This is a genomic window from Pseudarthrobacter sp. AB1 (genome assembly GCF_014926485.1).
Lineage (GTDB): Bacteria > Actinomycetota > Actinomycetes > Actinomycetales > Micrococcaceae > Arthrobacter.
In genome coordinates this window covers 227301-284971 of the sequence record NZ_PZKO01000055.1, presented here as the reverse complement: position 1 = coordinate 284971, position 57671 = coordinate 227301, and the positions used below count along the sequence as shown (strand labels likewise).

The 57671-nt window shown below is 66.0% G+C and carries 48 protein-coding genes, 2 tRNA genes and 1 riboswitch (2 of these 51 cut by a window edge); of the genes, 19 read left to right on the top strand and 31 right to left on the bottom strand.

Annotated elements, in window-relative coordinates; genetic code table 11:
• Together sigK and DAD99_RS15070 are read left to right on the top strand one after the other, a co-directional pair.
• Nucleotides 1-219: the end of an ECF RNA polymerase sigma factor SigK gene (gene sigK, locus DAD99_RS15075; RefSeq protein ID WP_193342162.1), read on the top strand. It extends 390 nt beyond the left edge of the window; the window shows 219 of its 609 coding nt (coding positions 391-609); its start codon lies beyond the left edge, outside the window; the stop codon is at nucleotides 217-219.
• A 1-nt stretch (nucleotide 220) separates the two neighbouring features.
• A complete protein-coding gene (locus DAD99_RS15070) occupies nucleotides 221-1099 on the top strand; it encodes an anti-sigma factor domain-containing protein (RefSeq protein WP_193342161.1) in 879 nt (292 codons plus the stop codon).
• 118 nt (nucleotides 1100-1217) lie between these two features.
• On the opposite strand, the gene DAD99_RS15065 is transcribed toward DAD99_RS15070, so the two are convergent.
• The 4 genes from DAD99_RS15065 to DAD99_RS15050 all read right to left on the bottom strand — a co-directional run bounded on the left by DAD99_RS15065 (nucleotide 1218) and on the right by DAD99_RS15050 (nucleotide 5645).
• Nucleotides 1218-1997 carry a PIG-L deacetylase family protein gene (locus tag DAD99_RS15065; protein ID WP_193342160.1) on the bottom strand — a complete coding sequence of 260 codons (780 nt, stop codon included), beginning with the start codon at nucleotides 1995-1997 and terminating at the stop codon, nucleotides 1218-1220.
• Nucleotides 1998-2000: 3 nt separating this feature from the next.
• Nucleotides 2001-2954, bottom strand: a complete 954-nt coding sequence (locus tag DAD99_RS15060) for an electron transfer flavoprotein subunit alpha/FixB family protein (RefSeq protein ID WP_193342159.1) — start codon at nucleotides 2952-2954, stop codon at nucleotides 2001-2003.
• A 14-nt stretch (nucleotides 2955-2968) separates the two neighbouring features.
• Entirely contained in the window at nucleotides 2969-3769 is an 801-nt protein-coding gene (locus tag DAD99_RS15055; RefSeq protein ID WP_185263796.1) for an electron transfer flavoprotein subunit beta/FixA family protein, read from the bottom strand.
• A gap of 259 nt (nucleotides 3770-4028) precedes the next feature.
• Nucleotides 4029-5645, bottom strand: coding sequence for a trypsin-like peptidase domain-containing protein (locus tag DAD99_RS15050; RefSeq protein ID WP_193342158.1), 1617 nt, complete (start codon nucleotides 5643-5645; stop codon nucleotides 4029-4031).
• Between the two features lie 286 nt (nucleotides 5646-5931).
• Here DAD99_RS15050 and DAD99_RS15045 point away from each other — a divergent pair, with 286 nt between their 5' ends.
• From DAD99_RS15045 to DAD99_RS15035, 3 genes are all read left to right on the top strand, one after another.
• Nucleotides 5932-7980: a TPM domain-containing protein gene (locus DAD99_RS15045; RefSeq protein WP_193342157.1), complete on the top strand. Its 2049-nt coding sequence runs from the start codon at nucleotides 5932-5934 to the stop codon at nucleotides 7978-7980.
• 111 nt (nucleotides 7981-8091) lie between these two features.
• A complete protein-coding gene (locus DAD99_RS15040; protein WP_193342156.1) occupies nucleotides 8092-8877 on the top strand; it encodes a PspA/IM30 family protein in 786 nt (261 codons plus the stop codon).
• Nucleotides 8878-9017: 140 nt separating this feature from the next.
• Nucleotides 9018-10493 carry a deoxyribodipyrimidine photo-lyase gene (locus DAD99_RS15035; RefSeq protein WP_193342155.1) on the top strand — a complete coding sequence of 492 codons (1476 nt, stop codon included), beginning with the start codon at nucleotides 9018-9020 and terminating at the stop codon, nucleotides 10491-10493.
• Here DAD99_RS15035 and DAD99_RS15030 read toward each other — a convergent pair.
• The 5 genes from DAD99_RS15030 to DAD99_RS15010 all read right to left on the bottom strand — a co-directional run bounded on the left by DAD99_RS15030 (nucleotide 10483) and on the right by DAD99_RS15010 (nucleotide 16252).
• Nucleotides 10483-11415 (bottom strand): cytochrome b/b6 domain-containing protein, encoded by a 933-nt coding sequence (locus DAD99_RS15030; RefSeq protein WP_193342154.1) that lies wholly within the window; start codon nucleotides 11413-11415, stop codon nucleotides 10483-10485. The genes DAD99_RS15035 and DAD99_RS15030 overlap by 11 nt on opposite strands.
• A 130-nt stretch (nucleotides 11416-11545) precedes the next feature.
• Nucleotides 11546-11622: transfer RNA gene (locus DAD99_RS15025), tRNA-Met, on the bottom strand.
• 147 nt (nucleotides 11623-11769) lie between these two features.
• Nucleotides 11770-11843: transfer RNA gene (locus DAD99_RS15020), tRNA-Met, on the bottom strand.
• 79 nt (nucleotides 11844-11922) lie between these two features.
• A complete protein-coding gene (locus DAD99_RS15015) occupies nucleotides 11923-14922 on the bottom strand; it encodes a UPF0182 family protein (protein WP_193342153.1) in 3000 nt (999 codons plus the stop codon).
• A 136-nt stretch (nucleotides 14923-15058) separates the two neighbouring features.
• Nucleotides 15059-16252 carry a S16 family serine protease gene (locus DAD99_RS15010; RefSeq protein ID WP_309233294.1) on the bottom strand — a complete coding sequence of 398 codons (1194 nt, stop codon included), beginning with the start codon at nucleotides 16250-16252 and terminating at the stop codon, nucleotides 15059-15061.
• A gap of 131 nt (nucleotides 16253-16383) precedes the next feature.
• Here DAD99_RS15010 and DAD99_RS15005 point away from each other — a divergent pair, with 131 nt between their 5' ends.
• Nucleotides 16384-17805: a zinc-dependent metalloprotease gene (locus DAD99_RS15005; protein WP_193342152.1), complete on the top strand. Its 1422-nt coding sequence runs from the start codon at nucleotides 16384-16386 to the stop codon at nucleotides 17803-17805.
• A gap of 108 nt (nucleotides 17806-17913) precedes the next feature.
• Here DAD99_RS15005 and DAD99_RS14995 read toward each other — a convergent pair whose 3' ends face one another.
• The 3 genes from DAD99_RS14995 to nudC all read right to left on the bottom strand — a co-directional run bounded on the left by DAD99_RS14995 (nucleotide 17914) and on the right by nudC (nucleotide 21751).
• Nucleotides 17914-18528, bottom strand: coding sequence for a M48 family metallopeptidase (locus DAD99_RS14995; RefSeq protein ID WP_193342151.1), 615 nt, complete (start codon nucleotides 18526-18528; stop codon nucleotides 17914-17916).
• Nucleotides 18525-20660: an ATP-dependent DNA helicase UvrD2 gene (locus DAD99_RS14990; RefSeq protein ID WP_185261063.1), complete on the bottom strand. Its 2136-nt coding sequence runs from the start codon at nucleotides 20658-20660 to the stop codon at nucleotides 18525-18527. Before DAD99_RS14990 ends, DAD99_RS14995 begins: the two co-directional genes overlap by 4 nt.
• A 68-nt stretch (nucleotides 20661-20728) precedes the next feature.
• Nucleotides 20729-21751 (bottom strand): NAD(+) diphosphatase, encoded by a 1023-nt coding sequence (gene nudC, locus DAD99_RS14985; RefSeq protein ID WP_185261064.1) that lies wholly within the window; start codon nucleotides 21749-21751, stop codon nucleotides 20729-20731.
• Nucleotides 21752-21920: 169 nt separating this feature from the next.
• On the opposite strand from nudC, the gene DAD99_RS14980 reads away from it, so the two are divergent.
• The gene (locus tag DAD99_RS14980; RefSeq protein ID WP_193342150.1) at nucleotides 21921-23159 is read left to right on the top strand and encodes a macrolide 2'-phosphotransferase; all 1239 of its coding nucleotides are present in this window, start codon (nucleotides 21921-21923) and stop codon (nucleotides 23157-23159) included.
• A gap of 22 nt (nucleotides 23160-23181) precedes the next feature.
• Here the strand turns inward: DAD99_RS14980 and DAD99_RS14975 are convergent, their stop codons facing one another.
• The 3 genes from DAD99_RS14975 to DAD99_RS14965 form a co-directional block, all read right to left on the bottom strand.
• Nucleotides 23182-26709, bottom strand: coding sequence for an ATP-dependent DNA helicase (locus tag DAD99_RS14975; protein WP_193342149.1), 3528 nt, complete (start codon nucleotides 26707-26709; stop codon nucleotides 23182-23184).
• Entirely contained in the window at nucleotides 26706-30050 is a 3345-nt protein-coding gene (locus DAD99_RS14970; RefSeq protein WP_193342257.1) for an ATP-dependent DNA helicase, read from the bottom strand. Before DAD99_RS14970 ends, DAD99_RS14975 begins: the two co-directional genes overlap by 4 nt.
• 89 nt (nucleotides 30051-30139) lie before the next feature.
• A complete protein-coding gene (locus tag DAD99_RS14965; RefSeq protein ID WP_193342148.1) occupies nucleotides 30140-30556 on the bottom strand; it encodes an MGMT family protein in 417 nt (138 codons plus the stop codon).
• A gap of 63 nt (nucleotides 30557-30619) precedes the next feature.
• On the opposite strand from DAD99_RS14965, the gene DAD99_RS14960 reads away from it, so the two are divergent.
• From DAD99_RS14960 to DAD99_RS14945, 4 genes are all read left to right on the top strand, one after another.
• Nucleotides 30620-31327 (top strand): 3'-5' exonuclease, encoded by a 708-nt coding sequence (locus DAD99_RS14960; protein ID WP_193342147.1) that lies wholly within the window; start codon nucleotides 30620-30622, stop codon nucleotides 31325-31327.
• A gap of 302 nt (nucleotides 31328-31629) precedes the next feature.
• Complete coding sequence (locus DAD99_RS14955) at nucleotides 31630-32565, top strand: ABC transporter substrate-binding protein (protein ID WP_185261069.1); 936 nt, start codon at nucleotides 31630-31632, stop codon at nucleotides 32563-32565.
• 17 nt (nucleotides 32566-32582) lie between these two features.
• A complete protein-coding gene (locus tag DAD99_RS14950) occupies nucleotides 32583-33347 on the top strand; it encodes an amino acid ABC transporter permease (RefSeq protein ID WP_056343886.1) in 765 nt (254 codons plus the stop codon).
• Nucleotides 33344-34081: an amino acid ABC transporter ATP-binding protein gene (locus DAD99_RS14945; RefSeq protein WP_185261070.1), complete on the top strand. Its 738-nt coding sequence runs from the start codon at nucleotides 33344-33346 to the stop codon at nucleotides 34079-34081. Before DAD99_RS14950 ends, DAD99_RS14945 begins: the two co-directional genes overlap by 4 nt.
• A 100-nt stretch (nucleotides 34082-34181) precedes the next feature.
• Here DAD99_RS14945 and hemL read toward each other — a convergent pair whose 3' ends face one another.
• The 10 genes from hemL to hemE all read right to left on the bottom strand — a co-directional run bounded on the left by hemL (nucleotide 34182) and on the right by hemE (nucleotide 45100).
• Nucleotides 34182-35501, bottom strand: coding sequence for a glutamate-1-semialdehyde 2,1-aminomutase (hemL, locus tag DAD99_RS14940; protein ID WP_193342146.1), 1320 nt, complete (start codon nucleotides 35499-35501; stop codon nucleotides 34182-34184).
• A 93-nt stretch (nucleotides 35502-35594) separates the two neighbouring features.
• Nucleotides 35595-36713, bottom strand: coding sequence for an LLM class flavin-dependent oxidoreductase (locus DAD99_RS14935; RefSeq protein ID WP_193342145.1), 1119 nt, complete (start codon nucleotides 36711-36713; stop codon nucleotides 35595-35597).
• 43 nt (nucleotides 36714-36756) lie between these two features.
• The gene (gene hemB / locus DAD99_RS14930) at nucleotides 36757-37737 is read right to left on the bottom strand and encodes a porphobilinogen synthase (protein WP_193342144.1); all 981 of its coding nucleotides are present in this window, start codon (nucleotides 37735-37737) and stop codon (nucleotides 36757-36759) included.
• Complete coding sequence (locus DAD99_RS14925) at nucleotides 37734-38609, bottom strand: uroporphyrinogen-III synthase (RefSeq protein WP_193342143.1); 876 nt, start codon at nucleotides 38607-38609, stop codon at nucleotides 37734-37736. The genes hemB and DAD99_RS14925 overlap by 4 nt, the downstream gene beginning before the upstream one ends.
• Entirely contained in the window at nucleotides 38596-39579 is a 984-nt protein-coding gene (hemC, locus tag DAD99_RS14920) for a hydroxymethylbilane synthase (protein ID WP_193342142.1), read from the bottom strand. The genes DAD99_RS14925 and hemC overlap by 14 nt, the downstream gene beginning before the upstream one ends.
• The gene (locus DAD99_RS14915; RefSeq protein ID WP_193342141.1) at nucleotides 39576-40841 is read right to left on the bottom strand and encodes a ferrochelatase; all 1266 of its coding nucleotides are present in this window, start codon (nucleotides 40839-40841) and stop codon (nucleotides 39576-39578) included. Before DAD99_RS14915 ends, hemC begins: the two co-directional genes overlap by 4 nt.
• Nucleotides 40838-41539 (bottom strand): hydrogen peroxide-dependent heme synthase, encoded by a 702-nt coding sequence (gene hemQ, locus DAD99_RS14910; RefSeq protein WP_185261077.1) that lies wholly within the window; start codon nucleotides 41537-41539, stop codon nucleotides 40838-40840. Before hemQ ends, DAD99_RS14915 begins: the two co-directional genes overlap by 4 nt.
• A 120-nt stretch (nucleotides 41540-41659) precedes the next feature.
• On the bottom strand, nucleotides 41660-42448 hold the full coding sequence (locus tag DAD99_RS14905) for a hypothetical protein (RefSeq protein ID WP_193342140.1): 789 nt from the start codon (nucleotides 42446-42448) through the stop codon (nucleotides 41660-41662).
• Nucleotides 42449-42549: 101 nt separating this feature from the next.
• A complete protein-coding gene (hemG, locus tag DAD99_RS14900) occupies nucleotides 42550-43977 on the bottom strand; it encodes a protoporphyrinogen oxidase (protein WP_193342139.1) in 1428 nt (475 codons plus the stop codon).
• A gap of 4 nt (nucleotides 43978-43981) precedes the next feature.
• Nucleotides 43982-45100, bottom strand: coding sequence for a uroporphyrinogen decarboxylase (hemE, locus tag DAD99_RS14895; RefSeq protein WP_193342138.1), 1119 nt, complete (start codon nucleotides 45098-45100; stop codon nucleotides 43982-43984).
• Between the two features lie 158 nt (nucleotides 45101-45258).
• Between hemE and DAD99_RS14890 the strand changes: the two genes are divergently transcribed.
• Complete coding sequence (locus DAD99_RS14890; protein WP_193342137.1) at nucleotides 45259-46572, top strand: glutamyl-tRNA reductase; 1314 nt, start codon at nucleotides 45259-45261, stop codon at nucleotides 46570-46572.
• Between the two features lie 135 nt (nucleotides 46573-46707).
• Here DAD99_RS14890 and moeB read toward each other — a convergent pair whose 3' ends face one another.
• Entirely contained in the window at nucleotides 46708-47907 is a 1200-nt protein-coding gene (gene moeB / locus DAD99_RS14885; RefSeq protein WP_193342136.1) for a molybdopterin-synthase adenylyltransferase MoeB, read from the bottom strand.
• An 84-nt stretch (nucleotides 47908-47991) separates the two neighbouring features.
• Here moeB and DAD99_RS14880 point away from each other — a divergent pair, with 84 nt between their 5' ends.
• Genes DAD99_RS14880 through DAD99_RS14870 form a run of 3 tightly spaced genes read left to right on the top strand, consistent with a single transcriptional unit; the run spans nucleotide 47992 to nucleotide 49303 of the window.
• A complete protein-coding gene (locus tag DAD99_RS14880) occupies nucleotides 47992-48672 on the top strand; it encodes a TetR/AcrR family transcriptional regulator (RefSeq protein ID WP_185261083.1) in 681 nt (226 codons plus the stop codon).
• Nucleotides 48673-48722: 50 nt separating this feature from the next.
• Nucleotides 48723-48947: a DUF3107 domain-containing protein gene (locus DAD99_RS14875; protein WP_160672408.1), complete on the top strand. Its 225-nt coding sequence runs from the start codon at nucleotides 48723-48725 to the stop codon at nucleotides 48945-48947.
• Between the two features lie 53 nt (nucleotides 48948-49000).
• Nucleotides 49001-49303, top strand: a complete 303-nt coding sequence (locus tag DAD99_RS14870; protein WP_193342135.1) for a hypothetical protein — start codon at nucleotides 49001-49003, stop codon at nucleotides 49301-49303.
• Between the two features lie 54 nt (nucleotides 49304-49357).
• Here DAD99_RS14870 and DAD99_RS14865 read toward each other — a convergent pair whose 3' ends face one another.
• From DAD99_RS14865 to thiO, 4 genes are all read right to left on the bottom strand, one after another.
• Nucleotides 49358-49684 (bottom strand): 4a-hydroxytetrahydrobiopterin dehydratase, encoded by a 327-nt coding sequence (locus DAD99_RS14865; protein WP_193342134.1) that lies wholly within the window; start codon nucleotides 49682-49684, stop codon nucleotides 49358-49360.
• A 72-nt stretch (nucleotides 49685-49756) separates the two neighbouring features.
• A complete protein-coding gene (locus DAD99_RS14860; protein ID WP_193342133.1) occupies nucleotides 49757-50572 on the bottom strand; it encodes a thiazole synthase in 816 nt (271 codons plus the stop codon).
• Nucleotides 50573-50576: 4 nt separating this feature from the next.
• The gene (gene thiS, locus DAD99_RS14855) at nucleotides 50577-50813 is read right to left on the bottom strand and encodes a sulfur carrier protein ThiS (protein ID WP_193342132.1); all 237 of its coding nucleotides are present in this window, start codon (nucleotides 50811-50813) and stop codon (nucleotides 50577-50579) included.
• A complete protein-coding gene (thiO, locus tag DAD99_RS14850) occupies nucleotides 50810-52165 on the bottom strand; it encodes a glycine oxidase ThiO (protein WP_193342131.1) in 1356 nt (451 codons plus the stop codon). The genes thiS and thiO overlap by 4 nt, the downstream gene beginning before the upstream one ends.
• Nucleotides 52158-52277: riboswitch (TPP riboswitch) on the bottom strand. It overlaps the preceding gene by 8 nt.
• Before the next feature lie 27 nt (nucleotides 52278-52304).
• Here thiO and thiE point away from each other — a divergent pair.
• The 4 genes from thiE to DAD99_RS14830 all read left to right on the top strand — a co-directional run bounded on the left by thiE (nucleotide 52305) and on the right by DAD99_RS14830 (nucleotide 57526).
• On the top strand, nucleotides 52305-53081 hold the full coding sequence (thiE, locus tag DAD99_RS14845; protein WP_185261087.1) for a thiamine phosphate synthase: 777 nt from the start codon (nucleotides 52305-52307) through the stop codon (nucleotides 53079-53081).
• Between the two features lie 64 nt (nucleotides 53082-53145).
• Nucleotides 53146-54645, top strand: coding sequence for an RNB domain-containing ribonuclease (locus tag DAD99_RS14840; protein ID WP_193342130.1), 1500 nt, complete (start codon nucleotides 53146-53148; stop codon nucleotides 54643-54645).
• Between the two features lie 293 nt (nucleotides 54646-54938).
• Nucleotides 54939-56645: a DEAD/DEAH box helicase gene (locus DAD99_RS14835; RefSeq protein WP_193342129.1), complete on the top strand. Its 1707-nt coding sequence runs from the start codon at nucleotides 54939-54941 to the stop codon at nucleotides 56643-56645.
• Between the two features lie 8 nt (nucleotides 56646-56653).
• Entirely contained in the window at nucleotides 56654-57526 is an 873-nt protein-coding gene (locus DAD99_RS14830) for a site-specific DNA-methyltransferase (RefSeq protein ID WP_193342128.1), read from the top strand.
• A 64-nt stretch (nucleotides 57527-57590) separates the two neighbouring features.
• Here the strand turns inward: DAD99_RS14830 and DAD99_RS14825 are convergent, their stop codons facing one another.
• On the bottom strand, nucleotides 57591-57671 hold the 3' end of the coding sequence (locus DAD99_RS14825) for a hypothetical protein (protein ID WP_193342127.1). The gene runs 294 nt beyond the window's last position; only the last 81 of its 375 coding nucleotides appear in the window; its start codon lies off the right edge, out of view; it ends in the stop codon at nucleotides 57591-57593.

The window sequence follows — 57671 nt, the reverse complement described above, 5'->3', positions numbered from 1 at the left end:
TCCGTCTCCGCCGAGGTGGACAGCAGGCTCGAGGCCGAGGCGGTGGTCCGGTGCCTGGAAACGCTGACCGATACACAACAGGAATCCGTGCGGCTTGCCTACTACGGCGGCCTCACCTACCGCGAAGTCGCGGAAAAGCTAAACGCAGCAGTACCCACCATCAAGTCCCGCATCCGCGACGGACTGATCCGCTTGAAGACCTGTCTGGGGGTGAGTTGAGATGACAGAAATCAATAGTCAGGGAGGCCCCGGCCGTCCCGGCTCTTTCGGAACTGAGATCGCTGCTGATCTCGAATCCGGGCGGGCCGTGGATCTCGCCGAGCTGTATGCCCTGGACGCGATCAGCGATACCGAACGCGCCGCCATCGAGCGCTACATCTCCGCCGCGCCCGACGCCGAGCGCAGCGCTTTCCTTGAGCGTGTCCGTCAGGCCCGGGAGACCCTCGCGACGTCCTTCACGGCTGAGGCCGAGCCTCCCGCTGACCTTTTCGCCCGCATCGTGTCGCAGTTGCCGTCCCTCGCGCAGCTGCCTGCGGATGGGCCCTCCGCAGTCACAGCGGCCCATGCCGCCACGGCCACGCCCGCAATACAGTCGCCGGCAGATGTCTCGGATGAGCTCGCTGCGGCCCGGGTCCGCCGGGAAGAACGACGCCGGCCTGCCGGCGCCCGCCGCTGGCTAACCGCTGTGGCAGCCGCTGCCGTGATCGCCCTCGGTGGCGTGGGAGTGGGTGCGTACATAGCAGACCAGAACGACCCCCTGAACCAGGTGGTCCGGGCCGGCGACGTCCGCGAAGCATCCGTACCCGTCTCCGCCGGCGGCACTGCCACCGTGCTGATTTCTTCATCCGAGGATGCCGTGGTGGTCAAGATGAACGGTGTACCCGCGCCGCCGGCCGGCAAGGTCTACCAGATGTGGCTGATCCCGAAGGACGGCTCGGCACCGGTTTCCCAGGGCCTGATGGACGAAGCTGCCCTGTCGAAGCCTGCCGTGGTGAAGGGCATTGCGTCCGCTGCAGCGCTCGGCATCACCGTGGAGCCTGTGGGCGGCTCGGCCACCCCGACGTTCCCCACTGTCGCTGCCGCACCTCTGGGCGCCTGACTGACCCCTTCGAGTTTTTGTCCAGATAATGTGCCTCAGGCGGCTTTTAGGGCACGTTATCTGGACAAAAACTCAGGGGCTGCTGCGACACAGGCCAACCGCCCCACCACCGGAAATCCTAGAACCCGGCGATCGTCCCCGGGCCGTTGACGGCGATCACGTGGAAGGCTTCGGCGCTGCGGCCCTCGGCGAAGCCCGCACGCCGGGCAATCGCGTGCATGCCGTTCCGCACCGCTGATTCCATGGCCGCGACGTCGGGATGCTGGCTCACGTGCACGTGGATGGCCTCCAGCTTGGCGTCCACATGGTCAGTGACGTCCACAACATGGTTCTCGCGCTCCTCCGGCCCGGCGTAGAGCCACAACCACGGCAGCTTATACGCCTCAAGGCCGGCCTCAGCCAGCTCCGGATAGGCGAAGGGGTTTTCCACTGCAGGATAGACGGCCCGGGTCACCGCCTCCCCCACAGCGAGGTGGTCCGGGTGGCTCTTCTGCAGACGGTTCCAGTTCCGTTCCGGATGCATGGAAAGCACGACGTCGGGACGGATTTCCCGGATCAGCCTGACCACACCCTTCATCACCTCATGCGTCGGTTCCAGGTAGCCGTCGCGCTCATGGAGGTAGTGGATGTCGGTCACACCCACGAGTTCGGCGGCCCGGCGCTGCTCGGCCGCACGCAGCGCGATGATCTCCACCCGGTGCGCCGGGTCGAAGCCGCCCGCATCGCCGTCGGTCATGATGCAGTAGCTGACCTGGATCCCCGCGGCCGTCCAGGCAGCGATGGTGCCGGCCGCACCGAAGTCGATGTCGTCCGGGTGGGCGGCGAAACAGAGCACCCGCCCAACCCGGTGGATGTCCGGATTGAACGGGCTCTGTGCTGAGGCAGCGGAGTGGGCCAAGGGTCAGCCTTTTCGTTTCTTGATTTCTTCGGTGGCCTGCGGAAGGACGTCGAAGAGGTCCCCGATGATGCCAAAATCGGCGATTTCGAAGATCGGCGACTCGGCATCCTTGTTTACGGCCACGATAATTTTGGCTGTTTGCATCCCGGCTTTCTGCTGGATGGCTCCGGAAATACCGGCGGAGATGTACAGCTGGGGCGACACGGTCCTGCCGGTCTGGCCCACCTGGGCGTCATGGCTGATCCAGCCGGCGTCCGTGGCTGCACGGGAGGCGCCGACAGCAGCACCGAGGGCGTCCGCCAACTGCTCCACGGGGCCGAAGTCGCCGTCCACTCCGCGTCCGCCGGCCACCACGATGCGGGCGTCCGAAAGATCAGGGCGGCCGCTGGCCACCTTCTGCTCGCGGGCGGTGATGCGGGCCGCCGTGGTGGTGGCATCCGCCGGCACGTCGATGGTGGACGTCTCCGGAGCGGAGGCCACGGACGCCGGCTCGGGCGTGACGTTGTTGGCCTTCACCGTGAGGACGGAAACCGCCGTGGTGGTCCTGGCAGCGGTGGTGTAGGAACCCGCGAGGACTGACTTGTGCGCCGTACCATCGCTGTCAACCGCCACAACGTCAGTGATGACGCCGGCGTTGAGCCGGATGCCGAGCCGCGCCGCGATCTCTTTGCCTTCGGGCGAGTTGTCCAGGAGGACCGTGCCCGCACCGGCGGCGCTGGCGGCAGCACCGAGATAGGCTGCCTTCGCCGAGACGAGGTAGTCATCCAGGTCCTGGGCGGAGGGCCGGAAAACGGCGCTGACGCCGTATTCGGCGAGCGTGGCCGAAACACCTTGATGCAGTTCGCCGTTCAGGGCCACAGCGGTCTCGCCGAGGGAGCGTCCCAGGGTAAGCAGTTCGAGGGTGCTCTTCTTCAGAACGTTGCCGGGGTTATCAATGAATACGAGTACGTTTGCCATGTCTGTGATCCCTCTTAGAGCAGCTTCTGGGCGGCCAGGAAGTCGACGAGCCTGACTCCGGCGTCGCCTTCGTCGGTGATGATGGTTCCAGCCGTGCGCGGCGGGCGTTCCTCGGCAGCTGTGACCGTGGTCCAGGATCCGGCGTGGCCCACGTGCGTGGGATCAACTCCGATGTCGGCCAGCGACAGGGTGGTGATGCTCTTGCGCTTGGCCGCGATGATGCCCTTGAAATTGGGGTAGCGCGGCTCGTTGATCTGGTCCGTCACGGAGACCACCGCAGGCAGCGAAGCTTCGACGGTCTCCGAGTAGGTGTCAGCGTCGCGGCGTGCGGTGATGCGCCCGCCGTCGACCGTCAGCGAGGACGCGAAGGTGACCTGAGGCAGGCCGAGGCGCTCGGCGAGCTGGGCCGGCACCAGGGACGTTTCGCCGTCGGTGGATGCCATACCCGTGAGGACAAGGTCCACCGGGGCGCCGGTGCCGAGGTGGCGGATGGCGGCCGCGAGCGCCAGCGACGTGGCGGCGGCATCTGAACCGGCCAGCCCACTGTCGGTGAGGTGCACTCCTTCGGTGGCGCCCATCTGGAGTGCCTTCTTCACCGCGTTCACCGCACCGGACGCGCCCATGCTCAGCGCAATGACGTGGTTGCCTGCTTTGGCGCCACCGCGGGCCTCAGCGAGCTGCAAGGCCGCCTCGAGGGCGTATTCGTCCAGCTCGGAAAGGATGCTTTCGTCACGGTCCGTGGTGTAGCCCTCGCCGGTGAGGTGTCGGTCGAACTGTGCGTCCGGTACATGCTTGACCAGGACGATGATCTTCAATGTCTCTTCCACTGTATTTACAGCAGCCTTCCATGCTTGTGGACAGCCAGCCGGATGGGGTCATGGCCTCGGAACGCCCGGGGTACGGGTAGAACCTAGCTAACCATATAGCCGTCCCCTGCTGCCGTCCCGTTAACGCCTGTGTCACGGCCAGGCAGGCCGCCTCAGGGGAACACGAACGACGACGGCGGCGATCACCTTGGTGAGCCCCGCCGTCGTCCGGTGTTGATGGTTGGCCGTGCGTCCTTCTGCTCAGTCCCTACTGGTCCGCTGCGGTGCCAAGCGTGACGTCGAACGTCTGTTCCTGGCCGTTGCGCAGGACCGTCAGCTTAACGGTGGAGCCGCCTGCCTGCTCGCGGACGGCCGCGGTCAGCTGGTTGGGCTCGCTGATGACCAGATCGTTGAACTTGGTCACCACGTCGCCCACCTTGATGCCGGCCTTGGCGGCGGCTGAGTTTGCCTCGACTGTGGCCACGTCAGCGCCGACGGAGAACCCTGACGTGGTCCCGCTGGATGACTTGTCCCGAACGCTGACACCCAGTTGGCCGTGGGATGCCTTGCCGGTGTCGATGATCTCCTGCGCCACCCGCTTGGCGTTGTTGATGGGGATGCTGAAGCCGACACCGATGTTGCCGCTCGACGCGGAATCGGAGCCAGCGGACGCGATGGCCACGTTAACGCCGATGATTTCACCCTTGGTGTTGACCAGGGCACCACCGGAGTTGCCGGGGTTGATGGCTGCATCCGTCTGGATCACGTTGATGGAGATGGAACCCTGGTTCGCGGTGCTTTGGCCCTGCCCGCCACCTGGAGGCGCGAACTGGAAGCCCTGGTCGCCGCCCTGCGAGCTGCTGTCACCGTTCTTGGGTGCCGCCGACGAGGCAACGCTGATGGTCCGGTTCAGCGTTGAGACGATACCGTCGGTAACGGTGCCGGTCAGGCCAAGCGGGGAGCCGATGGCGATGGCCGTGTCACCCACATTGAGCTTGCCGGAATCTCCGAGGGTCGCAGGGGTGAGGCCGGACGCGTTATCCACCATGATGACCGCCAGGTCAGACAGCGGGTCGGTGCCCACGAGCGTGGCCTTGAGGACCCTGCCTGTGCTGGTGCGGACCTCCAGGGCCGCGTCGGCGCTCTGGCCATCCAGGGTCACCACGTGCGTGTTGGTGAGGATGTGCCCGTTGTCGTCCAGGATAATGCCCGAGCCTGTGCCGCCGGAACTGCCACTGGTGGCGCTGATGGTCACCACGCTGGGGGAAGCCTTCAGCGCTGCTGCCGTGATGGCGTTGACGTCGTCCCTGTTGTTCACGATGACGGTGTCAGGCTGGCTGCTGCTGCTCGCCGCCGACGAGGATCCGCTGTTGAAGAGGTTGCCTGAACCCACTGTGGCTACGCCGCCACCCACGAGGCCGGCGGCCAGGATGCTTGCCACCAGGGTGCCGACGCCGAACGTGGCTTTTCGGCGGGGCGCGTCGGCCGGGTTCGGGGCAGCGTTGTACTGGCCCGCGTTATATGGGACTGCGTTGTACGGGCCCGGACCGTTGTGGCCTGGGTTGTGCTGGCCTGGGTTGTGCTGGCCCGCAGAGCCGCCGGGCGCCGCCGAATGTGCTCCATGCTGGGCGTACTGGTGTCCGGGCAGCTGCTGGTCTGGTGTCTGCTGGCCGTAGAAGGGCCCGCGGGGAGGATAAACCGGACGGGGCGCACCCGGCAGCGACTGGGTGGGGTTCTCTGGTGCCCCGGATCGGTCCAGCTGTTCGGTCGGATTAGCCTGACCGGCAGCGTCACTGCGGACCTCCGCAGGGCTCTGGTCCGCATTCCGGTTCTCATCCGGGTTGCGATTCTCCGGCGCTGCACCCTGGGTTGGGTTCTCAGTCATTGGACTTCCTTTCATCCTCGTCTGCATTAACTATGTACCGTCTGGCTGGAACTGGGGCGAACGTTGGCTGGGAGGTTGCTGGGAGGCCGAATTCCGCTGCCAACCGGCTCTTCCGGGGGTTTCGCTGGTGGCATATTCGCCGCTGTGGACGCACCAGGAGGTGCACCATAGAATCAAAAGGAAATGCCACAGCGACCTGCGGCTTTACACCACGCGTGGGGGCGCTGCTGCATTCTGAGACGCTCATTCGTCCCGAATCGGCGTCAGTCGTGCTGAAGGGTTGCACATGCGGTCAAAGTTCAAACGTATCCTCGCCGTGATCGGCCTTACCGGGCTGCTCGCGGTTCCTGCCGGCGCGGCCTGGGCTGAAGACCCGGTGACTCTGGACCCGGCGACGAAGATCGTGGATCCCTCGGGCGTCCTGGGTTCGAAGAAGGCTGATGTACAGGAAGCAATCAAGAAGCTGGGGACCGACAACGCCACCGTCCTGCACGTCGTCATCGTTAAGAAATTCGAAAACCCGACCGATCGCTTCCAATGGACCGACGAAGTTGCCAAGAAGGCGTCGCTGGGCCCGAATGCACTCGTGTTCGCCATCGCCACCGACACACGGCAGTACAACCTCGCGAAGCCAACCAACAGCAAGCTCACCGCGACCCAAATCGAGAACATTAAGAGCAGCGCCATTGGGCCCCAACTGGCGAACGACAACTACGCCCAAGCAGCGATTGACGCAACGCTCGCCATCGGCGATGCAGCGAGTGGTGGGAGCGGCAACCTCCCCTCGGGAGACGGCGCCGGGTCTGGCGTCCTCGTAGGAACCGGCCTTGCAGTTGCCGGTGGAGCCGGCGCCTACCTCTACTTCCGAAACAAACGGAAGAAGGCGGCCCAGGCGTCCAGCGCCAGTTACGGCCCCCAAGGCGCCGAACTCGATCCGCTGGCTTCGCTCAGCATCAACGAGCTCCGACGCAAGGGCGGCTCGCTGATCATCGAGGCCGATGACGCCATCAAGTCCAGCGAACAGGAACTCGGATTCGCGGAGGCCCAATACGGCGATGCCGCCGTGGGCAACTTCACCAAGGCCCTGGCCGAAGCCAAAGCCCACATGTCCGAATCCTTCAAGCTGCAGCAGCAACTTGACGACCACATCCCGGACACGGAAGAACAGCAGCGCAGCTGGCTCGGCGAAATCATCCGCCGATCAGAGGCAGCGCTCGGCTCGCTCCAGGAGCAAAAGGCCGACTTTGACTCACTCCGCGAGCTCGAGAAGAACGCCCCGCAGGCACTGGCAGCCATCAGCGCCGGAGCCCACGAAGCCGAGGCCAAGATCGCCAGCGCCGAAGAGTCACTGACGGCTTTGCGCGCCAAATACGCGGACAGCGCACTGGTCCAGGTCGCTGACAACATCACCCAGGCCAAGGAACGCCTGGACTTTGTGCAGAATGCCACGGCCACGGCGCAGGAAAAGCTCACCGCGGGCGAGGGCAGCCTCGCCGCGGTCGCCGTGCGGGCGTCCGAAGAAAGCCTGCACCAGACCAACGTTCTTCTGGACGCCATCGCCAAGGTGTCCACCAGCCTGGACGAGGCCCGTAACGGTCTGGAGGCGGCCGTCGTCGAAACGTCCCAGGACCTCGCGCAGGCGAAGGCCATGATCCAGTCCGGCGAACACCCCGAACTGGCCGGCCCGGTGGCCGGCGTTGAGGCCGCTCTGGGCCAGGTCAAGACCGAAATCCAGGGCGGGAAGATCGATCCCATCGCCACCCTGCAGCGCGTTGAGACAGCACACCAGGCCCTGGATCAGTCACTCACGGGCATCCGGAACCAGCAGGACCAGGCCCGGCGTGCGCAGGCTTCGCTGCAGCAGACCATCATGTCGGCGCAGGCGCAGATCAGTGCCACGTCCGACTACATCACCGCACGTCGTGGCGGCGTGGGTACCGAGGCCCGCACCCGGCTCGCCGAGTCCCAGCGCAACCTTGACTACGCGCTGTCCATCTCGCGCAACGATCCCGTTACGGCGCTGACGTACGCCCAGCAGGCCCACGCCCTCGCCGCCCAGGCAGCGCAGCTGGCACAGGCAGACGTAAACAACTTTGGCGGCTACGCCAACCAGGGCTTCGGCGGCGGTGGCATGTTCGGCGGGCGCGGCGGAGGCGGTGGTGGGCTCGGCGGTGCCATCCTTGGCGGTATCCTCATCAACTCCATCCTCAACGGAGGCAGCGGCGGAGGCTGGGGCGGAGGCCACAGCGACGGCGGCGGCTGGGGCGGGGATTCCGGCGGCGGCGATATGGGCGGCGGCTGGGGCGGCGACATGGGCGGTGGCGGGGACTTCTGATCCGCCAAAGGCCAGGCGTCGACAGGAAAGAACCTGCCGGCGAAGAGACTTAATACAACAACTGTTCACTGATCTCAGTGGCCACCATTGAGCAGCACGAAAGGTAACACCATGGTTAAGCAGTCCATTTTCGGCCGGATCGCACAGCTGGCAAAGGCAAACATCAACACTTTGCTGGACAACGCTGAGGATCCGCAGAAGATGCTGGACCAGATGGTCCGGGACTACACAAACAACATTGCGGAGGCCGAATCCGCAGTGGCCCAGACCATCGGCAACCTGCGTATGCTCCAGGATGACTACCGCGAGGACATCAAGAACGCCCAGGACTGGGGCAACAAGGCCCTCGCCGCGTCCCGCAAGGCTGACGAATACCGCAGCGCCGGTGACAGCGTCGACGCCGAGAAGTTCGATAATCTCGCCAAGGTAGCCCTGCAGCGCCAGATGTCCGCGGAAAGCGAAGCCAAGGGTGCTGAACCCAGCATCGCTTCGCAGACCGAGGTCGTGGACAAGCTCAAGTCAGGCCTGGACCAGATGAAGGGCAAGCTCAACGAGCTGACGAGCAAGCGCAACGAGCTGGTTGCACGCTCCAAGACGGCTGCGGCACAGTCCCAGGTGCACGATGCCATCAAGAGCATCGACTTCATGGATCCCACCAGCGAAGTTGGCCGTTTCGAAGAGAAAATCCGCCGCGAAGAGGCCAAGGTGCGCGGCCAGCAGGAGCTTGCCGCGTCGAGTCTGGACGCCCAGTTCAACCAGCTTGAAGATCTTGGCGAGCAGGTGGAAATCGAGGCTCGCCTGGCAGCCCTGAAGTCCGGCGGCGCCAAGCCGGCCATCGGCGCTTCCGGCGCCACATCTGCCTCCACGGTTGACGAAGCCGACTTCGACAAGCTCTAGCCAGCCACGTCGGCCGCTGAGCGGGCCAGCCGGGGCCGGGGTTCATCATGAACCCCGGCCCTTGCTATGCCCGGACAGCACCTCCACCGGTAGCGCAACGGCCCGTGCGACAGCAGTCGCGGATGTGTAGCGTGGAGGCCATGGCCTCCACCGTCTCATCCTCACTCGTTTGGCTCCGTGACGACCTTCGACTGGACGATAACCCTGCCCTGTCCCACGCCGTCGAACTCGGCCTCCCGCTCACGGTGGTCTACATCCTCGACGAGGAATCCCCCGGAATCCGTCCATTGGGAGGCGCGGCCCGCTGGTGGCTGCACCACTCACTGACGTCCCTGGCAGCGGCGCTTGCCGAGTCCGGTTCCGCACTCACCCTCCGGCGCGGACCTGCTCGCCGAGTGATCCAGGACCTCATAGCCGAAACCGGCGCGCAGCATGTGCTGTGGAACCGGCGCTACGGCGGTCCCGAACGGGCCCTTGACGCGGCCATCGAGGCCTGGGCGGCAGAAAATAACATCCATGCCGCCAGCTTCCAGGCCAACCTGCTCTTCGAGCCGTGGACCATCACCACCGGCGGCGGCGGCCCCTACAAGGTGTTCACGCCCTACTGGCGGGCCTGCACAGCCTCCGGCGAGCCCCGAGAGCCACTGGGTGCCCCGGCCGGCCTGCCCTCCCCTGCCGCTGCCGGGTCCAGGAACCAGGCTGGCAGCGACACACTGGCGGAGTGGTCACTGCTGCCCGTGTCGCCGGACTGGAGCGGCGGACTGGCTGCGACCTGGGAACCCGGGGAGGCCGGAGCACACAGCAGGCTTGATGACTTCCTGGACGGGCCCGCACAGGAGTACGGCACCGGGCGCAACATACCCGGAGTGGAAGGCACCTCCAGGCTGTCCCCCCACCTCCGTTTTGGTGAAATCAGCCCGTTCCGCGTCTGGCATGAGCTCCGCCGCCACTTCCCCCGGGAGGTGACGCCCGACGTCGGGATCTTCCGGTCCGAGCTGGGCTGGCGGGAGTTCTGCTGGCAACTGCTTTATGCCAATCCCCAGCTGGCTACCCGAAACTATCGGCCGGACTTCGACCGGTTCGAATGGCAGCAACCCACCGCGGCGGAGCTGGGCGCCTGGCAGCAGGGCCGGACCGGCTACCCGCTGGTGGACGCGGGGATGCGGCAGCTGTGGCAGACGGGCTGGATGCATAACCGGGTCCGGATGGCCGCGGCGTCCTTCCTCGTCAAGAACCTCCTCGCCGACTGGCGCCTGGGCGAGGCGTGGTTCTGGGACACGCTGGTGGATGCCGATGCGGCGAGCAACCCCGCTAACTGGCAGTGGGTGGCGGGCTCAGGTGCCGACGCGTCACCGTACTTCCGGATCTTCAATCCGGTAACGCAGAGCAAGAAGTTCGACGCCGAGGGCCGGTACCTTCGCGAGTTCATTCCGGAACTCGCCCGGATGGACCGCAAGGCCATCCATGAACCGTGGAAGCAGCCCGATGCCCAGGGCTACCCCGCGCCCGTGGTGGGACTCCCCGAGTCCAGGGAGCGTGCTCTGGCGACCTATCAGAAGCTTCGGGAGGACCAGCCAGGCCGGGACGCTCCCACCGGCCCGGAAATCAGCGGCTGACTTTGCCCATCAGGGAAGCAATGGGGCGCAGGAAGATGGGCCGGGCGAGGAACCATGCCGCCACCATCACGGCCACAGACACAAGGAAGATCCAGAAGCCGAGCCAGCCGTCGCCGTCGGACACTGCGTACATGTGGTTCAGGTTCCGCAGGGCCCCGGTGGCGAACACCAGGAAGACATGCACAACGATGAAAGCCACGAAGTAAATCATGACGGGGAAATGGATGGCCCGCGCCAGCTCGATCGGGTACGCCTTGTTCAGCACGGCAGCCTTCTTGGGCCAGGCGGAGGACGTCCGGATGCCCGAGATGAAGGCAAGCGGCGCAGCGATGAAGACGGTGAGGAAGTAGGTCAGCAGCTGCAGGGCGTTGTAGTTGACCCAGCCGTTTTCGGTGGGCCAGTTCAAGGATGCGTACTGCAGGGCTGCGGACAGCGCGTTGGGAAAGACATCCCAGCTGGTGGGGACGATCCTCGTCCATTGTCCTGTCGTGAATAGAAGGACGGCAAACACCAGTCCGTTGAGAATCCACAGTGCGTCCAGAGTCAGGTGGAACCAAAGCTCCAACGTGATCTTGGTGGGCGCGTTCCTGGTCTTGATCAGGCCCTTGTTGTTGCGCGTCCAGTGTCCGGTGGGGCGGGTGGTGGTCCGCACCTGCCAGCCGGTCCTGATGATGAGCAGCAGGAGGAAACCATTCAGGAAGTGCTGCCAGGCCAGCCACGCCGGGAATCCGACAGGCGCGCCCTCAGGCAGTTCCGAATGTCCCGGATAGTCCGACAGGAACGAGGCCACCGCAGGAAGGCCCGTCATCCACTTCGCCAGCAGCACCACCAGCACCAGCACTACGAGAGCGGCAGGGACACCCCAGTAGAGCCGGGACCGTTTGCCTGTCGAGGAGCCGGGCTTCTTCGTGGGTGTGGACATCGAACAACATTCCTCTCGAGAATGACTGACCAGGTGCTCAAAGGGCTTTGCGAACGAGAATACTAGGAACCACGTGTAATCGGGCAAAAGAAGACCCCGACCGGCGTAATGCCAGTCGGGGTCTTCTCCATGGTTGCGGGGACAGGATTTGAACCTGTGACCTCTGGGTTATGAGCCCAGCGAGCTACCGAACTGCTCCACCCCGCGTCGCAAGAACAACACTACCGTACTTTGGAGTAGGTAAAAACCAATCGCGACCAAGGGTCACTTCAACACCGCGGCTGCCTGCCTGGGACGGGTCCGGTTAAACCAAAAAGTCCGGATTCTGTTTCCAGAATCCGGACTTTTCGCCAGTTGCGGGGACAGGATTTGAACCTGTGACCTCTGGGTTATGAGCCCAGCGAGCTACCGAACTGCTCCACCCCGCGTCGCAAGATCAACTCTACCGTTCGGTGAACGGGAGGCCAAATCCTGGTGGCGTGATGTGCGTCTCGCTGGGTCAACCGCCTAGTTGCTGGCTGCAGGCGAGGGCGTCGCCGTGGTTGTGGGCTCCGGCGATGTAGTCGCCTCCGGCGATGGCGTAGCTTCGGGGGCCGGCGCCGGGATCTTGCCTTCGGCGTCGATAGCCTTCTGCAGGGCCGCAGCCAGTTTCTTCTGTTCTTCCCCATAGGCTGCAAAGTCGCCGGCCGCCAAGGCTGACTGGCCCGCCTTTATGGCGGCGTTCGCCTCATCCAGTGCGGCCTTCAGGTCTGCCTGGGCACCTGCACTCACCGGCGGTGTAGTCCCCGGGGTACCGGGGGTCTGGCCGGTGTTGTCGGAGTCACCAGCGGCAGCGCCTGAGTCGCCGCCGAAGAGTTGCTTCAGGGCTCCGTCCAGAGTCGGAGCAAAACCGACTTTGTCGCCGAAGGCCACCAGCACACGCTGGAGGGTGGGGTAGGACGTCTCACCGGTCGACTTGAGGTAAACCGGCTGGACGTACAGGATGCCGCCACCCACAGGCAGGGTCAGCAGGTTGCCGTTGAGCACTTCGGAAGCACCCTGCCTCAGCAGGTTCAAAGCCTGGGACACCGTGGGATCGGAGTTGAACTTGTTCTGGGCCTGGCCTGGCCCGGGAACCTGGATCTCCGGTGGAATCTGGAGCAGCCTCAACTGGCCGTAGCTTTCCGCCTTAACGCCCTTTTCGTTGCCGGCGTCAGAGTCAGCTGCGAGGAAGCCGTACAGCACGTTGCGGGCAGTGCCGTTCACGATCTGCGGAATGAAGGAGGACGTCAGCTGGAAGGCCGGACTGTCCTGGTCCGGCATCTGCAGCGACATGTAGAACGGCGGCTGCTTGACGGCGGTATCCACGGTGGGATCGTTGGGAACACTCCACACATCCTTCGCCTGGTAGAAGCTGCCCGGATCCGTGACATGGTATCGGCCCAAAAGCTCACGCTGGACCTTGAAGAGGTCCTCAGGGTACCGGACATGGCTCATGACGGCCCCGGACATCTCCGAGTACGGCTTCAGGGATGTGGGGAAAACCTTCTGCCACGCTTTCAGGATGGGGTCCTGGTCGTCCCACGCGTAGAGGGTTACCGAGCCGTCATAGGCATCGACAGTGGCTTTCACAGAGTTTCTGATGTAGTTCACCGAGCTGTTGGGCAGGGCAACCGTCCGGCCTGACGTGGTCTGCGAGTCCGCGGTCGCAGCGGAAAGCTGTTCCGGCCGCGAGTAGGGATAGTACTGACTGGTGGTGTAGCCGTCCACGATCCACTTCACGCGGCCGTCTACAACCGCCGGATAGGCGTTGCCGTCAACGGTGAGGTAGGGCGCAACCTTTTCCACGCGGTCACGCGGGCTGCGGTCATACAGGATCTGGGACTCAGGATTGACACCGTCAGACAACAGCAGGTCCGAGGACTGGAACTTGATGGAGTAGAGAATCTTGTTGAAGAAGGTGCCTACGTTCGGCCCGGCGTTACCAGCGAAGGTGTACTGGGTTTCCCCTTCGCCGGAGGGCCTGTCCTGCTCGCGGGGGGCCGCTCCCGCCGGCGCGCCGACAATGGAGTACTCCGGGGAATTCTCGCCGAAGTAAATACGGGGCTCATAGGTGGAATCATCACCAAGGACACCGGTGGACGGGATGCCGGATTGGAGGAACTCCGGCTTGCCATCAACGGTGAACTTGTTTCCCTTGGCCGCTACAACTCCATAGCCATGGGTGTAAACAACGTGCTGGTTGAGCCAGCCCTGCTGGTTGGTGGCGACGTTCGCCGGGTTGAGCTCGCGCACCGCGATGACAGTGTCCTGGATCTTGCCGTCGACCACGTAGCGGTCGACGTTCAGCGCCTCCGGGAACTGATAGTACGGCCGGTACTGCTCCAGCTGCGAAAAAGCATCAGAGATCAGGTTAGGGTCCAGGAGCCTGATGTTGGCTGTGGTCTGGGCATCCGGGGCCAGCGCACCGGTCGTGGCGGTGTTGGTGGCGTTATAGCGGTCCACCTGGATCTGGTCCAGGCCGTAGGCGGCCCGGGTCATGTCGATGTTGCGCTTAATGAAATCTTTTTCGTACGTTTCTTCGGAAGGCCGCACCTGGAACTGCTGGATGACCCACGGGTACACACCGCCGGCGAGGATCGAGGTGATGATCAGCATTGCAGTGCCGATGACCGGCAGGCGCCAGCGGCCAATAATCGCCGCGACGATGAAGAGGATGGCCACCAGGACCGCCGCGACGGCGAGAATTGCCTTCGTGGGGATCACTGCGTTCACGTCCGTGTACAGTGCGCCTGCCCAGCGCCCGCCGTTGCTCTGCAAGGCTGCATAGCGGTCCAGCCAGAAATTTGCACCGAGCAGGAGCAGGAAGGAGGCACCTGTCACAGCCAGATGAATCTGCGCCGCGCGGCTGGTGAAGACACCGCGTTCCATCAGCCGGATGCTGCCATAGAGGTAGTGGGTGAGGATTCCGGCGATGCCGGCCACCACAACCACGCTGATGAGGAAGCCCGTGACGAAGCCCAGGAACGGAAGCGTCATGAGGTAAAAACTGATGTCCAGACCGAACTCAGGATCCGGCTGATCAAAGGGTACCTGGTTGATGAACAACAGCACTTTCTGCCATTGGCTCGCCGCAGCGCTGCCCGCGAACAGTCCAAACAGGATGGGCAGGCCCACCATGACGACGCGGCGGACCGGTTCAAGCTGGGCTTGGTATCGATTCAGGTTGTCGCGCATCTCAGAGTCCGGCGCGTACACCGGCCGAGCGTGGTAGGCAACCCTAATGGCAAAAAAGACGGCCAGGAACATGAGCACGAAGCCGGCCAGGAAGATCCCGATCCGGGAGAGGTTTTCGGTCACAAACACTTCGAAGTAGCCGAGCTGCCGGTACCACAGGACGTCAGTCCACACATTGGCGAAGAAGATGAAGCCCACCACCGCGATGGCAACAACGATCAGCGTGGGCGTCAGGGCCCCGCGTCGCGAGGGGGGCCTTCCGGTCGGGATGGGGCTGGTAGGACGGGACAAACTCGGTACCTCATAGCTGGTTGTCAGGTTTACATGAGAAGCGTGCGTGCGGTTGACGTCCGGCACCGGTCAAGCGTGTGGCAACGTCCGTCATATCTGCCACGAGTGGCAGTAAAGCTTTGTTCCTGGCCTCAGTCTAGTTGCTGGAGCAGACCGGCAAAGCGCCCGTGTCCTGCCCGGATCCGGAGAGTTCGACGGCGCGGCGCGCCTCTGCGATGTTCTCCACTTTGAACACTTGCAGTCCCTCCGGCACATGGCCCTCAACTTCGTCGCAGTTTTCTGCCGGAGCCAGGAACACGGTGGCTCCCCCGGCACGCGCGCCCAGCATCTTCTGCCGGATGCCGCCGATGGGACCAACGGCGCCGTCGGGGGTGATTGTCCCCGTTCCGGCGACGTGCTTGCCGCCCGTCAGGTCCCCCGGCGTTACGGTGTCGATAATGCCCAGCGCAAACATCATCCCGGCGCTCGGCCCGCCAACCTTGTCCAGGGAAATCTTCACGTCAAATGGAAAAGTGAACAGGTACTTGAGCTTGACGCCGAGAATATAGCGGCCCGCACCGTTGTCCATGGGAACGATGGTCTGAGTGACGGATTCCCCTGCGCGCTGTACCACCAGGCTGGCCGGCGCGCCCTGACCGGCGGCAAGTTCCTCCTGGACGACGGCCAGTGAGGTGATGGGCTTGCCGTTGATCGATTCGAAGATATCGCCGTTTTCAACCATGCCCGCCGACGGCGAACCGTCGGCGAGACCTGCCGCCTGGAGTTGCTGGCCGACGGGAATATCCAGTTCTCTGAGCGCCGATGCCACGGCGTTCTCCTGCGACGACGTCATGGCCACGGAGCTCTGCTCGTCAGCTTCCTCCTTTGTGGTGCCGCTGGGGTAAAGCAGCTCCACAGGGTGAACGGACTTGGACCCGTCCAGCCAGGCGGCGAAGGCACCCAGGACACTCACCGGGCCGTTGGGGCCGCCGTCAACATAAACGGTGGTCAGGTCCAGATTTCCCTTGGCGGGATAGGTTTCGTGGCCCGTCACGCTGATCACAGGACTGCCCTGGCTCTGGCCGATTGTGTTGAAGGTGGGTCCGGGGGACTCCACAACATAAGGCACCGGGACGGTGACGGCCGCGATCCCCAGGCCCAGCGCCAGGACGCCGGAAAGCATCATCACGGACACGCGCCGGTCCCCCGGCGGGGAGCTGCGGGGGGCATATTGCCCGGTTGGCGGGATCCCGGCCACGCCCGTTCCGGGTGCTGCGGCACCCGTTGTGGCGCCGGCGTCGAACTCTGGAGCGTGGTCCTCATGCGGATGGTCGCCGCGGGTTGTAGTCACTGAATCAACAGTACGCGGTGCCGCCGCCGGCCAGCTCTTTGCCTACAGCGAACGTGACGCCTGTCCGGCAGACAGCCGCTCCGGCCCGGGGTACCGTGAAGTGAACAGTCACACCGACGATCGGCGGGATCATGACCTCCAACCCACTCAATCCGTCCAACGGCGACGATGCGCCGAAGGATCCGTTGACCGAGATGCTGCAGAACCTGATGGGCGGCAAGGGCATGGAAAACTTCGACCCTGCCGAACTCGCAAAGGCAGCCGGCCTGCCGAACGACCCCAATCTCCTCGCGCAGATGTTCTCCCAGATCCAGGCCATGATGAGCGCCCCGTCCGAGGGGTCGGTCAACTGGCAGCTCGCGCACGAGAACGCCCGCCGGGTTGCCGCCAGCAGCGCCGACCCGTCTGTCACGTCCCAGCAGACGCGCGAAGTCGACGAGGCCCTGCGACTGGCCGAAATGTGGCTGGATCCCGTGACCGACCTGCCTGCCACCGGCCTGATCGGCCGTGCGTGGTCCCGCGCTGAGTGGGTGGAAGCCACCCTTGGAACATGGAAGCGGCTGACCGAGCCCGTCGCCAACAGCATCGCCAACGCTCTCTCCAACGCCATGACCGAACAGATGCCCGAAGAGATGAAGTCCATGATGGGCGGGGCCTCGTCCATGCTGCAGAACATGGGCGGCGCGATCTTTGGGATGCAGCTCGGGCAGGCCATCGGCGCACTGTCCGCCGAGGTTGTCAGCTCCACCGACATCGGCGTTCCCCTGGCCGACCTGGAAATGGCGCTCCTGCCGGCCAATGTGACCAAGTTCGGGGAGGGCCTGAGCCTCCCCGAGAACGACATCCGGCTGTTCCTCGCCGTCCGCGAGGCAGCCCACACGCGGCTGTTTGTCCAGGTTCCCTGGCTGCGCGGCCACCTGCTCGGCGCCATCGAGGCTTACGCCCGCGGCATCCACATCGACACTTCCAGGATTGAAGAGCTGGCCCGCGACCTTGACCCCAGCAACCCTGAAGGCATCCAGGAAGCACTCTCCCAGGGTGTCTTTATGCCGCAGCGGACCCCCGCACAGGAGCAGGCGCTTGAAAAACTGGAAACCGCCCTTGCCCTCGTTGAAGGCTGGGTGGACGAGCTCACCGCTGCGGCCACGGAGAAGCTGCTGCCCTCCGCCGGCGCGCTCCGGGAAACAGTCCGGCGTCGCCGTGCCACTGGCGGTCCGGCGGAGCACGCGTTCTCTTCCCTGGTGGGACTGGAACTCCGTCCCCGCCGCCTGCGCGAGGCGGCCACGTTGTGGGCCGCGCTAAAGGACGAGCGCGGTATTGCCGGACGCGATGCCATCTGGCAGCACCCGGACCTGCTCCCCACCGCCGAGGACCTCGATGACCCGCAGGGCTTCAGCGGCCGCCGCAAGCTGGCCGAGGCCAGCGACAGCGAAGTGGACGATGCCCTGCAGAAGCTGCTGAGCGGCGGCTTTGACGACGCCCCGCAGGATGATTCCGACGCCGGCGACGACGGGGACCGGCCCGCAGCCGATGGTGAGCAGCCCAAAGGTTAGCCAGACCGCGGGTTCGTTCCTGATGATGTCGGTGACCTTGGACGGATTCTTCGAGGCGGCCGACCGTGACATCAGCTGGCACCTGGTGGATGACGAACTCCTCCGCCACTAGAACCGGCAGTCCGGAGCCTCTGAATCATTGCTGGCCGCGGCCAGGCCCCGGGAGGTGGCGAAGGAGACGCCTTCCAGGAATGCCTTGGCCCGCATCGTGTCGGGGTAGGCCTCCAACAGCTTCCAGAACGCGGCATTGTGCCCGGCCACCAGCAGGTGCGCGAGTTCGTGCAACAGAACATAATCGATGACCCACTGCGGCATGGGCCTGAGCTTGTCGGAGAGCCGGATGGATCCTTCCGACGGCGTTGCGGAGCCCCAGCGCGAGTTCTGGTTGCTGACCCAGCGGACCGACGTCGGGACTGCCCTGCCGCCGAAATACCGGGCCGAAAGGGCTGCGGCGTGGGCGGCCAACGCAGTATCTGTGGCTGGCTGCTTACTTCCTTTGCGTGAGCGACGCTCCCCCTGGCGGTGCAGCTTCTCCAGCATGCGGTGCACCCATTCAGACTCCTGCGCGGCGGTGAAACGGGCCGGAATGGCCACCACTGCTGTCCCGTTCTCCCAGAAGGCAGCCACGGTCCTGGTCCGGCGCGCCGACCGCCGCACTTCAACGCGTGCCCCGTCCGCCGTGGTGAGGGGAAGGGCGTCCTGTCCTGCCGGCCGCCGGGTCACAGGGTGGTGCTTTCGACGAGCACCCGCAGCACGTCTTCGCCGTAGCGTTCCAGTTTGGACGGACCCACGCCTGCCAGAACCGCCAGTTCCTCCAGCGTGGACGGTTTGGCCTCCGCGATGGCGGTCAGCGTGGCATCCGTGAAGACCACAAACGCCGGCACTTCCGCGGCCAATGCAATTTCCTTCCGCCACTGCCGAAGGGCATCGAATGTCTGTTCTTCGTAGCTGGGAGGACAGTCGTTACAGCGGCCCACCTTCCGTTCGGCGCCACTCGCCAGCATGCTCCCGCAGATCCTGCAGGTGGCGGGGGCCGCCGATTTCCGGCGCGGCGCCGGCCCTTTTCCGCGGGCGCTGGAGCTGGCAACCGAGTTGGGCCGGAGCCCGTCGAGGAAGCGTGAGGGTTTGCGGTTGGCCCGGCCGCCCGGCGTGCGTGCCGTGGACCAGGAAAGCGACAGGTGCTCGCGGGCCCGCGTGATGCCCACGTAGAGCAGCCGGCGCTCCTCATCCACGGCTTCGGGTGTGTCCGCGAAGGAAATGGGCATCAGGCCTTCGCAAAGGCCCACCAGGAACACGGCGTCCCATTCGAGACCCTTGGCGGCGTGCAGCGAAGCCAGCGTCACACCCTGGACGGTGGGGGCATGCTGCGCGAGAGACCGCTCCTGGAGTTCATTAACAAAGTCACCGAGACTGAACTGCTCGCCGCGGACATGGACAAGCTCGTCCGCAAGGGCCACTAGCGCCGCCAAGGACTCCCAGCGTTCGCGCAGCGCGCCGCCGTTATGGGGTGGAGCCTCCGAGTAGCCCAGCGAGGCCACGATGTCGCGGACCAGTTGGCCGAGCGGTTCCGGTGTCGCGGTTTCGGCGACGGCCCTGGTGGCCGCGCGCAGCTGAAGGATGGCGTCGCGCACTTCCTTGCGTGCGAAGAAACGCTCACCTCCTCGGAGCTGGTAACTGATCCCGGCCGCAGCGAGCGCCTGTTCGTAGGCTTGTGACTGCCCGTTGGTGCGGAAGAGGACAGCCACTTGGCTGGCGGGAGTGCCGGCGTCGAGCAGTTCCTGGATCTTGATGGCCACTGTGGCGGCTTCGGCTTCATCGTCGGTGCATTCGGTGAACTGGGGCACCGGCCCCGCCGCCCGCTGGGCCACCAGTTGCAGCGGAGCCGCCCAGGCAGCATCGGCCACCGGTCCGCCGCCGCGACGGGCGGCAAGGAGATCGTTGGCCAGCTTGACCACCTGTGGCGTGGAACGGTAATCCCGGATCAGTTTCACTACGTTGGCCTCGGGGAACTGGGCCTTGAACCCCAACAGGTGCTTGGGCGACGCGCCGGTAAACGAGTAGATCGTCTGGCTCGCATCTCCTACGACGCACAGCTCGTCCCGCCCACCAAGCCACAGTTCCAGGAGTCGCTGCTGCAGCGGCGAAACGTCCTGGTACTCATCGACCACAAAATGCCGGTATTGCTCGCGGACGGTGGCCGCGACTTTCTGGTCCTCCTGCAGGATCCCGACGGTAATCAGGAGTACGTCCTCAAAGTCGATGACGTTGCGGTCGGTCTTGACGTCCTCATAGGACTGGAAGACCCGGGCGACGGCGGTGAGGTCGAACCCGCCCGGGGTTCCCCTGCCCTGCGCGTTCTCCAGGTAGTTGGCCGGGGTGAGCATGGACACCTTGGCCCACTCGATTTCGGAGGCGAGGTCGCGGATGGACGCGCGGTCCGTGCTGAGCCGGAGGCGACGGGATGCTTCGGCGATCATCTGGGCCTTGTGGTCCAGGAGGTTGGGCAGGGTGCCGCCGACCGCCTGTGGCCAGAAAAACTGCAGTTGGCGCAAGGCGGCGGCGTGGAACGTGCGTGCCTGCACATTACCCACGCCGAGGTCCCGCAGCCTGCTGCGCATTTCCGCTGCGGCCCGGGCCGTGAACGTCACGGCAAGGAGCCGCTGGGGGCTATACACGCCGGAGTGCACGCCATAGGCAATCCGGTGCGTAATGGCCCGGGTCTTGCCGGTGCCGGCACCGGCGAGGACGCACAGCGGCCCATTCAGCGTGCTGGCGACCTCGCGCTGTTCAGCGTCAAGTCCCCCAAGGATTCGTTCCTCAAGGGACTCGGCACTGTCAAAATTCTCTGTGGTCACTTCTGCTGCTCTGTTGTCGCGACTGCCACGTGCTGGCGTCTGGCCAATGGTGATGCCTGTTCCGGGTGTCAGATGTCCGTGCGGTCCATGATTCGGCCCCCATACCAGTGCTCAATCAATGAGCGGGCGATGGACAGCCGGCTGGAGATAGTGATTTCACCGGTAAGCACGGCGTCCTGGAGTTCCTCCCGGCTGAACCAGCGCGCACGGGTTACCTCCACGCCGTCGGGCCTTGCCACGGCGTCTTCGGTGATGGCGGTAAATCCAAGCATAAGGGAGGCCGGGAACGGCCATGACTGCGAGCCCAAGTACTGGCATCCCGTGACCCTGACGCCCACTTCTTCGTGGATTTCCCTGACGACGGCCTGTTCCAGGGATTCGCCTGGTTCTACGAATCCGGCCAGCGTGGAGTAGTTCTTGGCGTCAACCGGCCCGCCGCCACCGAGCAGCAGCCGTCCGTCCGGCCCTACAACCGTGACGATGATGGCCGGATCCGTCCGCGGATAGTGTTCCGAGCCGTCCTCGGGGCAGCGGCGGACCCAGCCGCCGGCCTCCACTGCTGTACGGACCCCGCAACGGGGGCAATGCGTATGGCCGGCATGCCAGTTGGCGATGGCGCTGGCCTCGACGAACAACGCCGTGTCAGTGGGGTTCAGGACGGCAGCGATGTCGCGGAAGCCCGCCCACTGCGCATCATTCGGGATTCCCGCAGTGCCGGGCCCGGCAGGTTCGGAAAGGATAACGAGGACCACTTCGGTGCCGGCGGCAAGATCCGAGCCGTCCAACGCGGCGCCAAGATAGATGACCTGCTCCGGGGCTGAGCCGCGGTCCCGCAGGTCAGCGAGCAATTGGGCCGCTGCGGGCAGCAAGAGCTGGTTGCCTTGTACCAGGGCCTGCCGCCCGGCCAGGACCACCGCCCGAGTATGCTCGATGTCCAGCAATTCCTCAACCATGCCTGGCCGGACACGGTCGGCGGAGCCTCGGTCAACGGCAGCAGGGAGGACCGGCAGCACGGTATCGAACAGGTGGTTGGCCGGCAGCTGGATTGCCTGCGGCTGGTAGGCCGGTATAGCGGACTCCGCATGACTCATGTGTCCACCGTACTGACTCGGGCTGACAATTTACATTCGGCGGGGCCATTCGGCAAGGACACGTGGCGTGGGCCTCCACACGGTGTGCCGAGGCCGACTTTTGCAGCATATCTGGAGACTCGCCGCCGCACATCGTTGTCTTGGACGCCACTCAATCTACCGTGGAACGGTGAGAAGAAAACCGATCGAACTGGCAGCCGTGGCAACCGCGGCAGTCCCCGGGCTGACCCCTACCGCCGTTAGCTCCGCTGCGGACGATCCCGCGGATTTCGACTCCGCGCTGCTGCTGGATTCGGAGGGCAAGCAGTGGCGGGTACGGTCCCCGCGGCATGCGGAAGCAAGCGCCAGGCTCGAAACGGAGTTCCTCGTCCTCCGGGCATTCGCACCGGCCATCCGGGCCGAGTTGCCCTTCCTGATGCCCACGGTCGCCGGCAGCGTCCGGCTGGGCAGCCTCAGCACCTTTGTCTACTCCCATCTGGCCGGCAGCACGCAAAGTGTTGAGGAACTCACCGCGGGTCCCGCCACGCTTGCCCGGGAAATCGGGACAGCCCTGGCGGCCATCCATGATCTTCCGCACTCCCTGGTCAGCAACGCGGACCTGCCCAGCTATACGCCCAACGAATTCCGCCAGCGCCGGCTCAACGAGCTTGACCAGGCAGCCACTACCGGAAAAATCCCGGCGTCGCTGCTGCTCCGCTGGGAGCATGCCCTCGAAGACGTCTCGCTATGGCGGTTCAACCCGTGCGTTGTCCACGGCGACCTGCACGAGGACAACCTGCTCGTGGAAAGCAGCCGCGTCACGGCCGTTACGGGTTGGACGGACCTTCGGATCGGGGATCCCGCCGACGACTTTGCCTGGCTGGTTGCCTCGAATGAACAGGATTTCGTGGACGCCGTTTTGGCAAGTTACACCGGCAGCCGCCGCGACGCCCCGGACCAGCACCTGATCCGGCGGGCCGCTTTGTCTGCCGAGTTCGCGCTGGCGCAATACCTCGTCAAGGGCATAGCGGCCGGCGACGACGGGATGGTTGCCGAAGCCGAAGGCATGCTGGAAACGCTCGCGGCCGATGTCGAAGAGCACGGCGGCCAGGCCATCAGTGTCGAACCGCTGCCCGCCCCGGCCGACGACGCCGACCAGTCCCCTGCTGCCCACACCGCGGCAGCGGGCAGGTCCCAGCAGGTTGGTCTGGCCGCTGCTCCGGCGGTGACCGTCGCCCCCGTACCTATCCTGTCAGCGGCGCCCAATCCGGTGGCGCCCGCAGTGGAAGTCAGCCCAATCCCCGCCGAGCCCATCCTGTCCGACGAAGCAGCGGCCCACGAAGAGCCTGACGACAAGCCGGCAGCACGTCCGTCCGCCGAGGACACGTCCACCGCGGCCATCAGCATCGTCGAAGTCAGGAAGCACTGACGCCCGGGAGCCCTTCCTGACGTCAGGGCGCACTGACGTCGAGAGCGGCGGTCACGATCTGTTCAAGCTCCTCGGCAGTGCCCAGATCGTGCGGCCGAACCACTTGGTTGTCCGCAACGTAGAAGAAGGCGGCCCTGACGTCCTCCACTGCCACGCCCTTGAGCCGGGCCCAAGCCAGCCGGTACGCGGCGAGCTGCACCGATTTGGCCCTCAGCTGGGCGGCAGAGGGCCGGCGGCCGGTTTTCCAGTCCACAAGGTCCCACCTCCCGTCCCCGTCCTGGAAGACAGCATCTATGCGTCCACGGACCACAACGTCGCCCACGCGCGTTTCCACCGGCACTTCGACAAATGCCGGCGACCTGTCGGCCCATTCCGAGGCTTTGAAGGTGGCCACCATGGTGTCGAGGTCGTACGCGGCGTCAATGTGATCGTCGGAGCCGGGGGCCTCGCCAAGATCCAGCATGCCGGCTGCGCCGAAGTACTCCTCAACCCAGGCGTGGAATGCCGTCCCCTTCCGCGCGGACATGCCGGGCTCACGCGGAACAGGCCTTCGCAGCCGGCCCACTACCCCCGCCGGGTCCTCGCCAAGATCCACCAGCGTGGACGCAGAGATGTGGCCAGGCAGGTGAATGTCCTGCCCGGAAGCGCGCCGGGAACGCCGTTCCATCAGCAATGCCGCTTCCCTCGCCCAGCCAGCCGCATTGCCCCGGAGCCTTGGCCCGGACTCCGTGGCGGATGTATGTTCCAGAATTGTCGCCGGGTCCCCGGGAATCATGGCCTCCAAGGCGTCCCGGACACGCGCCGCGGCGTTCTCCATGGCCTGCCGCCTGCCGGGAACAACCCGCAGTCGCTCCCCGGTCCGCGCATCCACCGGGCCTTCGAGTGGGTCATAGGGCCATCCGGCGACCTCAGTTTCGGTAGTCAACGGGCTCTTCTCCGGCAGCGAGGCCTCGTCCACTGACGCCGGGTGCACCACGGCAGAGTTCGTTTCCGTGTTCCTTCCCGGAGCGCTGACAGGGCCGGAGCCGACAAGCTGTTCCAGTTCAGCGAGGAACGGTGACATCTCGGCACGCCCTGCCCTGGAGCCCACCCATGCTGCGCTGGAGACCCAGAGGACGTGCTTTGCCCTGGTGTAGGCCACGTAGGCAAGGCGGCGTTCCTCACCCTCACCATGGACTTGGACCGCTGTTTTGAAGTCCTTTTCGGCGTCCACCCAGCCCTTCTGGTCCGGCTGGTCGGTATCCCATTGGGGCAGATCCGAACGGTCCCCGCGCAGCGGCCACGGCAGTGCCGCCGCGCCGCTGCTCCAGCGGGAATCCTTGTTGCTGGGGAAGGCACCGGCGTTGAGGCCCGGCACAAAAACGACGTCCCATTCCAGGCCCTTTGACGCATGGACAGTCAGCAGCTGCACAGCCTCGCGGTTGATATCCGACGGCGGAGCCTCAAGGCCGTTTTCCTCAGCCGCGGCGGCTTCAAGCCAGGCCAGGAACGCAAGGATGTCCACGCGGTGCGAGGTTCGCAGGAAGCCGGCTGCCGCGTCCTGAAAGGCATCCAGGTTTCGGCGGGCCTGGTGGATGCTGATTCCCGGGCGCGCTGCCACTTCGATGTCGAGCAACATGGCTCGTTCCACCTCACCGAGCAGCGTAGTGAGGTCGTCCCCGAGGTAGCCGCGCAGCTGCCTGAGTTCCGTAGAGAGCCTGCCGAGGCGGTCGCGGGCCTGGTCCGTCAACGACCGCCCGTGGGAAGAGGTCCAGTCTTCTCGTGGCAGCCAGTCCAGCGCTTCGACCAGGCTGGCACCGTCAGTCAGGTCGCTTTCGATGACGGTTTCCTCGGACGCGTCTGCGGACCCGTCCTCCGGTGTGGCAGCGCCGTCCTGGCGGCCGCGGCGGCGTGCGATCTGGCTGGACCAGTCTCGGAAGGCCATCAGGTCTGCCGGCCCGATCCGCCAGCGTGCGCCGGCGAGGAGGCGCATCAGGGAGTCCGAGCGTCCGGGATCGGCCAGCACCCGGAGCGTGGCCACCAGGTCAACGATTTCAGGGGTATCGAGCAGCCCGCCAAGCCCCACGATTTCGTAGGCAATCCCCCGCGCTTCGAACTCCCGGCGGATGGTTTCCATCTGGGCACGTCGCCGGCACAGGATGGCGAGTGCCGGCGGTAGCGGCGTGCCGTCAGGCTCCCGTTCAAAGTCCGTGATCCGGTACTTCAGGACGTCCTCGGCAAGGACTGCGGCTTCGTCGAGGTCTGTGCCGAAGCGCCCCAGCACCACCCGCCCCTCCACCGCGAAAGGGCTGGGCTGCAGGGGCGGCACATTCGCTGCCGCGGCAGCCGTGCCCGACGGAATGGTGCCGTCCGCAGCGCTGCCGGCAGGGGCCTTCTGGGCCTCGGCGCGCCCTAAGGCCTCTGACATGATGTTGGCTGCGGACAGAATGGCCCGGCCGTTGCGCCACGCTGTCGTGAGGTAAGACGTAGGGGCGGGCACGAAGCGTCCCGGCACGTCATACCCGTCCACACGGACAGGGAATTCACGGACAAAGTGGAAGAGCTGACCTGCCGAAGCACCACGGAAACCGTAAATCGACTGGTTGGGGTCTCCCACAGCGGTGACCGCATGGCCCTCGCCGAAAAGCCGCGAAAACAGGACCAGCTGGGCATACGATGTGTCCTGGAACTCGTCCAGGAGCACCACCTTGTAGCGCTGGCGTTCCATGTCCGCTGCAAGGGGGATCTCACGGGCAACACGAGCCGCAAGTGCCACCAGGTCGCCGAAGTCCAAGGCTCCCCGTGACTTCTTGGCGGTGGCGTAGCGGCCCACCATGTCAGCCACGCTGGCCCTCGTCCGCAGCATCGCAGCGAGTTCACCGGCTGCCTGGGGGGCGTTCTTTTTCGCTCCGGCCACGTAGGGACGTTCTTCGAACTCGGCGAGCCGCGCCAGAAGCCAGGCTTCGACGTCGGCCGGTTCCTGCAGGTGCTCTGCGCACTCCCCCGCGAGCTGGATGACTGCCTTCACCAGCGTAGACTTGGCGGCCTTAAAGTGGCTGTAATCGCCGTCGAACGCTTCCACCACTTCGCTGGCGAGCTGCCAGGCCTGGGCCCCGCCAAGCAGCACAACGTCGCGTTCCACGCCCAGCCGCAGTCCGTAGTCCGAAACGATGCCACTGGCAAATGAGTGGTAGGTGGACACTTTGGGCTCAAGGGCATCGCTGCTGAGCAGCCCGTCGGGGAACACGTCATGCCGTGTGTCCTGGGCAGCGACCCGCTGCAGTGCCGTCAGCTTAGCCCGGATCCGAGTGGCCAGCTCGCCTGCTGCTTTCCTGGTGAAGGTCACGCCCAAGACTTCCTCCGGCCTGACCCAGCCGTTGGCGACGAGCCAGACCACGCGGTCGGCCATGGTGGCGGTCTTGCCGGAGCCCGCTCCCGCGATCACCAGCCGGGGAGCCAGGGGTGAGGAAATGATGGCGGACTGTTCGGGCGTCGGTGTATTCTTTTCGCCCAGCAGCCTGGACAGCTGTTCCGGGGTAAACAGTGGCGTTGGCACCTGGGGCTGGCTCATTCAGTGACCTGCTTTCCGCGGACACAGAGCGGACAGACCTCAGGGAGCCTGCAGCCGTGCCCCCCGTGGCTGCTCTTTGCCGGGTCGTGCCTGGCTTCGAAGCTGTTGCCGGACATGACGGCGGCCGCATCCGTGACCATGTCCAGCGCCCAGTTATCCTGGGCCTCCAGGGGATCCTGTTGCTGGACGCCGGGGCTCTTGGTGCCTGTTCCGAGCTGCGCCAGCACGGCGCCGCCCGGCACCGGGGAGCCCAGTGATGAGTCCGGCACTAGCGTGTCGGGTTCGGTTGAGCCGGACAGACCGTGCACATCCGCGAAAGCGCCCGCAAGGACCGCTGCCTGGTAGGCCCCCAACTGTGGATGGCGAGACAACTCTGTCTTGCCAGGCTGCCTTTTACCAGTTTTGAGGTCCACAATGACCAGCCTTCCTTCGCCATCGATCTCCAGCCGGTCAACCTGGCCGCGGAGCACGGCGGCGCGGGGAAAGTCGGTCCCGCCAGCCAAATCTTCGACGGACCGGGCATCGTGCTGCCCGGCGTCCCCCGGGGGAACGTCGGGCAGCCGGACCGCAAAGTCCTGCTCGACACCCAGCAGGCTCCGGCCCTCGCTCCGCATCACCAGGACGTACTGGGCGAGCTTACGCACCATTGTTTCGGCACGCTGGAAGTCGAGTTTGCCTTCCCAGTTGTCCTTCATGCCCAGGGTTGGCCACCGGCGGATGAGTTCGGCGACGTACTCACCCCCGGAGGCCTCCGGCAGGTCCTGCGCGATGGCGTGCACCAACGTGCCCAGACTCCGGGCGAAGTCGGTGGCGGCTTCTCCCCCGGCCGCCTGCACAAACCAGTCGAGCGGTGATTTCTGCACGGATTCCACCTTCGACGGCGAGACGTAAACCGTCCCTCCGGGCGGGACAACCGGCTCCGACGTCGTCAAGGGCGGCAGGCCCCACCAGCTGTCCGGATGCGCTCCGGGGACGGCCGGTTCCACGGCGGCAAGTCCGGCCAGGACCCTGGCGGCTTCGGCGGCCTCGGGCTCAAACCTTCCATCCAGCTGCGCGTATTGGCGCAGTTCTGCCACCAGGGCGCGAAGAGTCATGGGCCGTTCCACCGGAGTAAACCCCCTGCCCTCGGAGCCAGGCTCAAGCGGCGCCACATAGTCAAGGAAAGACGACGGCTGGTCATCCTCGGACGAAACTGCGGTGCAGATCAGGATCTCGCACGCCCTGGAAACGGCCGTGGAGAAGCTTCGGAGTTCGTCGTAACGGATTTCCCGCAGCCGGCTCAGCGGGTCCAGCTGCAATGCATAGCTGACCCCGTGCTCGACGGCGTCAGCGTACAGGCTGCTGCCCAGCAGCTCACCGCGGAGCCGGGTATTGGGCCAGACGCCTTCCTGCAGCCCCGCCACGATGACCACCGGCCACTGCCGCCCGGCAGCACTGGCCGGGGTCATCAGCTCGACGGCGTCGTCCACCTGCGCCCGCGCGGCCAGGGTATCCATCGGCAACTCCTGGTTCAGGAGGTACTCAAGGAACTGCTCCGGCCCGGCGCCCGGCATCTGGTCCACGTAGCGCTCGGCTGTATGGAAAAGCGCCATCATGGCATCGAGGTCCCGGTCAGCGCGGGCGCCGTGGGAACCGCCGGTGAGGGCGGACTCGGTCCACGCGTTGGCCAGTCCGGTGGAGTGCCACAGGGCCCAGAGAACGGTCTCGGCGTTGGCTCCGGACTCGGCGGCGGCGCTCCGGCCGGCCTGGATCATGCGGGCGGTCCGGCGCGCGGAACGGCCTTCCAGGCCCAGGGTCGCCAGGGCCCCGGGTTCCGATAATGCTTCAACCAGCAGGGCGTCGCTGGTCCGTCCGCCGCCGCCCAGCAGTTCTTCCCGCCTGAGCGACTGGCGCAGCCGGCGCAGTTCAATTGATGTGGCGCCCCCGATCCGCGACGTCAGCAGCGCGACGGCGGCTTCCGGGGTCAGCAGGTCCGGATCCAGCGCAATGGCGTAGGCGTCCAACAGCGGACGTACGGCCACCTCATCGCGGACCGCGGACTCGGCTACCGGAACGCGTACCGGGATCCCCTGTCCCGTGAGGTATCGCTGCAGCTCACTGAGCTGGCCGCCGTTACGCACGATCACGGCGATCTCGGCCAGGTCGCGGCCATGGTTGACGTGCTGGTCCAGGATGCGCTGGGCAACGTACCGCAGTTCGTGTACCGGAGACGGAACCAGGTGTGCTTCCAACGTTCCGGCGGACTGAGGGTGGGGTTCGACGACGGCGGTGGGTCCGTGCACGGTGCCAGCCGTGGGTTCGGGCTGCTCCAGCCGCCTGGCCAGCTGGCCGCCAGCACGTTGTGATATCCGGGACGCGACGCCGAGCCAGGCTTCGGCGATGGCGGGAGCATGCCGATGGGTGTGCCACAGCGGCCGCTCGATGACGCCGGCTTCGGTCGAAAGCAGCCGGGGCAGTTCCGCGACGAGATCTGGCCTGGCCCCGCGAAAGCCTTGCACGACGGTGTCCGGAGAGTAGGCGACATAGCAGTCCTTACCGGCCGCGATATCGGCGAGAAGCTCAAAAACGGCGGGGTTTGCCTCCTGTACATCGTCCACCAGCACGAGCTGGAGACGATTCCGTTCCGCGGCAAGGAAGTCAGGCGCGTCCTGGAAGATCTGCCGTGCTGTGGTGATGATGCCGGCGGGGTCGAATGCCTCCGGCATGCGCAGGTCCAGTACGTCCCGGTACTCGGCGTACAGCGCCGCCGCGGCGATCCAGTCAGGCCGGCCGCACTGGTGGCCCAGCACCTCCAGGTCACCGGCAGTCCGGCCGGATTCGATGATCCGGTCGAAGAGTTGGCGTACCTCGTGGCGGAAGCCCCGAGTCTCAAGTGCCGCTTCCAGGTCGGCAGGCCACGGAAGTTCCAGGCCGGGCATCCGGTGGCCCTCCAGGAGCTCGCGGATAATGAGGTCCTGTTCAGGGCCGGACAGGAGCCGCGGCGCGCGCGGAAGCGGAAGGATTCCCTCTGCCTTCGCCCGCCGGATCAGGTCAAACGCATAGGCTGCCCAGGTCCGGGCCGGCGTGGTGCTGAGGCTCCTGTCCAGCCGTGCGGTGAAACGGTCGCGGAGTGAATCGGCGGCGAGGCGTCCGGGTGCCAGGATGAGGATCCGTTCCGGGTCAACGCCGTCATGCAGGGTGCGACGGACCGCGGCTTCGATCAGGACCGTTGATTTTCCGGTTCCTGGTGCACCAGGAACCAGGACCGGCCCGGAGCCGTGAGGCACGTCGACGGCGTCACGCTGGTCCGCAGACAACGCCGGAACGTCGGTGTGCAGCTGCCGCGGAGGCAGCAGACGCAGGCCCGTACCGCTGGCACGCCCGGCCGCGGAGGCGGGCCTGGCTGATGTGCGTCTGGCCTTGGTGGGGTCAACTACGGGGATTGTTACGCTCACACAGACATTTCATCATCAGCCACCGACATTCTATGCAGCCGCCGCTCCAGCTGCTCCGCAATGGCGTCGATCCGGTCGAAGTCATCCTCGCCCGGGGCCCAGCGTGCTGCCATCAGGTCCACTCGCCATTTGCCTTCGCCGGTACGCAGGAAGGCATCGTGGTTGCCGAGCAGGGGCGTTCCCTCCTGCAGGTAGTGGCGGAGCGCTTCGGCCTCGTGGCCTTCCGGACCCTGGCCGCTTGCTTTGAGAATGCGCCACCACGCGACTTGGCCGCCGTAGTGGCTCATGGCGTAGCCCACTTGCCGGGGACCGCCGGATCCCAGCAGCTCGGCCACATCACCATAGGCCAGTGCGGTTCCGGCTGGAACCAGCTCGACCAGCGACAGCACTGCCTCGATGAACTCTGTCCGCATACACCAAGGTTACCGGCAGTGGCGTTGGCGGATCCTGTCGGTGCTGGCCGGTAGCGTTGAAGCATGACCTCCTGGAACACCCTTCCCCGCGCAGCCTTTGATCTCGAAACCACCGGACGGAATTCGCGCGCCGCGCGCATCGTCACGGCGTCGGTCACCGTGGTGGACCACAAGGGGGAAGTCATCACCGAACACGAATGGCTGGCCGATCCCGGCGTCGAAATCCCTGCCGAGGCCAGCGATATCCACGGCATCACCACGGAGCAGGCCCGGCGTGAGGGCCGGCCGGCCCGGGAAGTCACCGGAGAGCTCGCCACCGTCCTGCAGGACCTCTTCGACGCCGGGATTCCTGTCATTGCCTTCAACGCCAGCTACGACTTCACTGTCCTGGCCGCGGAGTCCGCCCGCCACGGCGTCCGGCAGTTGAGCCGCTTCCCCGTCCTGGACCCGTTCATCATGAACAAACAGGTGGACCGTTACCGCAAGGGTAAGCGCACATTGACCGCCTTGTGTGAGGAATACGGCATCACGCTGGACAACGCCCACACGTCGGCTGCGGATGCTTTGGCCACGCTCCGGATGCTGGATGCCATGGCCATCAAGTTCCCTAAGCTCAAGATGCCGGCCAGCCAGCTGCACGAACTGCAAAAGGACTGGGCTGTCAGCCAAGCCGCGGACTTCCAGAACTACCTGCGCAAGACCAAGCCCGCCGCCGTGATCGAAGGCGAATGGCCCGTCCTTCCCCCGGAAGACGCCAGCGGCGACTTCTAGCTGAGAGCTAACTCACAATTAGGCGGGAACCGCGGACAGCCCCCCTGGGAATCCTTGAATTCGGCCACGAGGGCATCATTCATTCATCAAATTTTCAGGACTAAATATATTCGTTCGTATATTCGACAAACGGCCCCTTGAAGCAAGACTTTATTCTGCCGAAAGCGCCGAAAGCCTAAAATGAGAAGATTAAGTTCAGCGGTAATCCCGCCCCGGCCGGCAGTTGGGAGCAAGGCGCCAGACGCCACACGCGCAGCCTCAGGCCCGGTTGAACCTATGACTCTGATGAAAGTGACTTTCTCATGAAGACCAATGCCATGAAATGGCTGACCAGCGTTCCCGTCGCGGTTGCCTTGGCCCTCTCGCTGGCCGCCTGCGGCACGGGGACCGCCCAGCCTAGCGGCACGCCCACCGACGCCCTCGCCGGCAGCGACCAGCAGACGCTGGACAAGTACACCACCGCCGATGTCACCCCGCTGGACCAGATCGACAAGACCAAGCTGGGCCTTAACACCGAAGGCAAGCTGGAGGTTGGTACGCTCTCCGACGCGCCACCGAACATCTTCATCGACCCCGCCGGAAAGTTCACCGGCTACGATAACGAGCTGCTGCGCGCCGTTGCCGGCAAGCTGGGCCTCGAAGTTGAATTCGTGGCCACCGATTTCTCGGCGCTGCTCTCGCAGGTACAGACCAAGCAGTTCGATCTGGGATCGTCCTCGATCTCCACCACTGAAGCCCGCCGCGCCAACGTGGGCTTCACCAACGGCTACGACTTCGGCTTCATGGCCGTCGTGGCCAAGACCGACAGCAACGTCAAGGGTTTCGCAGACCTGGACGCTAATGCCCGTATCGGCGTCGTTCAGGGCACTGTCCAGGACGACTACGTCACCAACACCCTGAAGCTTGAGCCGGTCCGCTTCAAGGACTACGCCACCGTGTACGCCAATGTGCGCAACGGCCAGATCGATGCCTGGGTGGCACCCTCGCAGCAGGCCACCGGCCAAGTGAAGGAAGGCGACGGAACTGTCATCGCCGAGTCTGTTGTGAACACGCAGAACTTCACCGCCTACGCCGTGAACAAGGACAACAAGGCCCTGATCGATGCTTTGAACTCCGGCCTTGACGCCGTAATTGCTGACGGGACCTGGGCCAAGCTGACCAAGGAATGGTACCCGGACCGCGAAACCCCCGCCGACTGGAAGCCGGGAAGCAAAGCTGCTCCGGCTCCCAAGAGCTGATCTGGGCTTAACCGCTTATGGATCTCCTGGACCAGCTGGGTGAAACGTTCCTCAACTGGGAGGAAATGGCGAAAGTCGTTCCCTCCCTCCTCACGGTGGGCTTGCCCAACACCCTGATCCTGGCCTTGGCATCGGGCATCCTCGGCTCCTTGCTGGGGCTTCTGCTCGCACTCATGGGTATTTCCCGGAATCCGGTGGCCCGCTGGGCAGCCCGGATCTACACCGACCTGTTCCGCGGCCTGCCCGCCATCCTGGTGATTCTGGTGATCGGTATTGGGCTGAGCCCCATTGCCCGGGAACTCACGGGTAACCGGAATCCGTATCCGCTCGGGATCCTCGCGCTGACCCTGATCGCCGGCGCATACATCGGTGAGATCTTCCGTTCCGGTATCCAGAGCGTGGAGAAGGGCCAGCTGGAGGCTTCCCGTGCCCTGGGCTTCAGCTACGGAAAGTCAATGCGCCTGGTGGTGGTGCCGCAGGGCATCCGGCGTGTGCTGCCTGCCCTGGTGAACCAGTTCATCTCGTTGTTGAAGGATTCCTCCCTGGTGTTCGTACTGGGCCTGGCTGCCTCCGACCGGGAGATATTCCGGATCGGTAACGATGCGATGGCCAACACGGGGAACCTTTCGCCGCTGGTGGCTGCCGGCGTTCTGTATTTGATCCTGACTGTGCCGCTGACCCACTTCGTGAACTTCATCGACAACCGGCTCCGTACCGGCCGCCCGGAGAAGAAGGAACCGGACGAGCTCGCGGCACCTATCGGCAAGGGGGCACAGGCATGACCGACTTTACTTCCGGAACCCTGACCGGCAAGAACCTGCACCTTTCGTTCGGGCACAACCATGTGCTCCGCGGCATCGACCTCCACGTGGAGAAGGGCACCACCGCTTCGGTCATTGGTCCATCCGGCTCCGGCAAGTCGACGCTGCTGCGGGTCATGAACCGGCTGATCGAACCGGACCAGGGCGACATCCTGCTGGACGGCCGGTCAGTCCTGAAGGACAACCCGGACGAGCTGCGACAGCGGATCGGCATGGTGTTCCAGCAGTTCAACCTGTTCCCGCACAAGACCGTGTTGGACAACGTCTCCCTCGCGCTGCGCAAGCTCCGGAAGCTACCGAAGGACCAGGCACATGCCGAGGCTCTTGAGCAGCTGGACCTGGTGGGCCTCAAGCACAAAGCTGATGCCCGTCCGGCCAACCTTTCCGGCGGCCAGCAGCAGCGTGTGGCGATCGCTCGTGCGCTGGCCATGAAGCCTGAAGTGATGTTCTTCGACGAGGCCACTTCCGCTCTGGACCCCGAGCTTGTCAAGGGTGTCCTGTCGCTGATGGCAGACCTGGCCAAGGGCGGCATGACCATGGTGGTGGTGACCCACGAAATGGGCTTCTCCCGCAACGTCTCGGACACTGTGACGTTTATGGATGCCGGCGTGGTGGTGGAATCGGGTCCGCCCGAACAGATCTTCACCTCCCCGGCCACGGACCGGCTGAAGGGCTTCCTCTCAGACGTCCTCTAGCGCCAACAGAAATCCCCGCCTCCCGGACGTTTCCCCCCTCGCATGGAGAGGGGATTCGTCCGGGAGGCGGGGATTTCCGGTTTAAGGAACGACGCCGGAGCTAGCGTTGCGCTGCTGCTGCTGCCTTCGCGGCGGCCGGGAGAGCGTCAAAGATCCGGTTCATCGCAACGTCGTCGTGGGCTGCCGACAGGAACCACGCCTCGAATACCGACGGCGGCAGGTAAACGCCGGATTCCAGCATGGAGTGGAAGAACGGCGCGTACCGGAAGGTTTCCTGGGCCTGGGCGTCAGCGTAGTTGTGGACGCCGTTGGCGGACGTGCCGAACGCCACCGAGAACAGGTTTCCGGCGAACTGGATCGAGTGGTCCACGCCGGCACCATCCAGGGCCTCGGACAGCGCAGAGGCGAGTTCCAACGAGCGGGCGTCCACAAACGAATAGACGTCGCGGGTGGCGTGCGTCAGGGTGGCCACGCCGGCTGCCATGGCCACCGGGTTCCCGGAGAGCGTGCCCGCCTGGTACACCGGGCCCAGGGGCGCGAGGTAGTCCATAACGTCGGCACGCCCGCCGAGGGCCGCCGTCGGCATTCCGCCGCCGATGACCTTTCCGAAGGTGAGCAGGTCAGGGGACCACGGGTCCGCTGCGTCAGAAGCGCCGCCGGTGAGCCCCCAGTAGCCGGAGTAGCCGGTGCGGAAGCCGGTGAGTACTTCGTCCAGGATGAGCAGGGCACCGTGCTCGCGGGTGATGCGGGACAGCCCCAGGTTGAAGCCCTCCCCCGGCGTCACCACGCCCATGTTGGCGGGGGCGGCTTCGGTGATGACGGCCGCAATGTTCGGCCCGTGCGCGGCAAAGGCGGCTTCGACGGCAGCGAGGTCGTTGTAGGGCAGGACCAGCGTTTCGGCGGCAGTGGCTTCGGTGACGCCGGCCGAGCCCGGCAGCGCCAGGGTGGCAACGCCGGATCCTGCAGCGGCAAGCAGCCCGTCCAGGTGGCCGTGGTAGCAGCCGGCGAACTTGATGATGAGGTTCCGGCCGGTGAAGCCGCGGGCCAGCCGGACTGCCGTCATGGTGGCTTCGGTGCCGGTGGAGACCATGCGGACGCGTTCGGCGGCCGGCACGCGCTCCTGGACGATGGCAGCCAGGTTGGCCTCGTCCGGGGTGGACGCGCCGAAGGAGAGGCCGCGGTCAACCGCCGCATGGACGGCCTCCAGGACGGCCGGGTGGGCGTGTCCCAGCAGCGCCGGGCCCCAGGAGCAGACCAGGTCAACGTATTCCTTACCGTCGGCATCGGTCAGGTATGGACCCCTGGCCGACACCATAAACCGCGGGGTTCCGCCCACCGAGCCGAAGGCACGGACGGGTGAATTGACGCCGCCGGGCATCAGGGTCTGGGCACGGGCGAAGAGGGCTTCGGAGCGAGTCATGCCCCTATTCTTCCATCCCGTGCAGTGGCATCCTTCGCCGCGCCACCTGCGGGCGCCGGATACAGTGGCCGCCCGATGAAGAGGCTGCCTGCCTTAGCGATCCGCGAACATGCCCGCGAGCTTGTCCGCGACGAGGGGCGCCACCTTGGAACCGAACAGCTCGATGGAACGCACCATCTGCTCGTGGGGCAACGTGCCACTGCTGTACTTCATCTCGAAGCGGTCCGCACCGAGGGTGCCCTTGAGCCGGGCTACCTTCGCCGCCACCGTTTCCGGGGAACCGATATACAGGGCGCCGTCCTCGTCCGCCGCAGCTTCGTACTCGCCGCGCCCGGCCGGTCCCCAGCCGCGCTCCGCGCCGATCTTGTTGCGGGTGGCGAGCCAATGCGGGTAGTACTCTTCGAGGGCCTGCTCGTCAGTCTCGGCCACATAGCCGGGCGAGTGCACGGACAGAGCCTGCGGTTCCTTACCGGCTTCGGCCAGCGTGCGGCGGTAGAGGTCGGCGTAGGGGCGGAAGCGCTCAGGCTCGCCGCCGATGATCGCCAGGACCATCGGGTAGCCGTAGGTGGCCGTGCGGACCACAGACTGGGGTGAGCCGCCCACCCCGATCCAGGTGGGAAGCAGGCGTCCCTCCACGTGCGGATAGACCATCTGGCCCCGAAGCGACGCCCGTGTCCGGCCGTCCCAGTTCACCGGGTTCTGGGACCGTACCCTGTCATAGATTTCCAGCTTCTCCTCGAACAGGGCGTCGTAGTCGCCCAGGTCGTAGCCGAAGAGCGGGAAGGACTCGGTGAACGAACCCCTGCCCAGGATCACCTCGGCGCGGCCGTTGGACACAGCGTCGAGGGTGGCGAAGCGCTGGAAGACGCGGATGGGATCGTCCGAGCTCAGGACCGTGACCGCGCTGCCGAGCCGGATGTTGTCCGTGGCCGTGGCGATGGCTGCCAGCACCACGTCCGGCGCGCTGACGGCGAAGTCCCTGCGGTGGTGCTCCCCCACGCCGAAGGAGTGGAGCCCGACGGCGTCGGCCACCTTGGCCTGTTCCACCACCTGGCGCAGCACCTCGGCGTGGTGCTTGGGTGCTCCGTCGGCAGCCAGGTCGACGTCGCCGAAAGTGCTAACGCCAAGCAGCATGGTGTTTGCAGGGACGGGTGCCGTGGGGTTGCCCGGGGTTGACGGAGTGGTTACGGAAGGCTCGCTATTTTCATGCATACGCATACAAACCACGGGACATCCGGAAACATTCCCCGCCGGGTCAGGATTCCTTCAGCCAGCCGGCAACTTCTGCGGCCCAATAGGTCAGCACTGTGTTGGCGCCCGCCCGTTTGATGCCGAGGATGGATTCCGTGATGGCACCGCGCCGGTCGATCCAGCCATTGGCTGCGGCAGCCTCGATCATCGCGTATTCACCCGAGATCTGGTAGGCCGAGACAGGCACGGGGCTCATGGCGGCGACGTCGGCCAGGATATCCAGGTAGCTCATGGCTGGCTTCACCATGACCATGTCTGCGCCTTCCTCAAGGTCCAGTTCCACTTCCAGGAGGGCTTCGCGGCGGTTGGCAGCGTCCATCTGGTAGGTGCGGCGGTCGCCCTTCAGCTGCGAATCCACGGCTTCCCGGAAGGGGCCGTAGAAGGCGGAAGCGTACTTGGCCGCGTAGGCCAGGATGACGGTGTTTTTGTGGCCGGATTCCTCGAGTGCCTGCCGGATGACGGCGATCTGGCCATCCATCATGCCGGAGGGTCCCAGCACGTGAGCGCCGGCGTCGGCCTGGGCCACGGCCATCTGGCCGTAGATTTCCAGCGTGGCATCGTTGTCCACGTAGCCGTCGGCATCGAGGACGCCGCAGTGGCCGTGGTCGGTGAATTCGTCCAGGCAGACATCGCCCATGATCACCAGGTCATCGCCCACCTCGGCGCGGACGTCGCGGATGGCCTTGTTGAGCACGCCGTCCGGGTCCAGCGAGGCGGTGCCGCGGGCATCGCGGACGGCGGGAATGCCGAACAGCATGATGCCACCGACGCCCAGTTCCACGGCTTCCGCAGCGGCACGCTTAAGCGACTCGGTAGTGTGCTGCACAACGCCCGGCATGGAGGAAATGGGAGACGGCTCGCTGAGGCCTTCGCGGATAAACGCGGGCAGGATCAGGTCCGCCGGTGCCAGCCGGTACTCGGCGGTGAGCCGGCGCAGGGCGGGCGTGGTGCGGAGGCGGCGCGGGCGGTGGTTCGGAAAGCTCATCGGGTGTTCCCTTCGTTGGCGAATACGGTGCCCAGCGCGGCCACTATGCCGTCCGGGGTGGGGACTTGGGCGGTGGCGGCCACGGGGATGCCGAGGGCCGCAGCCTCCGCCGCCGTCGGGCGTCCGATGGCGACGAAACGGCAGCGGCCCAGCGGCAGGAGGGTCGCGGCGATGCGGCGGGCGGCGCTCGGCGAGGCGGCCACAACGGCGTCGAGCGTCCCGGCGTCGAGCTCCCTGCGGGTCTGCGACTGGCTGAGCTCGCGGGGAGCGCCAGGGTGGGAGACCCCGACGGCGGACGGCAGCTCCGCCTCCAGGCGGTCTTCCGGACGGGCCGGGTAGTCCACGGTGTGGTAGGCCACAACAGCGGTGACGTCGGCACCCTTGGCTGCCAGGCCATCGCGCAAGGCGGGCGCAGCGATGTCCGCCTGTGGCAACAGCACGCGCGCCGGGAAGGCAGTCCAGAGGTTCACGAGCCCTTCGGCGGACTGGATGTCCACCGGGGCGAGGGCCACGGGGATGCCGGCGGCTTCAAGGATCCGTCGGGAGGACGGGCCGATCGTGGCCACCCGCGTTCCCGCCGGCACCAGGGCAGCCGGCGTGGTCCCACGCTCGGCCGCCTTTTCCACGAGCATCCGCACCGTGGTGATGCTGCTGACCACCAGCCAGTCGAAGCCACCGGCGGCCAGGGTATCCAGGGCGGCATCGAGAGCCGGCTGGTCCGCGGCCCGTTCGAAGTCGATGAGCGGCAGGACCAGCGGTTCGGCCCCCAGGCTGCCGAGCAGAGCAGCCAGAGGGCCGGCACGGTCTGCGCTCCGGGTTATCAGGACGCGCCGGCCGCCGAAGGTGCCTGTCGGTGCATCAGGACGCGGCAAGGTCCGCGATCTCCGCGGCGCCGGCAGCGAGCAGGAGCTCGGCCACCTCGATGCCGAGCAGCGTCGCACCGACTTCGGTGAGGCCGTCCGTTGCCTTCTTCTCGCGCACAGAGCTGGTGCCGTCCACGGCACACACCGCGGCTTCGAGGTACAGCATGCTGCCCTTGCGGTAGGCGAAGGCACCCACGGGGGCGGCACAGCCGGCCTCGAGGCGGGCCAGCACGGCACGCTCGGCGGTCACGGCGAGGCGGGTGTCCTCATCGTTGAGCGCGGCCAACGCCTGCGCCAAAACACCTTGCGAGCCTTCGGTGGAACCTGCCTTGCGCGGGGCGTCAGCCGTCCGGCATTCGATGGCCAGCGAACCCTGCCCCGGCGCCGGCAGCATCACGTCCAGCTCGAAGAATTCACTGATGACGTCCAGGCGGCCGATGCGTTCCAGGCCTGCGGCGGCCAGCACAACGGCGTCGAGGTCCCCTGGTGCGCCTGCCGCGTTGCCGGGCAACCCGGGCACGCGGCCCAGTCGTGTATCCACGTTGCCGCGGATGTCCTGCACGTCCAGGTCAGGGCGGGCGGCCCGCAGCTGGGCAGCGCGGCGGGGCGAGCCTGTGCCCACCTTTGCGCCCTGAGGGAGATCTGCCAGCTTGAGGCCATCGCGTGCGCACAGGGCATCCCGCACGTCGGCACGTTTGGGTGTTGCGGCGATGGTTAGGCCTAGCGCAGCGCCCGTGGGGAGGTCCTTGAGCGAGTGCACAGCGACGTCGCAGATGTCCTGCAGCAGTGCATCGCGCAGCGCCGCGACAAACACCCCGGTGCCGCCCATCTGGGACAGTGATCCTGTCTTGACGTCGCCTTCGGTGGTGATGTGCACCAGCTCTACCGGGAAGCCTCCGACGGCGGCCAGCTGGTCCGCCGTCTGCTGCGTCTGGGTCAGTGCTAGCTTGCTGGCCCTGGTTCCGATCCGTACGGTCACTGCGTCCCTACTCCCCCGGCAGCGCCCGCGGACGCGGCCGGATATGCGTCATGTCCGGTGCCGACGGTGGTGTCGGCTCCGGCGATGGTGGGCTTCCCGCCGCGGAAATTGGCGCAGCAGCCCGGCCGGCAGACGTCATACCAGGGGCCCAGCCCTGTCACGGCCGGCCGGTCGCCGATGTTGTTGGCGAGCGTCCGTTCGGAGATGAGGTCAACCAGGCCGTTCACAAACTTCCGGTGCGTGCCCGGGGTGGGCACACGCGTGGCAGCCAGGCCCAGGTTGCGGCAGGTCTCCAGGGCTTCGGTGTCCAGGTCCCAGACAACTTCCATGTGGTCGCTGACGAAGCCCAGCGGGACGATGACGATGCCTTTGATGCCCTGGCCCGCCAGGTCGGCGATGGCGTCATTGATGTCAGGTTCAAGCCACGGGACGTGGGGCGCGCCCGAGCGGGACTGATACACGAGCGACCAGGGAGCGGTCAGGCCTGATTCGGCCTGCACGCGGCTGATGACGGCTGCGCCGGTGGCCAGGTGCTGGGCAACGTATGCGGAACCTTCCTCGAAATCGCGCGGCTCGTCCCCGGACCGTCCGGCGGCCTCGGCGTCCCGGGTCGGGATGGAGTGGGTGGCAAAAAGGATGTGCACGGGGGCGTCCGGCATGCCGGCCGCCGTAAGCTGCGACCGCACGTCCGCGAGCCCGGCGGCGGTTCCTTCCACGAAGGGCTCCACGAAGCCCGGGTGGTCGAAGTACTGCCGCACCTTGTCCACCTCAAGCCGGCCATCCAGTCCCGACTCCGTCAGGGCGATGCCGATGTCCTCGCGGTACTGGCGGCAGCTGGAATAACAGGAGTAGGCACTCGTGGTGACCATCAGCAGTTTGCGGTGGCCGGCGTCGTACGCGTCCTGCAGGGTCTGCGGAATATAGGGATTCCAGTTGCGGTTGCCCCACAGCACCGGAAGTTCAATGCCGCGGGCCGAGAGCTCCGCTTCGAGGGCTGCCTTGAGCTCGCGGTTTTGCTGGTTGATGGGGCTGATGCCGCCGTTGGCCCGATAGTGATGGGAAACCTCTTCGAGCCGCTCGTCCGGGATGCCGCGGCCGCGGGTGACATTGCGTAGGAAAGGGATAACGTCGTCCTGGCCCTCGGGCCCGCCAAAGGAGGCCAGCAGGACGCCGTCATAGTTTTTGGGCGCCATCCGGCCGGTTTCGGTGACCGGGTTGATTCCGGTGAGTACGGCGCCCGCCGCGGGCTCGGGCCGGGTCATGCGAGCACCTCAGCGACTTCCACTGCGGTGACGCGGCGGCCGGTGTAGAACGGGATTTCCTCCCGTACGTGGTTGCGTGCCTCGGTGGCGCGGAGGTGGCGCATCAGGTCCACGAGGTCCACCAGTTCAGGGGCTTCCAGGCCCAGGATCCACTCCCAGTCGCCCAGGGCGAAGGAGGATACCGTGTTGGAGATGACCTGCGGGAATTCCCGGCCCAGCATGCCGTGATCGCGCAGCATCTTGCCGCGTTCGTCGTCGGGGAGGATGTACCACTCATAGGAGCGCACAAACGGGTAGACGCAGAGCCACTCGGCCGGGGCCACACCACGTGAGTAGGCCGGGGTGTGGTTCTTGGCGAATTCGGCTTCCCGGTGGACGCCCATGGCGGACCAGACAATCTCCGTTCCGGCGAAGAGCGTGCTGCGGCGGATGTCGCGGATGGCCTGCTGCAGCGCTTCGGGCTTCGGGCCGTGGAGCCAGACCATCACATCGGCGTCAGCGCGCATTGCGGAGACGTCATAGCTGCCGCGGTGCGTCACGCCGGCCTCGGCCAATCGGATCAGCAGGGCATCGAAATCGGCGGCAGCGTCAGCGCTGCGCACGAGTTCCTCGGACCGCTTGAAAACAGTCCAGAGAGTAAAGAACTGCTCGGCTGATTCTTCGGTTTTAGTGACAGATTCGGCAGAAGTGTGGCTCATGGTTACCAGTTTGCCCCTTCCCTACCGCCAAGTCGAAACCGGCGACTTCTACAAGACGTAGAAGTGCTTAATGTCACAGCTTCGGCCTGGTGCGGGTCTTGAACCGATCCGCCATAGTGGTCAGATCTTGCGGATCCGGGCAAAGAGGAGTCCAGCGGCCCCTGCAGACCCCACCAGCCCCACACCAAGCCAGACCTTCGCGGGTTCGGCCGCCTCAGCTGCCGCCGTGGCCGACGCCATGTTGTCCCGGCTGGCAGGTGCGTTTCCGTGGCGCCCCGGTCCCGAAACAGGTATGGCGTTGGCGCTGTGGGCGCCCGGGGGCTGGTTCCCGGCGGGATCGCCGTCCTGCCCGGAATCCTGGGTCCCGTCGGCAGGGGAGCCGGGCTGGCCGTCCGGCCGCGTGCCTGCCGGTGAGCCGGCGGCATCAGGTGACGTGCTCAGCGGCGCCGGAACGCTCGACGGCGATCCTGGGCTCTGGGGCGTCGTGACTTGCGGAGTCGTGCCCCGGGGAGTTGTGCCCTGGGGCGATGGGCTGGCAGACGTCGTTGGAGCGGACGACGTCGGCGCAGTTGACGTAGGGGCCGGGGACGTGGGGGCGGGAGACGGTGTAGCCGTGGCCGTCGGAGTGGGAGAGCCTGAGGGCGCGGAAGTCGGTTGGGGCGAGGCTTTGGTCTGTCCGCCGGAACCGCCCAGGAGGCCATTCAGCAGGCCATTGACCCCGGAAAGGTCTCCATCCGCTGCTACCTCGGCGGAGGCGGTGGGATCGGTACTGCCATCGGCCGCCTGGGATGCCGGCACGCCGGCGGACAGGACCAGTACCGCTCCGACGGCAGCCGCTGCAGCGCCACGCCGGAGTCCCCCATGGATACTGGTCCGGGAACGGGAAAAGTCGGACCTGTAATTAACCATAGTTATCGACCCTAGCCACGTCAGGGGGTGGATGAAAAACCGAAACCTGCACCCCGGGGCGGCCTTTTCAAGGCCCGTATTCCACTGAACAGGGGCGATGGTCAGCTGAGCAGGCTGCGAATTTCTTTTCGGGTGTCGGCCACCACGGCGGCGAGTCCATTGCCGGCTACCCATCCGCCCACTATGCCAAGACCGGCCTCTGCCGCGCAGAGTTTCCTGACCTCGGCCACCCGCGCCTTGTGCCCCACCGCCGCGAAGGGCAGGGCTCCTTGCCACCTGACAACATCCCAGCCGACGACGTCGGTCCCCTGCACCGGGACGTCCAGCAGGGCCGAAGCGTCATGCAGGGCAGCAGCCAGGAGGTCGGGGGCAGGGTCGCGGGTCCCGGCCGAGTGTTCCGAGGCTTCCAGGCGGCCGTAAGAGAGCCGCAGGACGTGCGTCCCGGGACCTGCCGCAGCGGCAAGCCAATCCCACTTCGCGGTTGCATGCGTAAGGGCTTTCGCCTGGATGCCCGGAGTCTGGGGCGCCACCAGGATCCCGGTGCCCCGCGGCCTGCCATCAAGTTCGGGCAGGTCCACCACCAGCGTGACCAGCCTGACGTCCGGCCCGCTTTCCGGGCTCCTGCCGGCGAGCCCGGGTACGGCCGCCTGAAGCAGCCCCACTGCCGCCGGGCCGGGCAGCGCCACCACCAGCAGGCCGCCGTCGTACGTTGCGTCACCGGTGGTAACCCGCCACCCGTCCGCCGTCCGTTCGATGGCGCCCGCGGCTGTTCCACTCATCAAGGTGACCCCGCGGCTGCGGAGGTCGCTGAGCAGGGCCACCACCAGGGTGTGCATCCCGCCTTCCAGGCCGGCGACGGCGGAACCCGCCTTCGCGGCGGATGGCTGGGTGGAGCCGCGCCGCTGGGCGGCCACCGCGGCGGCAAGGGAGCCGTGCTCCCGGACTCCGGACCGGAGGCCGGGGGCCACCATGTCCACGTCGAGGAGACCGGGGTCCGCGGAGTGCACGCCGCCCACCACCGGGGCCACGAGGCGCTCCAATACACGGCGGCCCATCCGTGCCCGCACCAGCGCTGCGACGCTCGTGACGTCGGCAGACGCGCCGATCGAAGCCGGCAAGTACTTATCCAGGGATGCCCGGAGCGAACCCACAAATCCCAGCGACCGCCGGACCTCCGGGTCCCACGGATTGGCAGGAATGCCCAGAACCCCGGTCTTGGGCAGTTCGCGCGGGCCGTCCGGAAGCTGCACCCAGGCGCCGCCCGGACGCGGCGCCACAACGTTGCCGCCGAGTCCAAGTTCAGCAGCAAGCTCAGCCACGGCTGAGGAGCGCGTGGCGAACGACTCTGCTCCGCTGTCCAGGGTGAGGCCGGCCACCACATGGCTGCCCACGCAGCCGCCCCAGGACGCGGTGGCCTCCAGGACGGTCACTGTATGTCCGGCGGCTGCCAACTCCCGCGCCGCCAGCAGGCCGGAGATGCCGCCGCCCAACACGACGGCGGCCCGGTTCGGCGTCAAGGAGCTGCTCATGGTCCTACTCCGGCGAAATGGAGTGGATGAGTTCTACAACGCGGGTCAGGACCGTGGGGTCGGTTTCCGGCGGCACGCCGTGGCCGAGGTTGAGCACGTGGCCGGGCGCGGAGGCGCCGGCCGCAATGACCGCACGGACGTGGGCTTCGAGCACGTCCCAGGGCGCGGAAAGCAGCGCGGGGTCGATGTTGCCCTGCAGCGGCACCGTTCCGCCCAGGCGCCGGTTGGCCTCATCCAGCGGCAGGCGGTAGTCCACACCAACCACGTCCACGCCGACATCCCGCATGGCAACAAGGAGTTCGGAGGTTCCGGTACCAAAGTGGATCAGCGGCGCGCCGAGGTGGCGGACATGGTCCAGCGCCCGGGCCGAGGCGGGTGCCACAAACCTGGTGTAGTCGGCCAGGCCCAGCGATCCCGCCCAGGAATCAAACAGCTGTCCCGCGGATGCGCCGGCTTCCAGCTGGGCGCGGAGGAACAACCCCGAGGCGTCGGCGGCCCAGTTGGCCAGCGCAATCCAGGTTTCCGGGTCCGCGTGCATCATGGTGCGCGGGCCCAGGTGGTCACGGGAAGGTTTGCCCTCAACCATGTAGGCAGCGAGGGTGAACGGGGCACCGGCAAAGCCAATCAGCGGGGTTTTGCCCAGCTCGGCGACGGTCAGCCGCACGGCTTCGCGGATCGGTTCCAGCGCTTCCCAGGTCAGCTGCGGCAGGGCGGCAACGTCTGCAGCCGTGCGCACCGGCTTGTCCAGCACGGGGCCCACGCCCGGCACAATGTCCACGCCCACGCCGGCGAGCTTGAGCGGAATGACGATGTCGGAGAAAAATATGGCAGCGTCGACGTCATGGCGCCGGACGGGCTGCAGCGTGATTTCGGCCGCGAGCTCGGGCCGCAGGCAGGAATCCAGCATGGCCACGCCTTCGCGTACCTTCAAGTATTCCGGCAGCGAGCGCCCTGCCTGGCGCATGAACCACACCGGCCGCCGCGACGGCTTGCCGCCTCGGTAGGCAGTGATGAGTGGCGAATCTGCGGTGCGGCCGTCCATCAGCGGATGGCCGGCAGCCAGGGCACTGTGGTTAGACAGGACACGAGACGCGGCATTGGGCACGGCGGAGCTGGAAGTCATGCCTTTGATTGTGCCCAAAATCGGCCCCAAAAGATAACGACAGCCTGTCACCTGCGGATGCCCCGGCCGCGCCGTGGCAGGAAATACGGCCCTTACCTCCCGCTGCTGTTTTGCCGGGTTGTTCTACCGGGCAACGAAAAAGCTATGATTGATCTGCTGTGGTTCTTTTTTCATTGGTGGCTACACACGCCGACATCGACCTTGAGACCGTTGCTCAACTGAGCAACGGTGCTTCCGGTATCGCAACATCCGCACTCTCCGGATCGCCGGCAGTGACGGGTGCGATTGTGCTTGCCACCTGCAACCGGTACGAAATCTACGGGGAAGCGCCCCACGCTGACGATGTTGAGGCCGCACGTGCGGCTCTCGTGTCCGAGATCAGCGGACTCAGCGGACTCAACGAACAGCTCGTGTCCCGCTCCTTCAGCACACGCACCGGTCCCGAAGTCAGCCAGCATCTGTTCGCCGTCAGCTCCGGGCTGGACTCCGCCGTGGTGGGTGAACGTGAGATCGCCGGCCAGGTCCGCCGGGCCCTCATCACGGCCCAGCACGAGGGCACGGCCAGCTCGGGCCTGGTCCGCCTCTTCCAGGCCGCCTCCAAGACGGCCAAGGATGTCGGGGCGCAGACCGCCCTCGGTTCCCGGGGCCTGTCCATCGTTTCCGTGGCACTGGATCTGGCCACGGACCTTTCCGAGTGCCCCGACTGGTCAGCGAAGAAGGTGGTGGTGTTCGGCACCGGAGCCTACGCCGGCGCCACCATGGCGCTGCTCCGCGAAAGGGGCTGCCACGACATCTCCGTGTTCTCCTCGTCGGGACGCGCCGAAGCGTTTGTCGCCACCCGCGGCGGCACATCGCTGGATAGCGGTTCCCTGCCGGTAGCCGTGGCTGCGGCCGACGTCATGATCGGCTGCAGCGGCTCCGACACCCGGGTCGAGGCCGGTGAACTTGCCGAGATCCGCGTGGACTCCGTCCAGCCGCTGATCGCGATCGACCTCGCCCTCACCCATGATTTTGACCCTGAGGTCGGCCAGCTCGACGGCGTTGAGCTGCTCACGCTGGAATCCGTGCGTTTGGCGGCACCGCAGGAGCAGGCCGAGTCCCTCACCCAGGCCAGCGGCATTGTGTCCGGCGCGGCCCAGGCCTTCGAGCAGGAACGGGAAGCCCGCTCGGTGGATTCCGCCATAGTGGCCCTCCGCCGGCACACCATGAACGTCCTGGACGCAGAAATGGAGCGCGTCCGTGCCCGCCACGGCTGCACAGCCGCCGCCGAAGAAGTGGAATTCGCCCTCCGCCGGATGGTCAAGCAGCTGCTGCACGTGCCCACCGTCCGCGCCCGTGAGCTGGCCGCCAACGGCCAGCAGGACGACTATGTGTCGGCGCTCGAAACGCTCTACGGCATCACCGTGGAGCAACCGGCTACGGCAGCGCAGGCGGAGTGCCCCGCGGACCACCGGGGCCTCGAAACCGCCTGACCCACCCGCGACCCTCTCTCACGTTTAGGGGCTTTCTTGACGAAGAGGGACCCTCTTTCACTACTTTCAAGAGAGTGAGAGAGGGTCGTTGAAATAGGGGCGAAAAGTGAGAGAGCGTCATTGAAGGGCAACCGGTTAGTAGACCGGCTTTTGCGGCTCCACGTCGCGTACCCAGGCCAGGATCCCGCCGTCGAGGTGGCTGACCCGCTGATAGCCGGCCTTCCGCGCAGCCTCCAGCACGTTGGCTGACCGGGTGCCGGCCTTGCAGTGGAACACAATGTCCTTGTGCTGCGGGAGTTCCGCCCATGCCTCCCCCGCGAGGATCCTGCCCTGCGGGATCAGCACCGAGCCGTCGATGCTCACGATTTCGCGTTCTCCGGTTTCCCTGACGTCCACCAGCTCGAAGTCCTTCAGGCCTGCCTTCCGGGACGCCAGCATGGTGGCCAGCTGGGTTGCCGTTACCGTGTGCTCCGTGTCTGCGGCGACGACAGGAGTGATGCCGCAGAAGGCTTCGTAGTCCGTCAATTCCGTAACGGGGACCGCTGCCGGGTCCTTGGACACACGGATCTCGCGCCAGCTGCCCCCCAGCGCATCAAACAGCGCCACCCGGCCCAGGAGTGAACGCCCGACGCCGGTAATCAGCTTGACTGCCTCGGTCACCATGAGTGATCCCACGGCAGCGCAGAGCATGCCGAAGACGCCGCCCTCGCCGCAGGAGGGCACCGACCCGGCCGGCGGGGCCTCGGGGTACAGGTCCCGGTAAGTGGGTCCGTGCTTTTCCCAGAACACGCTGACCTGGCCGTCGAAGCGGAAGATCGATCCCCACACATAGGGCTTGCCGAGGATGGCGGCAGCATCGTTGACCAGGTAGCGGGTGGCGAAGTTGTCCGCCCCGTCCAGGATCAGGTCGTAGTCCGCGAACAGCTCCAGCGCGTTGGAGGCATCCAGCCTGACGTTGTGCAGCCGGACCTCCACGAGCGGGTTCAGTGCGGCGACGGCGTCCCGTGCGGACTCGATCTTGGGCCGGCCCACGTCGGTCACACCGTGGATCACCTGGCGCTGGAGGTTGCTCAGGTCAACGACGTCGTCGTCGACGATTCCCAGGGTCCCCACACCCGCCGCCGCCAGGTAGAGCAGCGCCGGCGAACCCAGTCCCCCGGCACCGATGACCAGCACCCTGGCATTCTTCAGCCGCCGCTGCCCCACCGCTCCGATTTCGGGAATGATGAGGTGCCGCGAGTAGCGTTCCACCTCGGCCGGCGTCAGCTCACCGGCGGGCTCCACGAGCGGTTTAAACGAGACAGGGGAATCATTTACGGTCAAAGTCGAAGCCATACCTCAATGTATGCCCCGAGATGCCGCCAGGTCATATTACCGCGCAGTATTGTGTAGGTAACGGCAAGCGAAAGTAGGGCAACTGTGGTCCATGAAGCACGGGCTGACCGGGCGTCCGGCGGCGAACCGGCCGCACTCGAACCGGCCGCACCCCAACGGACCGCCGGCCAGCGGTCCGCCCGGCTTCCCCGGGATGAGCGCCGGGCGCAGCTTCTCGCGGCGGCCCAGGAGGTTTTTGTCGCCAACGGATACCATGGCGCGGCCATGGATGAGATCGCCGAGACGGCGCACGTCAGCAAACCGGTGCTGTACCAGCACTTCCCGTCCAAACGCGAGCTGTATCTTGCACTGCTGGACAGTCATCTCGCGTCGCTGACGGATCTGATGCTCGGGGCCCTGAGCTCCACCGATGACAACGACGAACGCGTGCAGGCCGTGATGCGCGCTTACTACCGCTTCATCGCCAGCGATGACCAAGCGCACCGCCTGGTCTTCGAATCGGACCTCATCAACGATCCCGATGTCAGTTCACGGCTCGAGACATTCAACAAGACGTTCGCGGATGCCGTGGCCCGCGTGATCGCCGAGGACACCAAACTGCCGCACCTTGAGGCGCAGCTTCTGGGCCGCGGCCTGGCCGGAATGGCCCAGGTCAGCGCGCGGTATTGGCTTGAAACGGACGGGAACCTGGACCTCGATGTGGCCAGCGACCTCATTTACCGTTTAGCTTGGCGCGGAATCTCTCGCTTCCCCAAAGAGTCCTAGACTACAAATAAGAGAACCCAAGAAACTTTGATTGGCTGGGAGGCCCCCTGTTGGAAATTAAGATCGGCATTCAGAACATTGGCCGCGAAATCGTCCTGGAATCGGCTCAGGATGCAGACACTGTAGCCACGGTTGTTGAAGAAGCCATCACCAAGGGCACCGAACTCCGCCTCAAGGACGACAAGGGCCGCATCATCATCATTCCCGGCAACGCCCTGGGCTACGTGGAAATCGGCGCCGAAGAGGCCCGCAAGGTCGGTTTCGGCCAGTTCTAGCAGGTCCGCGGCCGGCCGCTTGACGGTTGGCCGCTGCTTTCCGAGGAGATTAGATGCTTTCGCTGACCATCGTTGTCCTGGTAACAGTGGCCGCAGGTCTTATTGTCTGGGCCAATGACAAGCGCCATACCCGGTATGGGACGGGGTTGCCCGCAGGGGTTGCCGTTGTGGTGGGTGCGGTCAGTTGGATCATCTTTATCGCGGCAGGATTTGGCTACCAGCCGGGCCTGACGTGGATTCCCTGGGTCCTGCCCATGGCGCTGGGCACTGTCGCTGCCATCGGGACGGTCATCTACCTCGGGCGGACCCGCGAAGGCCACGATACTCAGCGGCTGACGCAGGCCCTCAAACTGTAGGCATTTCCTTATAGAACGGTGACCACCACCCAGCAGGGTGGTGGTCACCGTCAGTTAAGCCACCGGTTGGGCAGTGGCACCAAGCCGGGCGGCAGCAGCGCTCACGGCCGCCGCAGCAGTGGCATCCCGCTCAGTGGCCTTGCCGCCGACGTCGTGGGACGTATAGCGGAGATGCACCCTGTTGTAGCGCCAGTCAAGGTCCGGATGGTGGTTCTGTTCTTCGGCCAGGCGTCCGACGGCGGCAATCAGCTCGAGTGCGGCGGCCGCCGTCGGCGTCTTATAGACAGCAACAAGCCCGCCGAGCCGGTACTGCCAGTCGGGCAGCGCGGCGAGGACGGCCTCGATGCGCTCAGGCGTGAGTGTGTCTTGCTTGCCGGCCATGGCGGCCTCCTTGGCTCGTCCGGTGAGCTCGCCCGGCTTTTGGCCGAGGGCGCCCGGCCTGGAGAAAACGGCCTAGAGAAACTCTGCCCGGCCTTCCATGGCCGATGACGCCAAAGCGTGCTCGCGGCGCGGAATCCTGCCGGCCGCTTTCGCCAGCCTACCGGCGATGACGGCGTGTTTGAAGGCCTCCCCCATGAGTGCCGGGTTCTGCGCACGCGTGACCGCGGTGGCCAGCAGCACGGCATCACAGCCAAGCTCCATGGCCAGTGCGGCGTCGGATGCCGTGCCAATGCCGGCGTCCAGCACAACGGGCACCGAGGCGCGCGAGACGATCAGTTCGATGTTGTGTGGATTCAGGATTCCCAGGCCGGTACCGATGGGCGCTCCGAGCGGCATGACCGCGGTGGCACCCAGGTTTTCCAGCCGCAGCGCCAGGACCGGGTCATCGTTGGTGTAGGCGAACACCTTGAAGCCCCGGTTTACCAGCTGTTCGGTAGCATCCACGAGCTCCACGGCGTCCGGCAGCAGGGTCTGTTCGTCGGCGATGACTTCCAGCTTGAGCCAGTCCGTTTCCAGCGCTTCGCGGGCAAGTTCCGCCGTCATAACCGCGTCCCGGGCCGTGAAGCAGCCTGCAGTGTTGGGCAGGATCCGGATCCCGTGGTCCACCAGGAGCTGGAAAAGGGACCCCGACTCGGCCGGCGAATAGCGCCTCATGGCCACCGTGGTCAGTTCGGTTCCGGACGCCAGCAGGGCAGCGCCCAGCCCGTCGAGGCTCGGGGCCCCCCCGGTGCCCATGATAAGGCGGGAGCCGAGCTCGACGCCGTCGATCACCAGCCTGTCAGCTGCTTCGGCCGGCTTCTGTGTGCTGATGTTGCTGGTTACTGTCATGGTGTCAGCCTCCCTGGACTGCTGTGACCAGTTCGACGTCGTCACCTTCGGCGAGCGCCGTGACGAACCACTGGCTGCGGGGTACTACTTCGGAGTTGTGGGCGACGGCGACGCCAAGTTTCTGCCCGTCTGTCGCCTGGCCGTCAGCTGCGAGGGGGCGGCCTGTGATCTGGCTGATGAGGGTGGTGATGGAGGCGTCGTCCGCGACGGAATGGCGCGAGCCGTTGAGGGTGATGTTCATGCTGATTCCTTCTGAGGGTCGAGGTCCTTCATGATGCTGATGTCCGTGGGTGGGGACTGTGTGCCGGCTGTGCGGTGCTGGCTTGAAAAGCGGGCCGGGTTGAGCGCCCCCCAACGAGGATCCGTCCGGCCGTCGAGCAAGTCCCGGCAGATCGCTGCCGCCGCCGGAGCCAGGAGCACTCCATGACGGAAGAACCCGGTGGCAACAATCAGCCCGGCAATGTTCCCCAGGCTCTCCTGGTTTCCCGTTCCTGGTGCGGAAACCGGTACGCGGCCCAGGAGCGGCGCGTTGTCCGGGGTCGCCGGCCTTGCCCGCGCCGTACATTCGAGGAGTTCAAGCTCCGAGACGGCCGGCACCAGGACCTGGGCGTCACGCAGCAGCTGGTAGACGCCGCCGGCCGAGACAGCACCATCGCCTGTCCCGGCGAGCGCGTCCTCCCGTTGCGTTGCCCCGATCACCACCGTGCCGTCCCCTCTGGGAACGATGTAGACCGGCACGCCATGGACTATTCCGCGGACTGTCGAGGTGAGGAGCGGGCGCAGGTGCTGCGGCACAGCAAGTCGAAGGATGTCACCGTAGACGGGCCGCAGGGGCAGGTACAGCCCAACCGGCAGGCCTTCCAGCGAGGCCGCCTGCAATCCGTTGGCCACGATAGTCTCGCCGGCCTGGACTGTTCCGCCGTCGGCGAGCGCCACGCCGCTGACGCGGCCGTCCTCCCAAAGAACGGCAGCGGCCCGCTGGTCAACGGCGAATCCCCCGCGGGCACCTGCCACGGCGGTTTCTGTTCCCGGTTCATGGAGGGCCAGGACTTCCTGGAGGCACGCCACCAGCCTACGTGGATCCACCTGGTGGTCTGCGGGGATGTCCAGGGCACAGGAGATGGCCGGGCTGAGCAGGGATTCCCTGGATCTGGCCTCACGGACAGTCAGGGGTTCCACCACCAGGCCGCTGGCCTGCTGCACGGCCCGGAGGTCCATCAGCGCCCTGCGGTCCGCGGCGTCCGCGCCGATGGCGAGGGTCGGCGTCGTCAGGTATCCGGTCTCGCCAGCCCCTGCCAGAGCAAGGTCTGCCGCGAAGGCGGGCCACAGGCCGGAGGACGCAAGCATCAGCGCCAGGAGGTCTTCCTCCTGATAGTGGAGTTCGCTTACAGGGGCCAGCATGCCGGCGGCTGCCCAGGTGGCGCCTCTCCCGGGCGCGTCATCGATCAGCACAACGGAACGGCCGGATCGCCGGGCCTCCCAGGCTATGGCGTGGCCGATGACTCCACCGCCGATGACCGCCACGTCGGCGTGCAGCACGGAGTCCGGTCGGGCTGATGCAGTCTCAGGCGGGCTGCCTATTGCGGGGGGCATATGGTTCCTTCCCTACGCCGGTACTAGCCGGATCAGGTCAAGCGGTCGGCTCTGACGCCCTCTCAGCCCGGCCGCTTTGTGACGGCTGCAACGGGCTCCCGCAGTACTCGCCCAGTTTAGGGGAATTAGGCTGGTTTCCATGAACGCGCAATCCTTCGCCGCTGCAGGCACGCCCTCCGCCAGCTCTTCCACCCCCGAATCCTTGATCGCAACAGACCCCACCGGCGGCACAGGCCCGGGCCTCCCGCACAGCGCCCGGCTGTACCTATGCACAGACTCACGCCGTGACCGGGGCGACTTTGGCGAGTTTGTGGACGCGGCTTTTGCCGGCGGCGTCGACATCATCCAGCTCCGAGACAAGGCGATCGAGGCGGCGGAGGAGCTGGAGCTGCTGGCCGTGCTTCAGGCCGCGGCCGAACGCCACGGAAAGCTATGGGCCGTCAATGACCGCGCCGATGTCGCTATGCTGTCCGGCGCCCCCGTCTTCCACATCGGGCAAAAAGACCTGCCGGTCGCTTCCGCCCGCGCCCTGCTCGGGGCACCCACAGCGATCGGGCTGTCCACGCACACCGCCGAACAGATCGAAGGCGCCATCCGGCTGTCCGGCGGGCTGACGTCCGAACGCGGCCTGGACTACTTCTGCGTCGGACCGGTCTGGGCCACTCCCACCAAGCCCGGCCGGGCCGCCGTCGGCCTTGAGCTGGTGCGGTACGCTGCCGAAGCAGTCCGCGCTGCCGGTGGCGCCCAGGCCACGCTGCCCTGGTTTGCCATCGGAGGCATCGATCTTGGCAACGTGGAGCAGGTGGTGGAGGCCGGTGCCGGCAGGATTGTGGTGGTGCGCGCCATCACCGAGGCCCCCGATCCCGCAGCGGCTGCCGCAGCACTCGTGGCGGCCCTGAACGCAGGCGCATCCTGACAATCCCACGCGTGGCGGACCGTGGGCGTGCACGATCCATGAAAATCGGGCTAACCTGATTTTCGTGTCACATCATCGGTTGGCCCCCAACGTCCACGAGCAGACCAACGAGCTCGCGGCGGCACTGAGCGCCCTGCGGACCGAGCTGGAACTGCCCGGACCCTACCCGGCGGAGGCGGTCCGGGACGCGGAAGCGGCAGTGGCCGCACACGAGTTGCCAGGCGCTGACCTGACAGACGTGGACTTCCTCACCATCGATCCGGCGTCCTCCACTGACCTGGACCAGGCGCTGTTCATCGAGCGCGCGGACGATGGCTACCGCGTGCTTTATGCCATCGCTGACGTGCCGTCCTTTGTCCGCCCCGGCGGCATGCTGGATGCAGAGACCCGGCGCCGCGGCCAAACGTTCTACGCCCCGGACGGCCGGATCCCGCTGCACCCGGAGGTCATCAGCGAAGGAGCCGGCAGCCTCCTGGCCGGGCAGCTTTGTTCCGCCTACGTGTGGGAGTTCGGGCTGGACGACACCGCACAGATCTCCACGGTCAGTGTCCGCAGGGCCACCATCCGCAGCAGGGCCAAGCTGAGCTACAAGGGAGTCCAGGCCGAACTCGACGCCGGGACGCCAGGTCCCGTGCTGCAGCTCCTGAAGGAAGTGGGGCTCAAACGGGTTGAACTGGAGCGGCAGCGTGGCGGCGCCAGCCTGAACATGCCCGAGCAGGAAATCGTGCAACTGCCCGACGGCGGCTACCGGATTGCCGCGGCACCGCAGCTTCCGGTGGAGGACTGGAACGCCCAGATTTCCCTGATGACCGGAATGGCGGCAGCGAACCTGATGTTGGCGGGAAAGGTGGGCATCTTGCGCACCATGCCGGCGCCGGACGAGCGCTCCCTGCGTCACTTCCGCCTCCAGACCGAGGCATTGGGCAAGCCCTGGGACGGCAAAATCAGTTACGGCGAATACCTCCGCAGCCTTGATCCGACAGAGCCCCGGCAACTGGCCATCCTGCACTCGGCCGGCATGCTGTTCCGCGGCGCCAGCTACACGGCGTTTGACGGCACCGTCCCGGACGACGCCGTCCAGTCCGCCATCGGCGCCGCCTATGCCCACACCACAGCACCGCTCCGGCGCCTCATCGACCGCTTCGTGCTGGTGATCTGCGAAGCGCTGAGCAACGGCAAGCCGGTACCGGACTGGGCGCGGGAAGCCCTGCCGTCCCTGCCGGAGATCATGGCCGGATCCGACCAGTTGGCTTCGCGGATGGAGCGCATGGCGCTGGACACGGTGGAGGCCGCGCTCCTGGTCAACCATGTGGGCCAGGAATTCGAGGCGATCGTGATTTCCGGCTCCAAGCCACAAAAGGACAACGGAAACGGGAAAAACGGCAACGGCGCCAGGAACGGCGCTGCGAAAAACGGGAACGGCCCCTCGGGGGTCATCCAGATCGCCGAACCCGCCGTGACGGCCCGCTGCGCCGGCGACCTGGAATCGGGCACAAAGGTGCGTGTCCGCCTGATCTCCTCCGATATTGCCGCGCGCGAGGTCCACTTCGAGCTGCTGGCCTGAACCATCAGTGCCCGGCCTGATCGGCCCAAAGCCGGGATTCAGGGTCCGTGCCGCTAGACTGAAGAAGTAGATATGGATGCCCGGTCGTTGATTTCCTTGATTTGAATTCAACAAGCCCGCCCCTACGCGATCTTGAGATGCACCCGTTGGTCACCAGTGCCAGCATTTTGATAGCCCGCGATCGGCTTCCACTGGATTTGCTTGCGCGCTTCGAGCGTGCTCCGGAACGGCCACGTTGGCCGGCCCGTTGAGCAGGCAGCGCCAATGCCCAAATGAATTAAGGAAACTCCACTGTGAGTGAATTGCATACCCACCAGATCCTGACTGACGACTCCGGCATCGAGACGATCGAACCCGAAGAAACCATCATCTCGGACGAGAAACCGCACGAGATTGAGGAAAAATCCTTCGCTGACTTCAACGTCCGCGCCGACATCGTGGAATCCCTTGCCGACGCCGGGATCACCCACCCCTTCCCCATCCAGGCCATGACCCTGCCCGTGGCGCTTTCGGGCCACGACATCATCGGGCAGGCCAAGACCGGCACCGGCAAGACCCTCGGCTTCGGCATCCCCGCCCTGCAGCGCGTTGTGGGTCCGGACGACGCCGGCTATGACAAGCTCGCAGTTCCCGGCGCACCGCAGGCCCTGGTCATCGTGCCCACCCGCGAACTGGCCGTCCAGGTGGCCAACGATCTCCAGAACGCCTCCCGCAAGCGCAACGCCCGCATCACCACCATCTACGGCGGCCGTGCCTACGAGCCCCAGGTGGAGGCCCTGCAGAACGGCGTCGAAGTGGTCGTCGGTACCCCCGGCCGCCTCATTGACCTTTACAAGCAGAAGCACCTCGTCCTGAAAAACGTCAAGATGGTCATCCTTGACGAGGCCGACGAAATGCTGGACCTCGGCTTCCTCCCGGACGTGGAAACGCTGATCGCCGGTACCCCTGCGGTTCGGCAGACGCTGCTGTTCTCCGCCACCATGCCCGGCCCTGTCATCGCCATGGCCCGCCGGTACATGACGCAGCCCACGCACATCCGGGCCGCTGATCCGGACGACGAGGGTCTGACCAAGCGCGACATCCGCCAGCTCATCTACCGTGCCCACAGCATGGATAAGATCGAAGTTGTGGCCCGCATCCTGCAGGCCCGCGGCCGCGGCCGCACCATCATCTTCACCAAGACCAAGCGCACCGCCGCGAAGGTTGCCGAGGAACTGGTGGACCGCGGCTTCGCCGCCGCCGCCATCCACGGCGACCTGGGCCAGGGCGCCCGCGAGCAGGCCCTCCGCGCCTTCCGCAACAACAAGGTGGACGTCCTGGTGGCCACCGACGTCGCCGCCCGCGGCATCGACGTCGACGACGTTACGCACGTCATCAACTACCAGTGCGTCGAAGACGAAAAGATCTACCTGCACCGAGTGGGCCGCACCGGCCGCGCCGGAAACAAGGGCACTGCCGTGACCTTCGTTGACTGGGACGACATGCCGCGCTGGGGCCTGATCAACAAGGCCTTGGGACTCAGCGTCCCGGAGCCCGTGGAAACGTACTCCTCCTCGCCGCACCTCTACGAAGAGCTGGACATCCCGCAAGGCACCAAGGGCCGCCTGCCCCGCAACAAGCGCGTGCTGGCCGGCGTCGACGCCGAGGTCCTCGAGGACCTGGGCGAGACCGGCAAGAAGAACACCCGCCCCAGCGGTGGCCGCGACAGTGGACGAGACGGCGGGCGCGACAGCAACCGCGACGCCGGCCGCTCCGGTGGTCGCGACAACAGCAGCCGCCGCACTGGCGAGCCCGGCGGACGCTCCGGTGACCGCCGTCGTCGTACCTCTGATGCGTCGACCGCCGGCACCAGCCCCGCCCCGGAACCGGCCACTGCGGCTCCAGCCGACGCCGAAGTGGACCCTCGTGCCCGCCGCAGCCGGACCCGCACCCGGCGCCGCAACGGGGAAGTAGTGGCCGGCGCCGACAACGGCCCGCAGCAGCGCAGCACCGAGGCATAACAGCGTCGATGACTGACACCGTCTGGGCGCCGGACGGCAGCAACCTGGTGGTTCACGCGGACAACGCGGAGTTCCTCCCCTCGCTGCCGGACGGCGCCTTCACCTTGATTTACGTTGACCCGCCGTTCAACACCGGCAGGGTCCAGAAGCGCCAGGAAACGCGGATGGTGCTGAACACCGACGGGGATGGCGACCGCGTGGGCTTCAAGGGGCGTTCCTACGACACCATCAAGGGCGCCCTGCACCGGTACGATGACGCCTTCAGTGACTACTGGTCGTTCCTGGAACCCCGGCTCGTAGAAGCCTGGCGGCTGCTGGCAGACGACGGCACGCTCTACCTCCACCTGGACTACCGGGAAGTCCACTACGCGAAGGTAATGCTGGACGCCATCTTCGGCCGCGAGTGCTTCCTCAACGAGATCATTTGGGCCTACGATTACGGTGCCCGCGCCAAGTACCGCTGGCCCACCAAGCACGACAACATCCTCGTGTACGTCAAGAACCCGGCGAAATACCACTTCGACAACGCAGAGGTGGATCGCGAGCCCTACATGGCCCCCGGTCTGGTGACCCCGGCGAAGCGGGAGCTCGGAAAGCTGCCCACCGACGTCTGGTGGCACACCATCGTCTCCCCCACGGGCAAGGAAAAGACCGGCTACCCCACGCAGAAGCCCGAGGGCCTCATCCGCCGTGTGGTGTCGGCGTCAAGCCGGCCCGGGGACTGGTGCCTGGACTTCTTCGCCGGTTCCGGGACCCTTGGCGCCGTGGCGGCCAAACTTGACCGGAGGTTCGTGTGCGTGGACCAGAACCAGCCGGCCATCGATGTGATGGCCAAGCGGCTGGGTGCCAAGGCGACCTTTACGTCGTTCCCGCCACGTTAGCGAGCAGTAGGCGTGGTTCTGGGCCTCCTGAACCTCTGCTACCTGCTTCTCCGCCGATGGTCTTTTAGCAACCCCCCATCAGCTGGATGCCGTGGCCAGCCTGCCGATTGTCCAGGACGACACCCTTGGAGTCACAATGCGCGTT

Excerpts from the sequence above, each read along its gene's own strand:
- DAD99_RS15070 (WP_193342161.1), top strand. The coding sequence starts at position 221 with ATGACAGAAATCAATAGTCAGGGAGGCCCCGGCCGTCCCGGCTCTTTC.
- DAD99_RS15060 (WP_193342159.1), bottom strand. The coding sequence starts at position 2,954 with ATGGCAAACGTACTCGTATTCATTGATAACCCCGGCAACGTTCTGAAG.
- DAD99_RS15050 (WP_193342158.1), bottom strand. The coding sequence starts at position 5,645 with ATGACTGAGAACCCAACCCAGGGTGCAGCGCCGGAGAATCGCAACCCG.
- DAD99_RS15045 (WP_193342157.1), top strand. The coding sequence starts at position 5,932 with ATGCGGTCAAAGTTCAAACGTATCCTCGCCGTGATCGGCCTTACCGGG.
- DAD99_RS15040 (WP_193342156.1), top strand. The coding sequence starts at position 8,092 with ATGGTTAAGCAGTCCATTTTCGGCCGGATCGCACAGCTGGCAAAGGCA.
- DAD99_RS15035 (WP_193342155.1), top strand. The coding sequence starts at position 9,018 with ATGGCCTCCACCGTCTCATCCTCACTCGTTTGGCTCCGTGACGACCTT.
- DAD99_RS15030 (WP_193342154.1), bottom strand. The coding sequence starts at position 11,415 with ATGTCCACACCCACGAAGAAGCCCGGCTCCTCGACAGGCAAACGGTCC.
- DAD99_RS15005 (WP_193342152.1), top strand. The coding sequence starts at position 16,384 with ATGACCTCCAACCCACTCAATCCGTCCAACGGCGACGATGCGCCGAAG.
- nudC (WP_185261064.1), bottom strand. The coding sequence starts at position 21,751 with ATGAGTCATGCGGAGTCCGCTATACCGGCCTACCAGCCGCAGGCAATC.
- DAD99_RS14975 (WP_193342149.1), bottom strand. The coding sequence starts at position 26,709 with ATGAGCCAGCCCCAGGTGCCAACGCCACTGTTTACCCCGGAACAGCTG.
- DAD99_RS14965 (WP_193342148.1), bottom strand. The coding sequence starts at position 30,556 with ATGCGGACAGAGTTCATCGAGGCAGTGCTGTCGCTGGTCGAGCTGGTT.
- DAD99_RS14960 (WP_193342147.1), top strand. The coding sequence starts at position 30,620 with ATGACCTCCTGGAACACCCTTCCCCGCGCAGCCTTTGATCTCGAAACC.
- DAD99_RS14955 (WP_185261069.1), top strand. The coding sequence starts at position 31,630 with ATGAAGACCAATGCCATGAAATGGCTGACCAGCGTTCCCGTCGCGGTT.
- DAD99_RS14950 (WP_056343886.1), top strand. The coding sequence starts at position 32,583 with ATGGATCTCCTGGACCAGCTGGGTGAAACGTTCCTCAACTGGGAGGAA.
- DAD99_RS14945 (WP_185261070.1), top strand. The coding sequence starts at position 33,344 with ATGACCGACTTTACTTCCGGAACCCTGACCGGCAAGAACCTGCACCTT.
- hemL (WP_193342146.1), bottom strand. The coding sequence starts at position 35,501 with ATGACTCGCTCCGAAGCCCTCTTCGCCCGTGCCCAGACCCTGATGCCC.
- DAD99_RS14935 (WP_193342145.1), bottom strand. The coding sequence starts at position 36,713 with ATGCATGAAAATAGCGAGCCTTCCGTAACCACTCCGTCAACCCCGGGC.
- hemB (WP_193342144.1), bottom strand. The coding sequence starts at position 37,737 with ATGAGCTTTCCGAACCACCGCCCGCGCCGCCTCCGCACCACGCCCGCC.
- DAD99_RS14915 (WP_193342141.1), bottom strand. The coding sequence starts at position 40,841 with ATGACCCGGCCCGAGCCCGCGGCGGGCGCCGTACTCACCGGAATCAAC.
- hemQ (WP_185261077.1), bottom strand. The coding sequence starts at position 41,539 with ATGAGCCACACTTCTGCCGAATCTGTCACTAAAACCGAAGAATCAGCC.
- DAD99_RS14905 (WP_193342140.1), bottom strand. The coding sequence starts at position 42,448 with ATGGTTAATTACAGGTCCGACTTTTCCCGTTCCCGGACCAGTATCCAT.
- hemG (WP_193342139.1), bottom strand. The coding sequence starts at position 43,977 with ATGAGCAGCTCCTTGACGCCGAACCGGGCCGCCGTCGTGTTGGGCGGC.
- hemE (WP_193342138.1), bottom strand. The coding sequence starts at position 45,100 with ATGACTTCCAGCTCCGCCGTGCCCAATGCCGCGTCTCGTGTCCTGTCT.
- moeB (WP_193342136.1), bottom strand. The coding sequence starts at position 47,907 with ATGGCTTCGACTTTGACCGTAAATGATTCCCCTGTCTCGTTTAAACCG.
- DAD99_RS14870 (WP_193342135.1), top strand. The coding sequence starts at position 49,001 with ATGCTTTCGCTGACCATCGTTGTCCTGGTAACAGTGGCCGCAGGTCTT.
- DAD99_RS14865 (WP_193342134.1), bottom strand. The coding sequence starts at position 49,684 with ATGGCCGGCAAGCAAGACACACTCACGCCTGAGCGCATCGAGGCCGTC.
- DAD99_RS14860 (WP_193342133.1), bottom strand. The coding sequence starts at position 50,572 with ATGACAGTAACCAGCAACATCAGCACACAGAAGCCGGCCGAAGCAGCT.
- thiS (WP_193342132.1), bottom strand. The coding sequence starts at position 50,813 with ATGAACATCACCCTCAACGGCTCGCGCCATTCCGTCGCGGACGACGCC.
- thiO (WP_193342131.1), bottom strand. The coding sequence starts at position 52,165 with ATGCCCCCCGCAATAGGCAGCCCGCCTGAGACTGCATCAGCCCGACCG.
- thiE (WP_185261087.1), top strand. The coding sequence starts at position 52,305 with ATGAACGCGCAATCCTTCGCCGCTGCAGGCACGCCCTCCGCCAGCTCT.
- DAD99_RS14830 (WP_193342128.1), top strand. The coding sequence starts at position 56,654 with ATGACTGACACCGTCTGGGCGCCGGACGGCAGCAACCTGGTGGTTCAC.